Annotated in this window: 48 protein-coding genes (2 of these 48 running past the window's edge); 22 read left to right on the top strand and 26 right to left on the bottom strand. The window is 73.2% G+C overall.

The window, feature by feature from the left end:
- Window positions 1-337 carry the 3' end of a YveK family protein gene (locus AC07FV_RS01480; RefSeq protein WP_479083841.1) on the top strand. 389 nt of this gene lie to the left of the window's left edge, so the window shows 337 of its 726 coding nt (coding positions 390-726); its start codon lies off the left edge, out of view; it ends in the stop codon at window positions 335-337.
- Window positions 338-408: 71 nt separating this feature from the next.
- Window positions 409-1,518 carry a GNAT family N-acetyltransferase gene (locus AC07FV_RS01475; protein ID WP_479084865.1) on the top strand — a complete coding sequence of 370 codons (1,110 nt, stop codon included), beginning with the start codon at window positions 409-411 and terminating at the stop codon, window positions 1,516-1,518.
- Window positions 1,519-1,543: 25 nt separating this feature from the next.
- Here AC07FV_RS01475 and AC07FV_RS01470 read toward each other — a convergent pair whose 3' ends face one another.
- Window positions 1,544-2,773 (bottom strand): glycoside hydrolase family 26 protein, encoded by a 1,230-nt coding sequence (locus AC07FV_RS01470; protein ID WP_479083840.1) that lies wholly within the window; start codon window positions 2,771-2,773, stop codon window positions 1,544-1,546.
- 142 nt (window positions 2,774-2,915) lie between these two features.
- Here AC07FV_RS01470 and AC07FV_RS01465 point away from each other — a divergent pair, with 142 nt between their 5' ends.
- Complete coding sequence (locus AC07FV_RS01465; protein WP_479083839.1) at window positions 2,916-4,217, top strand: carboxylate--amine ligase; 1,302 nt, start codon at window positions 2,916-2,918, stop codon at window positions 4,215-4,217.
- 94 nt (window positions 4,218-4,311) lie between these two features.
- On the opposite strand, the gene AC07FV_RS01460 is transcribed toward AC07FV_RS01465, so the two are convergent.
- The 3 genes from AC07FV_RS01460 to rdlA form a co-directional block, all read right to left on the bottom strand.
- Window positions 4,312-5,088, bottom strand: coding sequence for a chaplin (locus AC07FV_RS01460; RefSeq protein ID WP_479083838.1), 777 nt, complete (start codon window positions 5,086-5,088; stop codon window positions 4,312-4,314).
- A 124-nt stretch (window positions 5,089-5,212) separates the two neighbouring features.
- Window positions 5,213-5,440 (bottom strand): chaplin ChpD, encoded by a 228-nt coding sequence (chpD, locus tag AC07FV_RS01455; protein WP_479084864.1) that lies wholly within the window; start codon window positions 5,438-5,440, stop codon window positions 5,213-5,215.
- A 286-nt stretch (window positions 5,441-5,726) separates the two neighbouring features.
- Complete coding sequence (gene rdlA, locus AC07FV_RS01450; protein ID WP_053131110.1) at window positions 5,727-6,119, bottom strand: rodlin RdlA; 393 nt, start codon at window positions 6,117-6,119, stop codon at window positions 5,727-5,729.
- A gap of 260 nt (window positions 6,120-6,379) precedes the next feature.
- Here rdlA and rdlB point away from each other — a divergent pair, with 260 nt between their 5' ends.
- Window positions 6,380-6,772 (top strand): rodlin RdlB, encoded by a 393-nt coding sequence (gene rdlB, locus AC07FV_RS01445; protein WP_384688685.1) that lies wholly within the window; start codon window positions 6,380-6,382, stop codon window positions 6,770-6,772.
- Window positions 6,773-6,859: 87 nt separating this feature from the next.
- Here rdlB and AC07FV_RS01440 read toward each other — a convergent pair whose 3' ends face one another.
- From AC07FV_RS01440 to AC07FV_RS01420, 5 genes are all read right to left on the bottom strand, one after another.
- On the bottom strand, window positions 6,860-8,788 hold the full coding sequence (locus AC07FV_RS01440; protein ID WP_479083836.1) for an AMP-dependent synthetase/ligase: 1,929 nt from the start codon (window positions 8,786-8,788) through the stop codon (window positions 6,860-6,862).
- A 125-nt stretch (window positions 8,789-8,913) separates the two neighbouring features.
- Window positions 8,914-10,479, bottom strand: coding sequence for a vWA domain-containing protein (locus tag AC07FV_RS01435; protein WP_479083835.1), 1,566 nt, complete (start codon window positions 10,477-10,479; stop codon window positions 8,914-8,916).
- A gap of 228 nt (window positions 10,480-10,707) precedes the next feature.
- A complete protein-coding gene (locus AC07FV_RS01430; protein ID WP_479083833.1) occupies window positions 10,708-11,589 on the bottom strand; it encodes an ABC transporter permease in 882 nt (293 codons plus the stop codon).
- The gene (locus AC07FV_RS01425; protein ID WP_479083831.1) at window positions 11,586-14,243 is read right to left on the bottom strand and encodes an alpha/beta fold hydrolase; all 2,658 of its coding nucleotides are present in this window, start codon (window positions 14,241-14,243) and stop codon (window positions 11,586-11,588) included. The genes AC07FV_RS01430 and AC07FV_RS01425 overlap by 4 nt, the downstream gene beginning before the upstream one ends.
- Before the next feature lie 113 nt (window positions 14,244-14,356).
- Window positions 14,357-15,781 carry an APC family permease gene (locus AC07FV_RS01420; RefSeq protein ID WP_479083829.1) on the bottom strand — a complete coding sequence of 475 codons (1,425 nt, stop codon included), beginning with the start codon at window positions 15,779-15,781 and terminating at the stop codon, window positions 14,357-14,359.
- Window positions 15,782-16,125: 344 nt separating this feature from the next.
- Between AC07FV_RS01420 and AC07FV_RS01415 the strand changes: the two genes are divergently transcribed.
- Entirely contained in the window at window positions 16,126-16,989 is an 864-nt protein-coding gene (locus AC07FV_RS01415) for an SCO4651 family lipoprotein (RefSeq protein ID WP_479083827.1), read from the top strand.
- A gap of 51 nt (window positions 16,990-17,040) precedes the next feature.
- Here AC07FV_RS01415 and mmsA read toward each other — a convergent pair whose 3' ends face one another.
- Window positions 17,041-18,543 carry a CoA-acylating methylmalonate-semialdehyde dehydrogenase gene (mmsA, locus tag AC07FV_RS01410; protein WP_479083825.1) on the bottom strand — a complete coding sequence of 501 codons (1,503 nt, stop codon included), beginning with the start codon at window positions 18,541-18,543 and terminating at the stop codon, window positions 17,041-17,043.
- 889 nt (window positions 18,544-19,432) lie between these two features.
- On the opposite strand from mmsA, the gene AC07FV_RS01405 reads away from it, so the two are divergent.
- Window positions 19,433-19,624 (top strand): helix-turn-helix transcriptional regulator, encoded by a 192-nt coding sequence (locus AC07FV_RS01405; protein WP_100045937.1) that lies wholly within the window; start codon window positions 19,433-19,435, stop codon window positions 19,622-19,624.
- 85 nt (window positions 19,625-19,709) lie between these two features.
- Here the strand turns inward: AC07FV_RS01405 and AC07FV_RS01400 are convergent, their stop codons facing one another.
- Window positions 19,710-20,747 carry a zinc-dependent alcohol dehydrogenase family protein gene (locus tag AC07FV_RS01400; RefSeq protein ID WP_479083823.1) on the bottom strand — a complete coding sequence of 346 codons (1,038 nt, stop codon included), beginning with the start codon at window positions 20,745-20,747 and terminating at the stop codon, window positions 19,710-19,712.
- Window positions 20,748-20,902: 155 nt separating this feature from the next.
- Between AC07FV_RS01400 and AC07FV_RS01395 the strand changes: the two genes are divergently transcribed.
- On the top strand, window positions 20,903-21,142 hold the full coding sequence (locus AC07FV_RS01395) for a heavy-metal-associated domain-containing protein (RefSeq protein WP_356603573.1): 240 nt from the start codon (window positions 20,903-20,905) through the stop codon (window positions 21,140-21,142).
- Window positions 21,143-21,225: 83 nt separating this feature from the next.
- Window positions 21,226-23,547, top strand: coding sequence for a heavy metal translocating P-type ATPase (locus tag AC07FV_RS01390; protein ID WP_479083822.1), 2,322 nt, complete (start codon window positions 21,226-21,228; stop codon window positions 23,545-23,547).
- 648 nt (window positions 23,548-24,195) lie between these two features.
- Here the strand turns inward: AC07FV_RS01390 and AC07FV_RS01385 are convergent.
- Window positions 24,196-25,485 carry a citrate synthase gene (locus AC07FV_RS01385; protein WP_053131172.1) on the bottom strand — a complete coding sequence of 430 codons (1,290 nt, stop codon included), beginning with the start codon at window positions 25,483-25,485 and terminating at the stop codon, window positions 24,196-24,198.
- A gap of 241 nt (window positions 25,486-25,726) precedes the next feature.
- A complete protein-coding gene (recD2, locus tag AC07FV_RS01380; RefSeq protein WP_479083821.1) occupies window positions 25,727-27,979 on the bottom strand; it encodes an SF1B family DNA helicase RecD2 in 2,253 nt (750 codons plus the stop codon).
- 210 nt (window positions 27,980-28,189) lie between these two features.
- Between recD2 and AC07FV_RS01375 the strand changes: the two genes are divergently transcribed.
- A complete protein-coding gene (locus AC07FV_RS01375; protein ID WP_479083819.1) occupies window positions 28,190-28,318 on the top strand; it encodes a hypothetical protein in 129 nt (42 codons plus the stop codon).
- Window positions 28,319-28,460: 142 nt separating this feature from the next.
- Here the strand turns inward: AC07FV_RS01375 and AC07FV_RS01370 are convergent, their stop codons facing one another.
- On the bottom strand, window positions 28,461-29,078 hold the full coding sequence (locus AC07FV_RS01370) for a TOPRIM nucleotidyl transferase/hydrolase domain-containing protein (RefSeq protein WP_479083818.1): 618 nt from the start codon (window positions 29,076-29,078) through the stop codon (window positions 28,461-28,463).
- 92 nt (window positions 29,079-29,170) lie between these two features.
- Window positions 29,171-30,124 carry an RNA polymerase sigma-70 factor gene (locus AC07FV_RS01365; RefSeq protein ID WP_479084863.1) on the bottom strand — a complete coding sequence of 318 codons (954 nt, stop codon included), beginning with the start codon at window positions 30,122-30,124 and terminating at the stop codon, window positions 29,171-29,173.
- A 183-nt stretch (window positions 30,125-30,307) separates the two neighbouring features.
- On the opposite strand from AC07FV_RS01365, the gene AC07FV_RS01360 reads away from it, so the two are divergent.
- The 6 genes from AC07FV_RS01360 (at window position 30,308) to rbsD (ending at window position 37,017) form a co-directional block, all read left to right on the top strand.
- Window positions 30,308-30,796 carry a carboxymuconolactone decarboxylase family protein gene (locus AC07FV_RS01360; RefSeq protein WP_479083817.1) on the top strand — a complete coding sequence of 163 codons (489 nt, stop codon included), beginning with the start codon at window positions 30,308-30,310 and terminating at the stop codon, window positions 30,794-30,796.
- Between the two features lie 200 nt (window positions 30,797-30,996).
- The gene (locus tag AC07FV_RS01355; protein ID WP_479083816.1) at window positions 30,997-32,082 is read left to right on the top strand and encodes a LacI family DNA-binding transcriptional regulator; all 1,086 of its coding nucleotides are present in this window, start codon (window positions 30,997-30,999) and stop codon (window positions 32,080-32,082) included.
- On the top strand, window positions 32,079-33,668 hold the full coding sequence (locus tag AC07FV_RS01350; RefSeq protein ID WP_479083814.1) for a sugar ABC transporter ATP-binding protein: 1,590 nt from the start codon (window positions 32,079-32,081) through the stop codon (window positions 33,666-33,668). Before AC07FV_RS01355 ends, AC07FV_RS01350 begins: the two co-directional genes overlap by 4 nt.
- Entirely contained in the window at window positions 33,658-35,613 is a 1,956-nt protein-coding gene (locus tag AC07FV_RS01345; RefSeq protein ID WP_479083813.1) for an ABC transporter permease/substrate-binding protein, read from the top strand. The genes AC07FV_RS01350 and AC07FV_RS01345 overlap by 11 nt, the downstream gene beginning before the upstream one ends.
- A 112-nt stretch (window positions 35,614-35,725) precedes the next feature.
- Window positions 35,726-36,631, top strand: coding sequence for a ribokinase (locus tag AC07FV_RS01340; protein ID WP_383640639.1), 906 nt, complete (start codon window positions 35,726-35,728; stop codon window positions 36,629-36,631).
- Window positions 36,628-37,017, top strand: a complete 390-nt coding sequence (gene rbsD, locus AC07FV_RS01335; RefSeq protein WP_479083812.1) for a D-ribose pyranase — start codon at window positions 36,628-36,630, stop codon at window positions 37,015-37,017. The genes AC07FV_RS01340 and rbsD overlap by 4 nt, the downstream gene beginning before the upstream one ends.
- Window positions 37,018-37,212: 195 nt before the next feature.
- Here the strand turns inward: rbsD and AC07FV_RS01330 are convergent, their stop codons facing one another.
- Genes AC07FV_RS01330 through AC07FV_RS01320 form a run of 3 tightly spaced genes read right to left on the bottom strand, consistent with a single transcriptional unit; the run spans window position 37,213 to window position 40,369 of the window.
- Window positions 37,213-38,073, bottom strand: a complete 861-nt coding sequence (locus tag AC07FV_RS01330; protein WP_479083810.1) for a sugar phosphate isomerase/epimerase family protein — start codon at window positions 38,071-38,073, stop codon at window positions 37,213-37,215.
- Window positions 38,070-39,221 carry a dihydrodipicolinate synthase family protein gene (locus tag AC07FV_RS01325; protein ID WP_479083809.1) on the bottom strand — a complete coding sequence of 384 codons (1,152 nt, stop codon included), beginning with the start codon at window positions 39,219-39,221 and terminating at the stop codon, window positions 38,070-38,072. The genes AC07FV_RS01330 and AC07FV_RS01325 overlap by 4 nt, the downstream gene beginning before the upstream one ends.
- A complete protein-coding gene (locus AC07FV_RS01320; protein ID WP_479083807.1) occupies window positions 39,218-40,369 on the bottom strand; it encodes a Gfo/Idh/MocA family protein in 1,152 nt (383 codons plus the stop codon). Before AC07FV_RS01320 ends, AC07FV_RS01325 begins: the two co-directional genes overlap by 4 nt.
- 216 nt (window positions 40,370-40,585) lie before the next feature.
- Between AC07FV_RS01320 and AC07FV_RS01315 the strand changes: the two genes are divergently transcribed.
- Both AC07FV_RS01315 and AC07FV_RS01310 read left to right on the top strand, forming a co-directional pair.
- Window positions 40,586-41,632, top strand: coding sequence for a LacI family DNA-binding transcriptional regulator (locus AC07FV_RS01315; protein ID WP_479083805.1), 1,047 nt, complete (start codon window positions 40,586-40,588; stop codon window positions 41,630-41,632).
- 672 nt (window positions 41,633-42,304) lie between these two features.
- Window positions 42,305-43,105: a sugar phosphate isomerase/epimerase family protein gene (locus tag AC07FV_RS01310; protein WP_479083804.1), complete on the top strand. Its 801-nt coding sequence runs from the start codon at window positions 42,305-42,307 to the stop codon at window positions 43,103-43,105.
- Here AC07FV_RS01310 and AC07FV_RS01305 read toward each other — a convergent pair.
- Together AC07FV_RS01305 and AC07FV_RS01300 are read right to left on the bottom strand one after the other, a co-directional pair.
- Window positions 43,089-43,775 (bottom strand): GNAT family N-acetyltransferase, encoded by a 687-nt coding sequence (locus AC07FV_RS01305; RefSeq protein WP_479083802.1) that lies wholly within the window; start codon window positions 43,773-43,775, stop codon window positions 43,089-43,091. The two genes, AC07FV_RS01310 and AC07FV_RS01305, sit on opposite strands and share 17 nt — an antisense overlap.
- Window positions 43,772-44,734 carry an EamA family transporter gene (locus tag AC07FV_RS01300; RefSeq protein ID WP_479083801.1) on the bottom strand — a complete coding sequence of 321 codons (963 nt, stop codon included), beginning with the start codon at window positions 44,732-44,734 and terminating at the stop codon, window positions 43,772-43,774. Before AC07FV_RS01300 ends, AC07FV_RS01305 begins: the two co-directional genes overlap by 4 nt.
- Window positions 44,735-44,859: 125 nt before the next feature.
- Here AC07FV_RS01300 and AC07FV_RS01295 point away from each other — a divergent pair, with 125 nt between their 5' ends.
- The 3 genes from AC07FV_RS01295 (at window position 44,860) to AC07FV_RS01285 (ending at window position 48,835) form a co-directional block, all read left to right on the top strand.
- Complete coding sequence (locus AC07FV_RS01295; RefSeq protein ID WP_479083800.1) at window positions 44,860-45,792, top strand: LysR family transcriptional regulator; 933 nt, start codon at window positions 44,860-44,862, stop codon at window positions 45,790-45,792.
- A gap of 418 nt (window positions 45,793-46,210) precedes the next feature.
- Complete coding sequence (locus AC07FV_RS01290; protein ID WP_479083799.1) at window positions 46,211-48,058, top strand: glycoside hydrolase family 3 protein; 1,848 nt, start codon at window positions 46,211-46,213, stop codon at window positions 48,056-48,058.
- Window positions 48,059-48,181: 123 nt separating this feature from the next.
- Window positions 48,182-48,835 carry a hypothetical protein gene (locus AC07FV_RS01285; RefSeq protein WP_479084862.1) on the top strand — a complete coding sequence of 218 codons (654 nt, stop codon included), beginning with the start codon at window positions 48,182-48,184 and terminating at the stop codon, window positions 48,833-48,835.
- A 44-nt stretch (window positions 48,836-48,879) separates the two neighbouring features.
- On the opposite strand, the gene AC07FV_RS01280 is transcribed toward AC07FV_RS01285, so the two are convergent.
- The 4 genes from AC07FV_RS01280 to AC07FV_RS01265 all read right to left on the bottom strand — a co-directional run bounded on the left by AC07FV_RS01280 (window position 48,880) and on the right by AC07FV_RS01265 (window position 55,716).
- Entirely contained in the window at window positions 48,880-50,304 is a 1,425-nt protein-coding gene (locus AC07FV_RS01280; RefSeq protein WP_479083798.1) for a S28 family serine protease, read from the bottom strand.
- A gap of 105 nt (window positions 50,305-50,409) precedes the next feature.
- On the bottom strand, window positions 50,410-50,802 hold the full coding sequence (locus AC07FV_RS01275; RefSeq protein WP_479084860.1) for a hypothetical protein: 393 nt from the start codon (window positions 50,800-50,802) through the stop codon (window positions 50,410-50,412).
- A gap of 95 nt (window positions 50,803-50,897) precedes the next feature.
- Window positions 50,898-54,638, bottom strand: a complete 3,741-nt coding sequence (locus tag AC07FV_RS01270; protein ID WP_479083796.1) for an ABC transporter ATP-binding protein — start codon at window positions 54,636-54,638, stop codon at window positions 50,898-50,900.
- 88 nt (window positions 54,639-54,726) lie between these two features.
- On the bottom strand, window positions 54,727-55,716 hold the full coding sequence (locus AC07FV_RS01265) for an esterase-like activity of phytase family protein (RefSeq protein ID WP_479083795.1): 990 nt from the start codon (window positions 55,714-55,716) through the stop codon (window positions 54,727-54,729).
- Window positions 55,717-55,806: 90 nt separating this feature from the next.
- Between AC07FV_RS01265 and AC07FV_RS01260 the strand changes: the two genes are divergently transcribed.
- On the top strand, window positions 55,807-56,178 hold the full coding sequence (locus AC07FV_RS01260) for a hypothetical protein (RefSeq protein ID WP_479083794.1): 372 nt from the start codon (window positions 55,807-55,809) through the stop codon (window positions 56,176-56,178).
- Between the two features lie 10 nt (window positions 56,179-56,188).
- On the opposite strand, the gene AC07FV_RS01255 is transcribed toward AC07FV_RS01260, so the two are convergent.
- Window positions 56,189-56,470, bottom strand: a complete 282-nt coding sequence (locus AC07FV_RS01255) for a hypothetical protein (RefSeq protein WP_479083793.1) — start codon at window positions 56,468-56,470, stop codon at window positions 56,189-56,191.
- On the bottom strand, window positions 56,467-56,790 hold the full coding sequence (locus AC07FV_RS01250; RefSeq protein WP_479083792.1) for a hypothetical protein: 324 nt from the start codon (window positions 56,788-56,790) through the stop codon (window positions 56,467-56,469). Before AC07FV_RS01250 ends, AC07FV_RS01255 begins: the two co-directional genes overlap by 4 nt.
- Before the next feature lie 162 nt (window positions 56,791-56,952).
- Between AC07FV_RS01250 and AC07FV_RS01245 the strand changes: the two genes are divergently transcribed.
- Window positions 56,953-57,421, top strand: the 5' portion of a protein-coding gene (locus tag AC07FV_RS01245) for a helix-turn-helix domain-containing protein (protein WP_479083791.1). It continues 326 nt past the right edge of the window; 469 of the gene's 795 nt are visible here — the first part of the coding sequence; the start codon lies at window positions 56,953-56,955; its stop codon lies beyond the right edge, outside the window.

Raw genomic sequence — 57,421 nt, 5'->3', positions numbered from 1 at the left:
GCCCGACGCGCCGATGGTCTCGGTGGCGGCCACCTCCTCCCGCCCCGGCGAGGCCGCCGACATGGCCAACGCCGTCGCCGGCGCGCTGACCCGGCACGCGGACGCCGCCGCGGACGACACCCACGTGGAGCTGCGCCGGTTCGCGCGTGCCACCGAACCCACCGAGGAGTCCTCGGCCTCCACCGCCGTGACCACGCTGGTCGGCGCGAGCGCGGGCGGACTGCTGGGCGGGCTGGCTCTGCTGGTCCGGCCCCGGCGGTCCGCGCGGGGACCCGGTCGCGCGGGGGCGGCACTCCCCGGCCCCGCCTCGGCGGCCGACGTCCGCGGCCGGCTGTGACGTACCGGGCGACGGGCCCGGCCGCGACCACGACCAGGTCCCGGGCCCCGCACGCTCCGCCGCCCGCCCCGGTGTACACGGCGGAACTGGTCACCGACGAACGCGGCTTCACCGAGCTGGCGGCCGACTGGGGCCGGCTGTACCGCCGGTGCGCCGCCGCTACGCCGTTCCAGAGCCATGCCTGGCTGCACTCGTGGTGGCGCTCCTACGGCACCCCGGGCCGGCTGCGGCTGCTGCTGGCCCGCGAGGGGCGCGAACTGGTCGCCGCCGCGCCGCTGATGCGGGCGGGGGGCCCGGTGCCGGCGCTGGTGCCGCTGGGCGGGGCGATCTCCGACTACGGGGACGTCCTGCTGGACGACGAGCGCGGCCAGGGCGCGGTGGCCGCGCTCACCGGGGCGCTCGGCGCGGCGGCCCGCACGGCGCTGATCGACCTGCGCGAGGTGCGGCCGGGCGCCGCCGCCGAACGCGTCTACGACCACTGGCACGGCCCCCGGCGCCGGGTGCCCGACTCGCCCTGCCTGGAGCTGCCCGCCGTCCCGATGGACGGGCTGGTCTCCCGGCTGCCCTCGGCCAAGGCACAGCAGCGGGTCCGCGCCAAGCTGCGCAGGCTGGACGCGCTGGGGGTGGAGAGCCGCACCGTGTCCGCCGGTGAGGTGGACGCGGCCCTGCACCGGCTGCTGGAGCTGCACCTGCTGCAGTGGCAGGGCCGGAGGGTGACCGGCGAGCACCTGCGGACGCGGTTCCGCGAGCACCTGGTGCGGGCGGTGGGGCCGATGGTGCGTGCGGGGGACGCGGTGGTCACCGAGTTCCGGATGGACGGCGAGGTGGTGGCCGTGGACGTGACGCTGCTGTCCCGGCGGCTGGCCGGCGGCTATCTGTACGGCGCCCATCCCCGGCTGCGGGAGCGGAAGGCGGACGTGGCGGTGATGCTGCTGGCCGCGTGCGCCGAGCACGCCCGCGCCCCGGGGCGCTCCACGCTGAGCCTGCTGCGCGGGGACGAGCCGTACAAGCACCACTGGCGTCCGGAGCGGGTGGGCAACCAGCGGCTGCTGCTCGCCCGCCGGCGCACGGCCCCGCTGCTGGCGGCCGCCCTCGGCGACGTCGCCGCGCGCCGGCGGGGCAAGGAACTGCTGCACCGGTGGCGGGAGCAGAGGGTGGGCGACGGTGGCGGCAGGACCTGACCGGCCCCGCCGCCACCGCGAGCCGCTATCGGTTGCGCGAGAACCAGTCGAGGCGCATGCAGAGCTTTCCGCCAAGCCAGTACTCGACCCAGTCGCCCAGCTCCAGCGGCGAGCAGCCGGACTGCGGCCGGGGCGCGGTGGGCGGCACCGCGGGCACGGGCGGTGCGGTGGGCGCGGTGGGCGCGGTCGGCTCCGGGGTGCTCGGCGCCGGCTCGTCGGTGCGGCCGAAGAGCACGGACCGGTACACCTCGGTCGCCCGGGGATTGTCGTCGCACTGCCACACGCCGTGCGGGCAGTAGTCGGTGAGCGTGTTGTAGACGGGCCGGTGCTCGTCCATCCAGGCGAGCATGCGCCGCATGTACTCGGCGTTGTCGCCGTTGCGGAACAGCCCCCACTCGGGATACGAGATGGGCTTCCCGTGGGCCTTGGCGAAGTCCACGTGCGCCTGGAGCCCGAAGGGTTCGGTCACCTGCTCGTCGAACGCCATGCCCCGCGGCTGGTCGTAGGAGTCCATGCCGATGATGTCGACGGTGTCGTCCCCGGGATAGCACTGCGTCCACGGCACCGCGTCCCGGCCGCGGCTGGGCGTGAAGTCGAACCGGAACTTCTGGCCCGGCACGGCACGCATGGTGGTGACGATCCTGTTCCAGTACGTCTTCCAGGCCTCCGGGTCCGGCCCGCACCGGTGGGTGTAGGTGATGCCGTTCATCTCCCAGCCGAGGACGAGGACGGTGTCCGGCACGTTCAGTTCGACCAGCCGTTCGGCGAGGGCCCTGAAGTGGTGGTCGAAGTGCCCGGCGGCTCCCCTGCGGAGCAGCGCCCGTACCTCGTCGTCGTCGACGCCCTCCTCGTTGCGCTCCATCATGGGCACGTTGAGGACGAGCGTCCGGTCGGCCTTGCGGGTGCGCCAGTCGGCCCACACGTCGAGGAAGCCGGGGGCGCCCTCGATGTTGCTCCAGCGGTCGCCGGGCAGGTAGGTGTGGCCGACGCGCAGTTCGGCGTCGCCCAGCCACCGGCTCAGCTCGGCCATCCTGGCCACGCCGCGCGGACCGTAGTCCAGGTACGCGCCGAACGCGGGGGCGGCGGCGGGCGCCGGGACGGGGACCGCGGGCGCCGGTGCGGGCGGGGCGGGCGCGGGCGGCACCGGGTCGCCGACGGCGACCCCCGGGCACGCGGTCAGGAACACCGCCGCCGCGAGCACCGCGACCACACGCACCGGCCGTGCGGACCGGGTCCATGACTGCCGTACGGCCATGTCCGGCTCCTTTCCTCGCTCTGAGTCCCCGTCTACTGACACTCAGTCATATGAAATGCCATCACGCCACCGCCGTTACGGCTTTCGAGTGCGCCGATCGCCCGCACCGGTGAGCCGAACCGAAGAACGAAGGAAAAAGCCCGTGCCGTTGTTCGACACCCGAGTCCCCGCCGTTCTGCTGCGGACCGACCGCAATCCCTTCCACCACGGAACGCTGGGTGCGGTGCGTTCCCTCGGCCGCGCGGGCGTGGACGTGCACGTGGTCGCCGACTGCTCCCGCAGCCCGGTCCGCGCCTCCCGCTACGTGAGCGGGCTGCACACTCCCCCGCCGCCCGGCGCGTCGTGCGACGACATCGCCGCGGCGCTGCGCCGCGTCGCCGCGCGCGTCGCGCGGCCCGCCGTACTGATCCCGATGGACGACGCGTGCGCCGTCGCGGTGGCGCGGATGCGGACGGAGCTGGCGCCCGTGTACCTGCTGCCGGAGCTGCCCGGCGGGCTGTCCGAGCGGGTGGCCGACAAGGCGGAGCTGGCCGGTGTGTGCGCCTCCCTGGACCTGCCGCACCCCGAGACCCTGGTCCCGGAGGGCGAGGCGGAGGCCGCCCGCGCCGTCTGGCGGCTGGGGCTGCCGGTGGTGGCGAAATGGAGCCGGCCCTGGCTCCTGCCCCCGGGCGGCGGGCTGCGCAGCACCGTGCTGGTGCGTTCGGCGCAGGAGGCGCGGGAACTGTACCGGCGGGCCGAGGAGGCGGGCAGCCGGCTGCTGCTCCAGGCGTTCCTGGCGCCGGGGCCCGACCGCGACTGGTTCTTCCACGGGTACGCCGACCGCTCGGGCACGGTCCGGGCGGGCGGTCCGGGCCGCAAGACCCGCGCCAGGCCGCGCGGCGCCGGTCTGACGGCGGTCGGCCGCTGGACGCCGAACCCGCGGGTGCAGGCGCTCGCCGAGCGGGTCACCGGGGAGCTGGGCTACCGGGGCATCTTCGACCTGGACTTCCGCCGCTGCGGCAGCACGGGCCGCTACCACCTGCTCGACTTCAACCCGCGCCCCGGCGCCCAGTTCCGGCTGTTCACCGACACCGCGGGCCTCGACGTCGTACGCGCCCTGCACCTGGACCTGACCCACCGCGCGCTGCCGGAGGGGGCGCCGCGGCCCGGGCGGACCTTCGTGGTGGAGAACTACGCGCCGCTGAGCGCCCTGCGTCCGGCTCCCGAGGGACGCGAGCTGGCCTGGCACGCCCCCGACGACCGCGCCCCGGGCCGGGCCCTGTGGGCCCTGTGGGGACGGCACGCGAGCGGCCGGCTGCTGGACCGCGTGCGCCGGCGGGAGCGCCGCCCGGCCGCGGGGCCCGCGCCCGCGGCCCGTGTCGTACGGCAGGCTTCCGCGCCGGGTCCCACCGAGCGCACCGGCCGTTCGGACCGTCCGGACGACGAGCGGGCGGGCAGCCGCTGACCCGCCCGCCCGCCGCCCGGGGGGGGCGGGCAGCGCGACGCCCCCGGCGGACCGCAGGGGTCGGCCGGGGGCGTCGGGCGGCGGAGCGCCGGGGTCAGCGGCGGGCCGCCACCCGGCTGCGGCGGTAGAGGATCGCGCCACCGGCGATCAGTGCCGCACCGGCGGCCGCGGCGGCCGGCGCGCCCTCGCTGCCGGTCTCCGCGAGCACGGGCGGCTTCTCCGTCTGCGGGGCGGGCGGCTCCTCCTCACTGGGGGGCGGGGGAGGCTCCTCCTCGCCGGCCGGCGGCGGCGGCTTCTCCTCACCGGGCGGCGGCGGCTCCTCGTCGGTCGGCGGCGTGGTGGGAGGCGGCGGCTCCTCCTCGCCGTAGCCCGGGGGCTCCTCCTGCGCCTGGTCGCAGGAGTTGCCGAAGACCGGGTTCAGCGCGGCGATGACGTCGACGGTGTTGCCGCAGAGGTTCAGCGGCACGTCGACCGGCACCTGCGCGTTGTTCCCGGAGCCGACGCCGGGTGAGCCCACGGCCTCACCGCTCGCATGGGATCCGGACGGCACCCGGACGTCCTCGCCGGGGCCGGTGCCGTACCCGGTGTCCTGGCCGGTGCCGTGGCCGGGACCGCCGGTCGGCTCGTCCGAGCTGTTCTCGCACTCGTTGCCGAACGCCGGGTTGAGGGCGGCGATGACGTCGACGGTGTTGCCGCAGGCGTTCACCGGTACGTCGAGGGGGACCTGGACGGCGTTGCCGGACGCGACGCCGGGCGAGTTCGTGGCGGTCGCGTCCGCATGCGAGTCGGCAAGGGCGGGGCTGCCGCACAGGGACAGGATGCCTGTCGCGGCGGCTGCCGCGACCATCCCCCTGCTCAGGGTCTGTCGCACTCTCGTTGTCTTCCTGCTGGTAGAGATGGCTGGAGAACGGGCTGCAGAAAGGGGAGAAGCCGGCCCCGAACCAAACGAGTTGGCCGGGGCCGGCCGTGACGCAGCCGGTCGGTACGGAACGACGTCAGTCGTTCTCGCACTCGTTGCCGAACGCCGGGTTCAGCAGACCAACAACGTTGATGGTGTTGCCGCACACGTTGATGGGAACGTGCACGGGGACCTGGATCACGTTGCCGGACAGGACACCCGGGGAGCCGACAGCGGCACCCTCGGCGCCCGCGTCGGCGAAGGCCGGGGCGGCCATGCCGAGGGCCATGATCGCGCCCGCGACGACAGCAGCGCTCTTCTTCATGAACTTTCCCTTCTCTGCGGTCATGCCTGAATGACGGCCGAAACCGCGCGAGCACAGCATTGACGGCTCGCACCATGACCTGCAGCCTGCAAACGAGGAATTGACGGCCGGGGAAACTACCGAACGCGGGAACCCGAGATATTCACTCGAATGCCCTACGGTCCGTTACGGCCGTACCCCCAGGAGAGCGACGACGCCGTTCCGCTCGCCCGGCGAAAAACCGGCCCGTACGACCGGGCGGCCCGCGGAGAGGTCAGCGGGCCGCCCGGACCGAGCGGGATGAGGCTCAGCCCTCGCCGTTGGCCGACAGCACCGACAGGTCCTCGAGGACGTGCGAGATCGCACCGTCCCGCTTGGCCTGCGTGGAGTTGTCGTCGCACTGCTGGTTCAGGTCGTCCGCCAGGACGTTGACGTCCTGGATCGGGACGAGGTTGATGACGGCGACGTTGATGTCCTCGAGGCCGACGCACGGCTTGTTCAGCGTGCCCTCGACCAGCGAGAGCTGAGGGCTCATGTCGCCGTCGGTCGCCGAGTTGCCGAACGACGACGAGGCGCCGTTGCCGTTGGCCACGGCCGGCCCGTTGTCGTCCCCGATGGCAAGCGCCTGGGGCGCGGCAGCAGCGGACATGCCGATCACAGAAGCGGCAGCCGCCGCGGCGACCATTGCCTTCTTGAGCACTTCGCGTTCCTTTCGTCGTAGCGACGCACTGTCCTACGGCCTCATCAACCCGGTGCGGAGTGATTGGTTGCGGGCGTTCACCCGGTTGGCCCGCACGGGATCTCAAAAGCCCTGGAAAAGCCGTCGGAATGCCGGGCGGCCCGTGGATACGTACACATTTCCCGTTGTCGGCCGACGGAGTGAACGGGAGAAACCCGACTGCACCCACGGAGTTGACCAGAGGGCTCCGGTGGACGGGGTTTCTCAGAAAGGACTGGCCAGTGATCAAGAAGGTTGTTGCCTACGCGGCGATCGCCGCCTCCGTCATGGGGGCCTCCGCTGCCGCGGCCCCGCAGGCGATGGCGATCGGCGACGACAGCGGCCCCGTCTCCGCGAACGGGAACGGCGCCTCGCAGTACTTCGGCAACTCGGCGACCCACGGCAACATGAGTCCGCAGATGGCGCTCATCCAGGGCTCCTTCAACAAGCCCTGCCTCGCCGTCAGCGACGTGCCGGTCAGCGTCATCGGCCTCGTCCCGATCCAGGACCTCAACGTCCTGGGCGACGACATGAACCAGCAGTGCTCCGAGAACTCCACGCAGGCCAAGCGTGACGGCGCGCTGGCGCACCTCCTGGAGGACGTCTCGATCCTGTCCTCCAACGGCGAGGGCTGACAACGGCGAGGGGCGGGCCGCCGGGTGCACCGGCGGTCCGCCCCTTTCGCATGCCGTCGGCCGGGCCGCGTCCCGTCGCCGCCCGGGTCAGCGGCCCGGCGTGGCGTACAGCGCCTCGATCTCGTCGGCGTACGCGGCGGCCGCCGCGTGCCGCTTCACCTTGAGGGAGGGGGTCAGCAACCCGTTCTCCTCGGTGAACTCGCCCTCGACGAGGCGGAAGGCCCGGATCGACTCGGCCCGGGAGACGGCCGCGTTGGCGTGGTCGACGGCCCTCTGCACGTCGGCCCGCATCCGCTCGTCCCGGACGACCTCGGACATCGGGGTGTCGGCGGGCAGCCCCCTGACCGACAGCCAGTGGGCGACGGCGTCGGGTTCGAGGGTGATCAGGGCGGCGACGAAGGGGCGGTTGTCGCCGACCACGAGGCACTGGGCGACGGGCGGGCGGCTGCGCAGCCGGTCCTCCAGAACGGCCGGTGAGACGTTCTTGCCGCCGGAGGTGACCAGGATGTCCTTCTTGCGGCCGGTGATGGTCAGGTAGCCGTCGGCGTCCAGGGAGCCGAGGTCGCCGGTGGCGAACCAGCCGTCGGTCAGGACGGCGTCGGTGGCCGCCGGGTTGTTCCGGTAGGCGCCGAAGACGATGCCGCCCTTGACGAGCACCTCGCCGTCGTCGGCGATGCGCACGGACGTGCCGGGGACGGGCGGGCCGACGGTGCCGGGGCGGGGGCCGAGCGGCGGGACGATGGTGGCGGCGGCGGTGGTCTCGGTCAGGCCGTAGCCCTCGTAGACCATGATTCCGGCGGCGTAGAAGAACAGGTTCAGGTCGCGTTCGAGCGGGGAGCCGCCGCTGATGGCGTAGCGCATCCGGCCGCCGAGCTCCGCGCGGACCCGGCGGTAGACCAGCAGGTCGTACAGGGCCCAGCCGGCCCGCAGGGCGGGGCCGGGCCCCTTGCCGCGGCCCAGGAACCGCTCCAGGTGCGCCGCGCCGAAGCGGACGGCGAGGCTGTGGGCGCGCTCGAAGGAGGCGCCGCGGCCGATCTTCTCGGCGGTGGCGCGGCCCGTGTCGTGGATCTTCTCGAAGAGGTACGGGACGCCGACCAGGAAGGTCGGGCGGAAGGACTTCAGTGCCGGGCGGAGTTCGTCGGGTTTGATGCTCGGGAAGTGGCCGACCTCGATGCGGGCCAGCAGGCAGGCGATCTGGATCGTGCGGCCGAGGATGTGGGCGAGGGGCAGGAAGAGGAGGGTCGAGGCGGTCTGGCCGGTGACCTCCTTGAAGATCGGGTGCAGCAGCTCGACCGTGTTGGCGGCCTCGGCGTGCAGGTTGGCGTGGGTGAGGACGCAGCCCTTGGGCCGTCCGGTGGTGCCGGAGGTGTAGCAGACGGTGGCCACCGTGTCCGGGGTGAGGGCGGTGCGGCGCTTGGTGACCTCCTCGTCGCTCACGTCCCGGCCGAGGGCGGTGAGGTCGGCGAGTGCGCCTGCGTCCAGTTCGAAGGTGCGCGGGTGTACGGGGTGGGAGGCCGTGGCCGCCGCGACGGTGGCGGTGTGGGCGGCGGTCTCGGTGACGACGTGGGCGGCGCCGGAGTCGCGGACGATCCACTCGACCTGGTCGGCGGAGGAGGTGGGGTAGACGGGGACGGTCTGGCCGCCCGCCGTCCAGACGGCGAAGTCCAGGACCGTCCACTCGTAGCGGGTGCGGGACATGACGGCGACCCGGCCGCCGGGCTCCAGGCCGGCGGCGATCAGGCCCTTGGCCACGGCGGTCACCTCGCGGGCGAACTCCGCGGCGGTGACGGGTCGCCAGACGCCGTTCACCTCGCGGCGCAGGACCACCGCGCCCGGGGCCTCGGAGGCGTTGGTGAAGGGGATGTCGGCGGTGCTGCCCGTGGTGGGGCGGGGGGCGAGGGGCGCGGTACGGGCCTCGCGGACGGTGCCGCTCTCGTCCCTGACCGTCTCGGTCGTCGTGCGGGACGTCAGGCCGCCGCGCTTCCTCGCCCGTTTCAGGTCCCTGTGTACGCCCATGTCGGCTCCCGGTCGCGGATCGGACGGAGGTGCTGTCGTGCCGTGCTCGTGCCACTTGCCCACTCGTACTTACTCAGGAGTAAACTTACTGGAGCGTAAGGAAGAGTCAACCCGGGCGCGGCGTGTCAGGTCGTCAGGCGGTCCGCCGTCGCGATCGCCTCGGCCAGTCGCCGGACGTCCTCGTCCTCGGTGCGGTCGGCCAGGGTCCCGGCGCGCTCGGCGAGCCGGCCGAGGCCCGGGGCGCCCGGCAGGGAGCCGTGCCGGTCGTCGCCGTAGGAGCGCAGCGCGTCGGCGAAGTACGCGGCGGTCGCCGTGACGCGCAGGCCCCGGTCCGCCTCCCAGACGGAGTCGTCGAGGCCGCCGGTCCCCATGCCGGCGGACTCCTCGTGCGGGGCCCGGGTGCGCGGGTCGAGCCAGCGGACGGTGGCCGTAGCGAGCCGGCCGTCGGCGCCGGGCCGGACGCGGACGGCGTACAGGGCGGTGACGGTGTGGCCGGGGCCGACCTCGCCGCCGTCGACGCGGTCGTCGCGGAAGTCGTCGTCGGCGACCGCGCGGTTGTCGTAGCCGACGAGGCGGAACTCGGCGACCGCCTCGGGGTCGAAGGCGACCTGGGCCTTGGCGTCGCGGGCGGTCAGGTCGATGTGGCGGGGCAGTTGCTCGCAGAACACCTCGCGGGCGTCCTCGGTGTCCGACACGTACGTGGTGTGGCCGTCGCCCTCGTCGGCGAGGCGCTCCATCAGGGCGTCGCCGTAGTCGCTGCCCACGCCGACGCCGAACAGGGTGACGCCGTGCTCGCGGCGGGCCTCCGCGATGCGTTCGAGGAGGGCGTCCGCGTCGGTCTCGCCGGTGTTGGCGAGGGCGTCGGAGACGAGGACGACGCGGTTGGTGGCGCCCGCGCGGCGGCCCTCGACGGCCGTGGCGTAGCCGGTGCCGATACCCGCGCCGAGGTTGGTGGAGTCGGTCGGCTCCAGGCTGTCGACGGCGTCGTGGACGCGGCCGCGGTGGTCGCCGAGCCGGGTCATGGGCAGCACGGTCTCGGCCTCGTCGCTGAAGGTGACGAGCGCGACCGAGTCGTCGTCGCGCAGCCGGTCGGTCATCGTGCCGAGAGACTCCTTGGCCAGGTCGAGGCGGCCGGGCTCGGCCATGGAGCCGGAGACGTCGATGACGAACGTGAGGGCGGCGGGCGGGCGTTCGCCCTCCTGTCCGGCGCTCCGCGTGGCCAGCCCCACCCGGACCAGCGACCAGTCCTCCTCGCCGGTGCGGGCGCCGTCCACGGTCACCGAGAAGCCGTCGGCGCCGGGGCGGTCGTAGTCCTGGCGGAAGCTGTTGACGAACTCCTCGGGGCGGACGGTCGACGGGTCGGGCAGCCGGCCCTCGGAGAGGGTGCGTCGGGCGTACCCGTAGGACGCGGTGTCGACGTCGAGGGCGAAGGTGGAGAGGTGGTCGGGGGCGGTGTCGCGCGCCCCGCCCGTCGCCGGTGGGGTGCCGCCTCCGTCGGGGTGCCGTCCGTCCTCGCCGCGGGGGCGGTCGGGCGCGGGGAGCGGGGCCGCACCTCCCCGGGAGTCGGCCGCGGTGTCCTTCGCTCCCCGCGCCGCGTCGTCGTCGCCCTGGCAGCCGGTGAGCAGCAGGCCGCCCGCCGCCGTGAGCGCGAGCAGCGCGCCGATCGGCCTCCGTGTCCGGTACCGCTTCATCTTCCGTGCCCCCTGGTTCCGTTGACGCCGGTGTACGTGACGGTGACGGCGCGGCGGGGCGGAACGTGCGGCACGGGGCGTCACGGGTTCGTCTCGAAAGGGGTGCGGCGGCGGGCGGCCGGAAGCGGTGGGTGACCCTCCGGTGACCTGGGCGGGGTCTTCGCGCATCGACGCGCCGACGGGCGCCCCCGTGAGGGGCGCCCGTGCGTGCGCGGCGGGGGGACAGGCCTAGGAGACGACGTCCTTGCGGGCGAACGCCCGGAAGGCCAGGGCGAACAGCACGAGGGCGTAGGTCACCGACAGCGAGGTGCCCTGGATGAGGCGGGTCCAGTCCATCTCGGGGCGGACCGCGTCGAGCCAGGCGTACTGCCAGTGCGCGGGCAGGAAGTCCCGCCAGTCGCCGAGGGCGGTCACCTCGTCCAGGACGTTGCCGATGATGGTCAGGCCGACCGCGCCGCCGACCGCGCCGAGCGGTGCGTCCGTCTTCGTGGACAGCCAGAACGCCAGGGCGGCGGTGACCAGTTGCGAGACGAAGACGTACGCCACGGTGACGGCGAGGCGCTCGGCCGCCGTGCCGGTGGGCAGGCTGCCGCCGGTGGGCAGCTCCAGCGGCCCCCAGCCGTAGGCGACCGTGCCGACGGCGAGCGCGACCAGCGGCAGCAGGACGATGGCGGCGAGGCTCAGGGTGAGCGCGACGACCAGCTTGGACCACAGCAGGCGGGCCCGGGGCACCGGCGCCGCCAGCAGGTAGCGCAGCGAGGACCAGCTCGCCTCCGAGGCGACCGTGTCCCCGAAGAACAGGGCGACGGGCACGACGAGGAGGAAGCCCGCGGAGGCGAAGAGGTTCACCGCGGCGAAGTTCGCCCCCGAGGCGGTGGCCGAGTCCATCAGGCTGACCTGGTTGCCGCCGCCGTCCGGTCCGCCGCCGACCCGGAAGGCGACGAGCAGCACGAACGGGAGGGCGAACAGGATGCCGCCCATGACGAGCGTGCGCCGCCGCTTGAGCTGCCGGACCAGCTCCACCCGCACGGGCAGGGTGCGGCCCGCGCGGTAGCCCTCGGCGACCTCCCGGGGGCCGACGGGCTCGGCGCGTTCGGCCAGCGTGCTCATGCCGGGTCTCCGATCAGGGTGAGGAACGCGTCCTCCAGGCGCCGGTGGGGGCCCACCGACTCCACGGGCACGTCCAGGCGTACGAGGTCGGCGACCAGACGGCGGGCGGTGCCGTCGGCGGCGGCGTCGAGGCGGACCAGGATGCCTTCGTCGGTGCGGACGGCCGAGGCCACGCCCGGCAGGGCGGCGACCTTCTCGACGAGGGGCGCGTCGACGGGCGCGGTGGTGCCCACCAGCAGCGTGTCGCCGGAGCCGACGATCTCGCCGACCGGGCCGGCCTGCACCAGCCGGCCGTGGTCCATGACGACCAGGTGGGTGCAGGTCTGCTCGACCTCGGCCAGCAGGTGGCTGGAGACGATCACGGTGCGGCCGGCCGCCGCGTAGCGGATCATCACCTCGCGCATCTCGCGGATCTGCGGCGGGTCCAGGCCGTTGGTCGGCTCGTCCAGGATCAGCAGGTCGGGCAGGCCGAGCATGGCCTGGGCGATGGCGAGGCGCTGGCGCATGCCCTGCGAGTAGGTGCGCACCGCGCGGGCGAGCGCCTCGCCGAGGCCGGCGATCTCCAGGGCCTCGTCGAGGTGGGCGTCCTCGGGCGGGCGGCCGGTGGCCCGCCAGTACAGCTCCAGGTTCTCGCGGCCGGACAGGTGCGGCAGGAAGCCCGCACCCTCGACGAAGGCGCCGACGCGGGAGAGGACCGGGGCGCCGGGCGCGATGGCGTGGCCGAAGACGCGGATCTCGCCGCCGTCGGGCGTGATGAGGCCCATCAGCATGCGCAGGGTCGTCGTCTTGCCGGCGCCGTTCGGTCCGAGCAGGCCCAGTACCTGGCCCTTCTCCACCCGGAAGGACAGGTCCCGGACCGCGTACCGGTCGGTGGACCTGGCGTACCGCTTGGTCAGGTCGGTGATCTGGAGCGGCACGCCGGCCAGCGCGGGGTCGGGCGGCGGGGCCGTGGTGCGCCGGCGGGCCGTCAGCAGCAGGGCCGCGGCCACGGCCGCTCCGGCGAGGGGCGCCCACCAGACCCAGGCGGGCAGCCCGGCCACCTGGCCGCTCCCGCCGAGCGCCGTCGGCACCTTCAGGTCGCCCTCGAGGGAGACGGTGTAGGTGGCGGGGGCGGCCGGGGAGGCGTACCCGAGGTCGGTGGAGGAGAGGACCAGGCGCAGCCGGTGGCCGTCCTCGACCTTGTGGTCGACGGCCGGCAGGGTGATCGTCACGTCCTTGCCGGCCTTGGCGTCCTCCACCCTGAGGGGTGTGACGAGCTGGGCGGGGAGGACCTGCTGGGTGCCGCCGGGTCCCACGTCGTACACCTTGGCGAAGAGCACGGCGTCGTCGCGGGTGGACTTCACGTGCACGGTCGCGGTGGGCGAGCCGGTGATCTGGAGGTCCTCCTCCAGGGGCGCCGACTCGAAGGCGGCGAACTGGCCGGGGAACTCCAGGGAGATGCCGACGCCGAGCGAGGAGAGCCGGGAGAGGCCGCCGGAGCCGCCGATGCCGGGCACGGCGGAGACGGCGGGCGGACTGGCGCCGGCCGGGTTGTCGAAGCGCTGCTCGCGTCCGCGCAGGGCGATCGCCTGCGGCTCGCTCGTGAGGCCGGGGTAGGAGTCGGCGCTCACGCCCTCCAGGCGTGGTTCTCCGTCGCCGCTGCCGGCGCCGAGGGTGCGGGTGACGCGGAAGGCCGGGCCGGTGCCGGCCGACTCGTCGCCCTTCAGATAGCGGTCGAACCACGTCCCGATGCGGTCCTGGACGCGGTCCGTCTCCATGTCGCCGCCGTCGTGCCCGCCCGAGACCCAGTCGACCTCCACGGGGGCTCCGTTGGCCCGGATCGCCTTCGCGGCGGCGTCGGACTGGCCGAGCGGGAAGAGGGAGTCGGTCTGACCCTGTATCAGCAGCGTGGGCACGTCGATGCGGTCGCCGACGGCCTGCGGACTGCGCTCCTCCAGGAGCTTCACCGCCTCGGCGTCCGGCGCACCCTGCTCGGCGACGCGCTGGTACATCCGGCAGAGCGCGGCGTCCAGCTCCTCGCAGCCGCCGCCCAGGTTGACGAAGAGGCCGGCCCACAGCTTCTTGAGGACGCCGTTCGGGAAGAGGGCGTCCGCGAGGTTCCAGTAGGTGATGGCGGGGGCGATGGCGTCGACCCGGTCGTCGTGCCCGACGGCCAGCAGGGCCACGGCCCCGCCGTACGAACCGCCGGCCACGCCCACGCGCGGGTCGCCCTGCCGGTCCAGCCGGACCTCCGGCCGCTCCGCCAGCCAGTCGATCAGCCGGGACACGTCGGCGACCTCGCCGTCCGGCGCGTTCAACCCGATCTTCCCGGTGGACCTGCCGAAGCCGCGCGCCGACCAGGTCAGCACCGCGTACCCGTCGCGGGCGAGGGCCTTCGCCTGCTCCCGTGCGTCGTCCTTGCTGCCGCCGAAGCCGTGCGCCAGCAGGACGGCCGGGCGCCGGCCGCCGGAACCCGACGTGAAGTACGAGGTGTCCAGGCGCACTCCGTCGCCCACGGCCAGGGTCCGGTCGGTGCGGTGCACCGGGGGCGGGTCGTCGCCGGCGACGGCCGTCCAGGTCCCGGCTCCGGCGAGTACGACGACGGCGGCCGCGGCGCAGAGAATCCGCCGCGGCCCCCGTAGCAGCCCTCGCACGCGGGGCAGTCGAAGATCCATGTGTCAACGGTACGGGCCACCGCAGACAACCGGGGCAGCCCCGGGGCCGAACCTCCGCCCCTCCCACGGGATTACGCCGCCGCCACCCCGTACCGCGAGCGCGGTACGGCGGGTCACGGCCGGGCGGGCTCCCGGACGTCGTCGGGGACGGTCACCAGCCAGCGCGTGTCGCGGCGCGGGCGCAGGTACAGGGCCCAGTACAGGGTGGCCGCGGCGGTGATGCCGCCGGTCCACAGCAGGTGGCCGGTCTCCTGCTGGGTCAGGATGTAGGCGAGGACCACGATCAGCAGGACCGGCACGGCGGGCCACAGGGGCATGCGCCACGCGTGCGCGTGCCGGTGGGCGCCGCGCCGGCAGAGCAGGGCGGCGACCGCGACGAGCAGGTACATGCCGGTGACGGAGACGCCCGTGACCCCGTACAGGGTGTCCAGGTCGACGAAGCACAACAGGGCGCCCGGCACGCCGACGGCGAGGGTGGCGACCCAGGGGGACCCGAAGCGGCCGAGCTTGGAGAAGACGCCGTTCACCGGGGCGGGCCAGGCCTTGTCGCGGGCCGAGGCGAACAGGACGCGCGAGTTCTGGATGACCATGACGATGCCCGCGTTGATGATGGCGAGGGCGACGCAGAGGCTGACGAAGGTGCCGACGGCCGAGTTGGACCAGGCGGTGACCATGGCGCCGATGTCTCCGCCGGTCAGCTCAGCGAGGTCGGAGGCGCCGAGGGTGATGGCGACGACCGGGACCAGGATGATCACGGCGGAGATGGCGAGGGTGGCGAGCACCGTGCGGGCGACGTTGCGGCGCGGGTTCTCCAACTCCTCGGAGAGGTAGACGGCGGTGGAGAAGCCCTGGGTGACGAACAGGGCGATGGCGAGCCCGGAGACGACCAGCATCGCCGTCACGGGGTCCGCGCCGCCGTCCGCGCCGGCCACCTCCATGGCGGCGAGGCTGCCGGGACCGCGCTCCGCGTGGGCGAAGCCCAGCACCGCGACGACGGCGGCGGCGATGACCTCGAGGACCAGGAAGACGCCGGTGATCCAGGCGTTGGCCCGCAGGTCGAGGAGGCCGGCCAGGGTGGCGAGCACCATGACGCCGGCGCCCGCCACGGACGGGTCGAGGTGCACGATCGGTGCGAGGTAGTCGGCGGTGCCCATCGCGATCACCGGCGGCACGATCATGACGACCAGCAGGGACAGCACGAAGACCAGCCAGCCCGCCAGCCGCCCGGCCAGGGTCGACACCATGGCGTACTCGCCGCCCGCGCTGGGGATGAGGGTGCCCAGTTCCGAGTAGCAGAACGCCACGGCGATGCAGAGGAGGGAGCCGATGGCGATGGTCAGGGCGGTGGCGGTGCCGAGCGAGCCGAACAGGTCGGGGACCACCACGAACAGCGTGGAGGCGGGGGTCACGCACGAGAGCGTCAGGAGAGTGCCGCCGACGACCCCGATGGAACGCTTGAGCGTCCGTGACTCCGGCGGTGCCGGAAGGTCGGGGGGCGCTGCGGCTGCGGTCTCGGCGGGGCGGAGCGTGTCGGTCATGGAGCGGTTCCGATCGACTCGGGCGGCGTGGTTCGGGCGGGAGCGCTATCGCCTCCGGCGGCTTGCTCGTACGTGGTTCTCGTCCGCTCCCGACGCCAGATGGAATCCCGACGAAAACCGCTGCGTCAATGCCTGTTTACCTACGGAAACCGTTGCCGCAAGCCGCTTGGAGGCCGGTAAATCGCATGATGCCCCTTGAGTCAGAAGACCTTTGCGGCGTGCGGGAACCGTAGGGGGCGGGGCAAAAAAAGGTGCCGTCGTCCGGTATCCGGACGCTGTCGGTGGTGCCCGGTAGAGTCCCGGACACAGGTGAAGCACAGGAACACGGCACTGGGTGGGGACTCATGAGGCTGAGGTACACCGCGACCTGGGTGGGGCTGACCGCGGCGGCGATGGTCGCGACGACGGCGTGCGGTTCGCAGGGCGCGAAGACGGCGGCGGAGACCGCCGACAAGGCGGCCGACACGGCCGTGAGCCGGACGGACACGATCATGGCGGCGCTCTCCCGGGCCACCGACCGGACCGAGGAGCTGGGCTCCGCGGAGGTCCGGATGTCGACCGACCTGGGACCGGGCGAGCCGATCTCCATGGACGGCACGTACTCGTGGGGCGACGGCTACGCCTTCGACGTCGAGATGGACACCGAGGCCGCGCGGATGCAGGCGCTCACGGCCTCCCCGACGGTCCGCACGCTGTTCGTGGACGGCGCCTACTACTACGACGTCGACCCCCAGCCGTCCGGTCCGCTCGCGGGCAAGGAGTGGATGCGGATCGACGGCTCGGCCGTGTTCGGCGACGCGGGCGCCGAAGCGCTCAGCGGGTCGGCCGGCGGCAGCCCGTCCGCGTCCATGAAGGGGCTGAAGTACGCCGGCGACGTCGAGGATCTCGGCCGGGAGACGGTCAACGGCCGCTCCACGACGCACTACCGGGCCGTCCTCGACCAGGACGACATGGGCAGGCTGAAGAACGCCTACGGCGACGAGGGGAACCTGTTCGGCCAGATGACCGGCGGCTCCACCACCGTCACCATGGACGTCTGGGTGGGCGGCAAGGACCTCCCGGTGCGCATGACGCAGGAGTTCGGCGCCATGAAGGTCACCATGGACTTCGACAGGTTCGGCGCCACCGAGGAGATCGTGGCCCCGCCCGCGGCGCAGACCGGCGACCTCACGCAGGAGGTGAAGGACGCCGGGGCGCAGCAGGGCTGAGACGACGCGCGGTGCCCGTGTCCCGGGCCGGGACACGGGCACCGCGGTGGCTCAGTGGTTGCGCGGGAAGCCCAGGTCGACGCCCGCCGGGGCGTCGGACGGGTCCGGCCAGCGGGTGGTGACGACCTTGCCGCGGGTGTAGAAGTGCGTGCCGTCGTTGCCGTAGATGTGGTGGTCGCCGAAGAGCGAGTCCTTCCAGCCGCCGAAGGAGTGGTAGCCCACGGGGACCGGGATCGGCACGTTCACGCCGACCATGCCGGCCTCGACCTCCAGCTGGAAGCGGCGGGCCGCGCCGCCGTCCCGGGTGAAGATCGCGGTGCCGTTGCCGAACGGCGAGGCGTTGATGAGGGCCAGACCCTCCTCGTAGGTCTCGGCGCGCAGCACGCACAGGACGGGGCCGAAGATCTCGTCCTGGTAGGCCTTGGCCGTGGTCGGCACCCGGTCCAGCAGGGAGATGCCGATCCAGTGGCCGTCCTCGTGCCCGTCGACCGTGAGCCCGGTGCCGTCCAGGACGACCTCGCAGCCCTCGGCCGCCGCGCCCGCGACGTAGGACGCGACCTTGTCGCGGTGCGCCGCGGTGATGAGCGGTCCCATCTCGGACGTCGGGTCGTTGCCGGGGCCGATCTTGATCTTCTCGGCGCGCTCGCGGATCTTCTCGACCAGCTCGTCGCCGACGGCGCCGACCGCGACGACCGCGGAGATCGCCATGCAGCGCTCGCCGGCCGAGCCGTAGGCCGCCGACACGGCCGCGTCCGCCGCCGCGTCGAGGTCGGCGTCCGGCAGCACCAGCATGTGGTTCTTGGCGCCGCCGAGGGCCTGGACGCGCTTGCCGTTCGCGGAGGCGGTGGTGTGGATGTACCGGGCGATGGGCGTCGAGCCGACGAACGAGACCGCCTTGACGTCCGGGTGCTCAAGGAGCCGGTCCACGGCCACCTTGTCGCCGTGCACGACGTTGAAGACGCCGTCCGGCAGACCGGCCTCGGAGAGCAGCTCGGCGATCTTCATCGCGGCCGACGGGTCCTTCTCGCTCGGCTTGAGCACGAAGGTGTTGCCGCAGGCGATGGCGAGCGGGAACATCCACATCGGCACCATCGCCGGGAAGTTGAACGGCGTGATGCCGGCGACCACGCCGAGCGGCTGGCGGATCGAGGACACGTCGACGCGCGTGGCGACCTGCGTCGACAGCTCGCCCTTGAGCTGCACGGTGATGCCGCAGGCCAGGTCGACGATCTCCAGGCCGCGCGCGACCTCGCCGAGCGCGTCGGAGTGCACCTTGCCGTGCTCGGCGGTGATCAGGTCGGCGATCTCGTCGCGGTGCGCGTCCAGCAGCGCCCGGAACTTGAAGAGGATCGAGGTGCGCTGCGCCAGCGAGGACTGGCCCCAGGTCAGGTAGGCGTCCTGGGCCGCGGCCACCGCGGCGTCCACCTCGTCGACCGAGGCGAAGGCCACCTTCGTGACGACCGCGCCGGTCGCCGGGTCGGTCACCGGCCCGTACGTGCCCGAGGCGCCTTCGGCGGTCTTGCCGCCGATCCAGTGGTTGACGATGTTCGTCATGACCGAGAACTCCTTCACAGATGGCGGCGACGGGTCGAGACGTGCCGTCGGTCCGGCTCACGGGCCGTGACCGGCGACGATCGGTGCGCGGTCCGCGGCGATCGGGCCATGGTCTCGGCCATGGGTCCATCCCAGCAGCCGGGCGCTCCGGACGCGCCCGACACTGTGTATGCGGTTCGGGTGTCCGCGTAGACACCTGGGGCAGTGCGGGCGGCCGGCCTCCCGACGGGACGCGGGAACCTCCGGCGCGGGGCCGGTGCGAGCGGGGAGTCGGCGCTCGTGCCTCGCTCCTGCCAGGGCGAAGCGGCCTTCCCGCGCCGGAGGCGTTTCGTGGGGGAACCGGCGCGGGCGGCTCCCGGCCCCGGCGGCCAGGTGGTGCGCGCCATCGCGTTCCCCTTCGTGCCCGTCGTGCACGTCGTACCGGTCGTACGGTCGTAGCCGTCCCGACGGTTCCGGCGGGGGGCCGGCGATCGTGCCTGCCGTCGCCCGTCGCCGCCCGTCGCCGCCCGCCCGCCGTTGCGTCTCCCCCGGTTTCTAGCCCCGTGCGTGCGCCCTGTCAATGTTTTGTCCGGACATTCGGACGACAGAGCGGGCGACATGCTCCGGGTGGCCGCTCGCCCGAGCGCGCGGAGCACCGCCGGCCGCCCGAGTCAACGCGCCACGCCCGGACTCCGGCGTACGCCTTTGCGGCATCCCTGTCACAAAGGCGCCCCTCCCGTCACGGATGTCACGCGCATGCGGGTCTTCCGTCACACCCGGGAACGGCCCCTGACCGCCCCTCACCGGACGTCGTTCTCCCCGCACAGGCTTGGTGATCGCCAGCGCAGCGCCCGGCTCCCCCCTGGCGGCCGTCCCCGGTCGCCGCCGCGGTGCGCGCGGGGAGGTGCACGTGACCGACCGAAGGCTCTGGTCCTACAAGGACATCGCGGCCCACATCCGGGTACAGCCGGACACCGTGCGGTCGTACCGCAAGCACGGGCTGCTGCCCCCGCCCGACCACGTGGAGGGCGGGAAGCCCTACTGGTACGCGGACACGATCCGGGCCTGGGTGGCGTCCCGGCCCCGCAACCGGAAGCGGTAGGCCGGCCGGCGACGAGCTGCCGACGGCCGCCTTCGACGTCGAGCGGGGCGCCCACCGCGGGCGCCCCGCGAGGACCGCGCCGCAGTCACGGCAGGACGACCACCACGCCCGCCCCGGGTGCCGTGCCCATGACCGAGAGGGCCGCGGGGGCCGCGTCCAGCGGGATGGCGGCCGTCGCGAGCCGCTCGGGCCGCAGCACTCCCGTGCGGACCAGCTCCATCATCGGCGGGTAGGTGTGCGCGGCCATGCCGTGGCTGCCGAGGAGGGCCAGCTCCAGGGCGATGACGCGGGCCATGGGGACCGCGGTGGTGCCGGTCGGCGAGGGCAGCAGGCCGACCTGCACGTGCCGGCCGCGGCGGCGCAGGCCGTTCACGGACGCGGCGCAGGTGGCCGGTGAGCCGAGGGCGTCCAGCGAGAGGTGGGCGCCCCCGCCGGTCAGTTCGCGCACCGCCTCCGCGGGGTCGGGCACGGCGGTCGCGTCCACGCACGCGGCCGCGCCGAACTCGCGCGCCCGCTCCAGCGCCCGGGCCGACACGTCCACGGCGACGACCCGAGCGCCCGAGGCGGCGGCGATCATCACCGCGGACAGGCCCACGCCGCCGCAGCCGTGCACCGCGACCCACTCCCCCGCCGCGACCCGCCCCTGCTGGACCACGGCCCGGAACGCCGTGGCGAAGCGGCAGCCGAGCGAGGCCGCCGTCGCGAAGGACATGTCCTCCGGTACGGCGACGAGATTGACGTCGGCGTGGTCGAGCGCCACGTACTCGGCGAAGGACCCCCAGTGGCTGAAGCCCGGCTGGGTCTGCCGCTCGCACACCTGGTGGTCGCCCGCCGCACAGGCCCCGCAGCTTCCGCAGGCGCAGACGAAGGGCACCGTCACCCGGTCACCGGGCCGCCATCCCGTCACCCGGTCGCCGACCGCCTCGACGACACCGGCGAGTTCGTGCCCGGGTACGTGCGGCAGGGCGATGTCCGGGTCGTGGCCCTGCCATCCGTGCCAGTCGCTGCGGCACAGCCCGGTGGCCCCGACGCGGACCACGACGCCGTGCGCGGCGGGCTCCGGGTCGGGCACCTCACGCACCTCGGCCGGCTCCCCGAACCGCTCGTACACCACCGCGCGCATCCGCCGCCCTCACTTCCGTCCCGGCACTCCCGCTTCCCGTCCCCCATCACACGGCAGGCCCTGCGACGCCCATACCCCCTAGGGGTACAGTGGGGTACGTGGTCCACGCCGGATCACGGGTACCCGCCCGGCACGCCCCGACGAGGAGTAACGACATGACCGCCCAGACCGACACCCAGGGCTCCGTCACCACCGTCTACAAGGTGAGCGGAATGAGCTGCGGACACTGCGAGGGCGCCGTCTCCGGCGAGATCTCCGAGATCCCGGGCGTCGGCTCGGTGCAGGCCGTCGCCTCGACCGGCGAGGTCACCGTCGTCTCCGAGGCCGCCCTCGACGACGAGGCGGTACGGGCCGCCGTGGACGAGGCGGGCTTCGAACTCGTCGGCAGGGCCTGAGCGGCACCGCCGCACCCCGGCAGCACCCTCAGCCCCTCCGGCCGGGCCGCGCGCGGTCCGGCCGGCCGTCAGGAGCCTGGACCATGACCAGCACCACCGCGTCCGACACCACCGCGTCCGACACCGTCGCGCCGGACACCACCGCGTCCGACGCCGCAGCCTCCGATTCCGGCGCGCCGGACCTCGCCGAGGTCGAACTGCTCATCGGCGGGATGACCTGCGCCTCCTGCGCGGCTCGCGTCGAGAAGAAGCTCAACCTCATGGACGGCGTCACCGCCACGGTGAACTACGCGACGGAGAAGGCCCGGATCACGTACCCGGCGGCCACCGGCGTCGCCGACCTGATCGCGACCGTCGTCAGGACCGGGTACACCGCCGAGGAGCCCGCGCCGCCCCCGGAACCGGCCGACGCGGCGGGCGACCCGGACGGCGACGTCGGCGACGCCGGCGAAGACCCCGGGCTGACCGCCCTCCGCGGGCGCCTCGTGGTCTGCGCCCTGCTGGCCGCGCCCGTCGTGCTGCTCGCCATGGTCCCGGCGCTCCAGTTCGAGAACTGGCAGTGGCTCTCGCTCACCCTCGCCGCGCCCGTCGTCGTGTGGGGCGGGCTGCCCTTCCACCGCGCCGCGTGGAAGAACCTCCGGCACGGTGCGGCGACCATGGACACCCTCGTCTCGCTCGGCACGCTCGCGGCGTTCGGCTGGTCCCTGTGGGCGCTGTTCCTCGGGGACGCGGGCATGCCGGGCATGCGGCACGGCTTCGACCTCACCGTCTCCCGCACGGACGGCGCCTCCGCGATCTACCTGGAGGCCGCCGCCGGTGTCACCGCGTTCCTGCTGCTCGGCCGCTGGCTGGAGGCCCGCTCCAAGCGCCGCGCCGGGGCCGCGCTGCGGGCGCTGATGGAGCTGGGCGCGAAGGACGTCGCGGTCCTGCGGGACGGGCGCGAGGTACGCGTCCCGGTGGCCCGGCTCGCGGTCGGCGACCGGTTCGTCGTCCGGCCCGGGGAGAAGATCGCCACCGACGGCACGGTGGTCGAGGGCGCCTCGGCCGTGGACGCCTCGATGCTGACCGGCGAGTCGGTGCCGGTGGACGTGGCGGTCGGCGACACCGTCACCGGCGCGACGGTCAACGCCGCGGGCCGGCTGCTGGTCGAGGCGACCCGGGTGGGCGCGGACACGCAGTTGGCGCGGATGGCGAAGCTGGTCGAGGACGCGCAGAGCGGCAAGGCCGAGGTGCAGCGGCTCGCCGACCGGATCTCGGGGATCTTCGTGCCCGTCGTGCTGCTGATCGCGTGCGCCACCTTCGGCGGGTGGCTGGGCGCCACCGGCGACACGGTCGCCGCGTTCACCGCCGCCGTCGCCGTGCTGATCATCGCCTGCCCGTGCGCGCTGGGCCTGGCCACGCCGACCGCCCTGATGGTCGGCACGGGCCGCGGCGCCCAGCTGGGCATCCTCATCAAGGGCCCCGAGGTCCTGGAGTCCACGCGGCGGGTGGACACGGTCGTCCTGGACAAGACCGGCACCGTCACCACGGGCCGCATGACCCTGCACGAGGTGTACGCCGCCGAGGGCACCGACGAGGAACGGGTGCTGCGTCTGGCGGGCGCCGTCGAGCACGCCTCCGAGCATCCCGTGGCCCGCGCGGTCGCGGCCGGTGCCGGGGAGCGGCTCGGCCCGCTCCCCGGGGTCGAGGACTTCACGAACGTCCCCGGTCGCGGCGTACGCGGGCGCGTGGACGGCCTCCAGGTGGCCGTGGGGCGCCTCTACGACGTTCTGCCACCCGAGGTCGCCCGGGCCAGGGACGAGGCCGAGAGGCGGGGCCGTACGGCCGTGGTGGTCGGCTGGGACGGCGCGGCCCGCGGGGTCGTCGCCGTGGCGGACACGGTCCGGGAGACCAGCGCGGAGGCGGTGGCGATGCTGCGCCGGCTGGGGCTCACCCCGGTCCTGCTGACCGGCGACAACCGGCGCGTGGCCGAGTCGGTCGCCCGGGCCGTCGGCGTCGACGAGGTGATCTCCGAGGTGCTGCCCGAGGAGAAGGTCGCCGTGGTGGAGAGGCTGCGCGCCGAGGGCCGTACGGTCGCGATGGTCGGGGACGGTGTCAACGACGCGGCCGCGCTCGCCACCGCCGACCTGGGGCTGGCGATGGGCACGGGGACGGACGCGGCGATCGAGGCGGGCGACCTGACACTCGTACGGGGGGACCTGCGGGCGGCCGCGGACGCGATCCGGCTCTCCCGGCGGACCCTGTCGACGATCAAGGGCAATCTCGTGTGGGCCTTCGGCTACAACGTGGCCGCGCTGCCGCTGGCCGCCGCCGGACTGCTGAACCCGATGATCGCGGGGGCGGCGATGGCGTTCTCCTCGGTCTTCGTCGTCACCAACAGCCTCCGGCTGCGGGCGTTTCGCTGAGGTCTCGATGCCCCGATCCCTCTGGAGTCCTGCGCGCGCCTCACATAAGCTCTTCACAAGGCTCGCGCATCTTCCTTACGCTTGGGTACCGTTCGACGTATCGGGGCCCTTGCGCACCTAACGGACATATGCAAGAGACGCAGATCACAGTGATGCGAACGTAACCATCTAAGGGGTTCGAAGGTCTAAGTTGGCGATGTCAGGCAGCGTCTTGGGGGGCGCCACCTGACATCTGGGGACGTCTTGGGGGACATTCCCAGAGCTGCGTTGCCGGGACACGTACACCGGGAAGCTTTGAGCGGCCCTCCCGGTCGTGCGCTGTCCCGGCAGACCGCACGAGACACTCGACAGATACACACAGACACACACAGACACACGACAGGTGGGCGGGTTCGCCCGCCGGTTCAGTACAGCGATTCAGGCGCTGTCCTCACAGACGCCCGGCCGGATCCCGTGGGGGGAATCCGCACCGGGACATGGGAAGGCGCCCTGGTTCGTCGGCCCGTGGGGGGACCGGCGCCGGGGCGCCTTTCGCTGTTCCCCGGCCGGGCCCGGTCCATGGGAACGGCCCGCACCACGGGAAATGAACGGACCCCGTACCCGACCGGGGGGGTCGGGTACGGGGTCCGCAGGCCTCGAAGAGGACGCTCAGCGCTCCTCGACCGGCACGAAGTCGCGCTCCACGACGCCCGTGTAGATCTGGCGCGGGCGGCCGATGCGGGAACCCGGCTCCTTGATCATCTCGTGCCACTGGGCGATCCAGCCCGGCAGCCGGCCGAGGGCGAACAGGACCGTGAACATCTCGGTCGGGAAGCCCATGGCCCGGTAGATCAGGCCGGTGTAGAAGTCGACGTTCGGGTAGAGGCTGCGCGAGACGAAGTAGTCGTCGGAGAGCGCGTGCTCCTCCAGCTTCAGCGCGATGTCCAGCAGCTCGTCGGACTTGCCGAGAGCGGAGAGGACGTCGTGCGCGGCGGCCTTGATGATCTTGGCGCGCGGGTCGAAGTTCTTGTAGACCCGGTGGCCGAAGCCCATCAGGCGGACGCCGTCCTCCTTGTTCTTCACCTTGCGGATGAAGGTGTCGACGTCGCCACCGTTGTCGCGGATGCCCTCGAGCATCTCCAGCACCGACTGGTTGGCGCCGCCGTGCAGCGGGCCCCACAGGGCGTTGATGCCCGCGGAGATCGACGCGAACATGTTGGCCTGCGAGGAGCCGACCAGGCGGACCGTGGAGGTCGAGCAGTTCTGCTCGTGGTCCGCGTGCAGGATCAGCAGCTTGTCCAGGGCGGAGACGACCGTCGGGTCGAGCTCGTACTCCTGCGCCGGCACCGAGAACGTCATGCGCAGGAAGTTCTCGACGTAGCCGAGGTCGTTGCGCGGGTAGACGAACGGGTGGCCGATCGACTTCTTGTACGCGTACGCCGCGATCGTCGGAAGCTTGGCCAGCAGCCGGATCGTGGAGAGGTTGCGCTGACGCTCGTCGAACGGGTTGTGGCTGTCCTGGTAGAACGTCGACAGCGCCGAGACGACCGACGACAGCATGGCCATCGGGTGGGCGTCGCGCGGGAAGCCCTTGTAGAAGTTCTTGACGTCCTCGTGCAGCAGGGTGTGCTGCGTGATCTCGTTCTTGAACGCGGTGAGCTCGTCGACCGTGGGCAGCTCGCCGTTGATCAGCAGGTAGGCGACCTCCACGAAGGAGGAGCGCTCGGCCAGCTGCTCGATCGGGTAGCCGCGGTAGCGGAGGATGCCCGCCTCGCCGTCCAGATACGTGATGGCGGATTTATAGGCGGCGGTGTTGCCGTAACCGCTGTCCAGCGTCACCAGACCGGTCTGGGCGCGGAGCTTCCCGATGTCGAAGCCCTTGTCGCCGACGGTGCTGTCGATCACCGGGTAGGTGTACTCGCCGTCGCCGTACCGCAGTACTACAGAGTTGTCGCTCACGTCTTCCCTCACCGACGTAGTGCCTCATCTTCGAGGTGCCCTGACTGTCTCTACCATCCCCCACTTGGCTCAGGAGAGTGCACTCGGGGTCGACCATCGGGCCTATCGGCGGCACTCAGTGCCGCCAACTTGCTCATCCTGCCCCCTCTCCCTCCCTTCCGGAAGTGCTCTGTGACCTTTACGACTCGTTTGATCGATCATTTTTTTCACAGAGGCAGGTGGTCACGGGAGGGTCTGTGGATCAGGAGCCCGTCAGCCGGAAGTCGAGCGCCGTGCAGCGCCGGCCGGCCGACACCGTGCGCACCGCCTGTCCGATCGCCTTGCGGGAGCCGACGAGGACGACCAGCTTCTTGGCCCGGGTGACCGCCGTGTACAGCAGGTTCCGCTGGAGCATCATCCAGGCGCCGGTCGTCACGGGGATCACCACCGCCGGATACTCGCTGCCCTGGGAGCGGTGGATGGTCACCGCGTAGGCGTGGGCCAGCTCGTCCAGTTCGTCGAAGTCGTACGGGACCTCCTCGTCCTCGTCCGTCAGCACGGTGAGGCGCTGGTCCACCGGGTCGAGCGAGGTGACCACGCCGACGGTGCCGTTGAAGACGCCGTTCTCACCCTTCTCGTAATTGTTGCGAATCTGGGTGACCTTGTCGCCGACCCGGAAGACCCGACCGCCGAACCGCTTCTCCGGCACGTCCGGCCGCCCCGGGGTGACGGCCTGCTGGAGCAGCCCGTTCAGCGCGCCGGCTCCGGCGGGACCCCGGTGCATGGGCGCGAGGACCTGCACGTCGCGGCGCGGGTCGAGGCCGAACTTCGCGGGGATGCGGCGGGCGGCGACGTCCACGGTGAGCCGCCCGGCCTCCTCGGTGTCGTCCTCGACGAAGAGGAAGAAGTCCTTCATGCCGTCGGTGAGCGGGTGCTGCCCCGCGTTGATCCGGTGGGCGTTGGTCACCACCCCCGACTGCTGGGCCTGGCGGAAGACCCGGGTGAGCCGCACGGCCGGTACGGGGCTGCCGGGGGCCAGCAGGTCCCGCAGCACCTCGCCCGCGCCGACGCTGGGCAGCTGGTCCACGTCCCCGACGAAGAGCAGGTGTGCGCCCGGGGGCACGGCCTTGACCAGCTTGTTGGCCAGCAGGAGGTCGAGCATGGACGCCTCGTCGACCACGACGAGGTCGGCGTCGAGCGGGCGGTCCCGGTCGTAGGCCGCGTCGCCGCCCGGCTTGAGTTCCAGCAGGCGGTGGACCGTGGAGGCCTCGGCGCCGGTCAGCTCGGCCAGGCGCTTGGCGGCCCGGCCGGTGGGCGCGGCGAGCACCACCTTCGCCTTCTTGGCGCGGGCCAGCTCGACGATGGACCGGACGGTGAACGACTTGCCGCAGCCCGGTCCGCCGGTGAGGACGGCGACCTTCTCGGTGAGTGCCAGCTTGACGGCGGCCTCCTGCTCGGGGGCGAGGTCGGCGCCGGTACGTCGCTGGAGCCAGGCCAGCGCCTTGTCCCAGGCCACGTCCTGGAAGCCGGGCATCCGGTCCTCGCCGGTGCGCAGGAGGCGCAGGAGCTGGGCGGAGAGGGCCAGCTCGGCTCGGTGGAAGGGGACGAGGTAGACGGCGGTGACGGGGTCGCCGCCCTCGGGGTCGGGGACCTTCTCGCGGACGACGCCGGGGTCCTCGCCGTCCTCGGGGTCGGCGGCCAGTTCGGCGAGGCACTCGATGACGAGCCCGGTGTCCACCGCGAGCAGCTTCACCGCGTCGGCGATGAGCCGCTCCTCGGGGAGGTAGCAGTGCCCCTGGTCGGTGGCCTGCGACAGGGCGTACTGGAGGCCCGCCTTCACGCGGTCCGGGCTGTCGTGCGGGATGCCGACGGACCGGGCGATCCGGTCGGCGGTGAGGAAGCCGATGCCCCAGACGTCGGAGGCGAGGCGGTAGGGCTGGTTCTTCACGACGGAGATCGACGCGTCGCCGTACTTCTTGTAGATCCGGACCGCGATCGACGTGGACACCTCGACGGTCTGGAGGAAGAGCATGACCTCCTTGATCGCCTTCTGCTCCTCCCACGCGTCGGCGATCTTCCTGGTCCGCTTGGGGCCGAGGCCGGGGACCTCGATGAGCCGCTTGGGCTCCTCCTCGATGATCTGGAGCGTGTCCACCCCGAAGTGCTGCGTGATCCGGTCGGCGAAGACCGGGCCGATGCCCTTGACCAGGCCCGAGCCGAGGTAGCGCCGGATGCCCTGGATGGTGGCGGGCAGGACGGTCGTGTAGTTCTCGACGTGGAACTGCTTGCCGTACTGCGGGTGGGACCCCCAGCGGCCCTCCATCCGCAGGGACTCGCCGGCCTGGGCGCCGAGGAGCGCGCCGACGACCGTGAGGAGGTCGCCGGCGCCTCTGCCGGTGTCGACGCGGGCGACCGTGTAGCCGTTCTCCTCGTTGGCGTACGTGATGCGTTCCAGGACGCCTTCGAGGATGGCGAGCCGCCGTTCGCCGGGGGCGGCCTCGGACTGGTTGGGCATGGTGCGACGGTACCGGTGGGGTGTGACAGGGACGGGCGGGGTGCCCTTTCGGGCCGTGGACGGTGAAAACGTCGAAGTCCGGCGGTACGGCAGGGACGGCTAGCGGCGGGGCGGCTTGAGGACTTCGAGGAACGGGGGCGAAGGCCTCGGCCGGTCGGGGCGTGGGTCGCGGACCCCGGGCCACCTCGGCCGCCGGTCGCGTTCGGGCGGGTGGAGGATCTGGAGGAGGGGCGGGGGCCGGCGCTGGTGCGGGCGGGCGCCGACGTGTGGGGCCGGCGTCCGCTGGCCGGACACGGCAACCGGGGCACATACGTGTGGTGCGAGTTGGCCGCCGCCTGACCTGGCCCGGGTGCCAGTACTCCCCTCGAAGACGAGGACATTCATCAGCCGACTGTCATCCTTGTGCTCACATGAGCCCCTGAAGTACAGACAGGCCTCAAGTGCTCACGGTTCTGCGACAGGAGGTCGTAGGGCGCCGGTGTCAGAGGCCCGCGAAGAGCCCCGAGAGCGGAGCGGGAACGCGGGCGGGGTCCAGCGCCTCGACGAGGACACGGCCGTAGTGGATCTTGCGGCCCTTCTTGGTGCCGAAGAAGCGGCGGAGCTGCTGCTGGGCCGTGCGATCCTGCTGGGCGGGCTGGCGGAGGAAGGTCTGGAGGGGGCGCAGGTCGCCCTCGGCCTCGACCAGTTCCTTCACCCGCGTCACCCCCAGCGCGCGGATCAGCTCGTCCTCCAGGTCGGCCGCGCAGACGAAGAGACCGCCCGGCGCCGCCTCCGCCCGGTCGAGGGCACGGACGTAGAAGCCCTGCTCCCGCTCGTCGCACAGGCCCGTCAGCCGCAGGTCCAGGCCGGACGGTCCCAGGAGGGTGGCGAAACGGCCGACGCTCATCGCGCCGCCCATCGGCAGGACGCAGATCCCCTCCGCCGCGAGGTCCCGGCCGCGCCGCGCGGCCAGCGCGTCCACCGCCGCCGAGTCGCTCGGCCCCTCGAGGAGGACGGCGGTGCGGACCGACAGCCGCTCCGCCCACTCGCGCGCCGGCCCGCCGGGGCCACCGGCCGCCCACGCGGTGACCGCATCCCGGAACGCCCCCATGTCCGCCATGGCACGAGTCTCCGCCCTGGCGGGTCCCGACGGAAGTGGATATCGCGGCTCGCGGGCGCCGCGGACGGGCGCCCGGGACAACGACTCCGCCGTCAGCGGCCCAGCGCGGTCTCCCGGCGCATGTGCGAGAGCTTCTCGGGGTTGCGCACGGCGTAGAGGCCGGTGATGAGGCCGTCGTCGAAACGCATCGCCAGCACCGTGTCCAGCTCGCCGTCGAGGTGGAGGACGAGCGCCGGGTAGCCGTTGACCTCGGCGGGCTCCAGTGAGACCGCCGCTCCCTGCTTGACCAGCCCGCCGACCATGAGGCGGGCCACCTTCGCGGCCCCCGTGACGGGCCGCAGCACGGCCTGCTTGATGCCGCCGCCGTCGCCCACGAGCACCACGTCCGGTGCGAGGACGTCGAGCAGGCCCTGCACGTCCCCGGTCGTCACGGCCCGCCGGAACGCGGAGAACGCGTCCCGGGTCTGGGTCGGGGAGACGGACCCGCGCGGCCGGCGCGCCGCCACGTGCGCACGGGCCCGGTGGGCGGTCTGCCGGACCGCGTCCTGGCTCTTGCCCACGGCGTCGGCGATCTCGTCGTACCCGAACTCGAACACCTCGCGCAGCACGAACACCGCCCGCTCGGTCGGCGCGAGCGTCTCCAGGACCAGCATCATCGCCATCGAGACACTGTCGGCCAGTTCCACGTCCTCGGCCACGTCGGGCGTCGTGAGCAGCGGCTCGGGCAGCCAGGCGCCCACGTAGGACTCCTTGCGGCGGCCGAGCGTCCGCAGCCGGCCCAGCGCCTGCCGGGTGGTGATGCGGACCAGGTACGCGCGCCGGTCGCGGACCGTGTCGAGGTCCACGCCGGACCAGCGCAGCCAGGTCTCCTGGAGGACGTCCTCCGCGTCGGCGGCCGAGCCGAGCATCTCGTAGGCGACGGTGAAGAGCAGGTTGCGGTGGGCGACGAAGGCCTCCGTGGCGGGGTCCGCGCGTCCGTCCTCGCCTGCTGCTCCGTGCGTGTCGTTCTCGGCGTTCTCGGCGTGCCCGTCGTGCTCGCTCATCATCGGCTGCTTCCGCTCGTCCGCTTCCCACGGTGTCACGCGCACAGGACGCCGGCCACCGCCGTTCTGTGACACCAGGCCTCGGTGGGTCTCGTCACATCCGTGCCCCGTCACAGAGGCGGGGCGGTCGGCATCTTGTGGTCGTCAGCACGGCTTGAGCACGGCTTCACGAGTGAGGACGAGATCATGGAACCCCGTTTCAACCTGTTCGAGAACGAGATCGGCAACAAGTTCGCCAAGCGGTTCGCGGGCACCGCCCTGGTGCTCCAGCAGTCGTCGTTGCCGCACGCCACGCAGGAGCTGATGTCGCTGCGCGCCAGCCAGATCAACGGCTGCGGCCACTGCATCGACATGCACACCAAGGAGGCCGAGGCAGCCGGCGAGAGCCCGGTGCGGCTCCATCTGGTCGCCGCCTGGCGCGAGTCCACGGTGTTCACCGAGGCCGAGCAGGCCGCGCTGGCGCTCACCGAGGAAGGCACCCGGCTCGCCGACGCCCACCAGGGCGTCTCCGACGAGACCTGGACCCAGGTGCGCAAGCACTACGACGACGACCAGATCGCCGCGCTGGTCTGCCTGGTCGCCCTGATCAACGCGGCCAACCGCATGGCCGTCATCACGCACCAGAAGGGCGGCTCCTACGAGGCGGGCATGTTCAAGGCCGCTCTCGAGCACTGAGCCGAGCCGACCGGCACCCCCTCCGGCCCGGCCCCGGGCCTTCGCTCCGGGGCCGGGCCGCGGCATGGGCGGCGCTGCCGTGACGTGATCCGCCCCCGGTCACGATTGAGTTTCGTCACATCCTCCCCCTCTTGCCAACCCCTCGTGTAATCGATTCCAATCCCTCATGTAATCGATTCCACGAGGAGGTGGAACCGGCGATGGCGAGCATCAAGGATGTCGCCGCCGAGGCGGGCGTGTCCGTCGCGACGGTCTCGCGGGCGCTCAACGGCCACCCGTCCGTCAGCGCGGACGCACGGGCACGTGTACTGGCCGCCGTCGAGGCGCTGGGCTACCGGCCGAACGCCGTCGCCCGGTCGCTGCGCACCGACCAGACCCGCACCCTCGGCCTGGTCATCAGCGACGTCATGAACCCGTACTTCACCGAGCTGGCCCGCTCCGTCGAGGAGGAGGCCCGCGCCCTCGGCTACAGCGTCATCATCGGCAACGCCGACGAGCGTCCCGACCTGCAGGACCACCACGTCACGACGTTGCTGGACCGCCGTATCGACGGGCTGCTCGTCTCCCCCACCGACGGCGGCTCCCCGCGGATGCTGGACGCCGCGCGGGCCGGGACGCCGATGGTCTTCGTCGACCGGTGGATCCCGGGCGTGGACGTGCCCGTCGTCAGGTCGGACGGGCGCGCGGCCGTCCGGGACCTCGTGGCGCACCTGCACGGCCTCGGGCACCGGCGGCTCGCCATCATCGCGGGCCCCGCCGCCACCACCACCGGACGCGAGCGCGTCGACGCCTTCCGCGAGGCGCTCGGCGCGTACGGACTCCCGCTCCCCGACGCCTACATCGGGCAGGGCGACTTCCAGGCCGACAGCGGACGCCGGGTCACCGAGGGCTTCCTCGACCTGCCCGAGCCGCCCGAGGTCGTCTTCGCCGCCGACAACCTGATGGCGCTCGGCGCGCTGGACGCCGTACGGGCGCGCGGCCTGCGGGTGCCCGAGGACATCGCGCTCGCCGCGTTCGACGACATCCGCTGGTTCGTGCACACCGATCCGCCGGTCACGGCGATCGCCCAGCCCACGCGGGATCTCGGGCGGGCCGCCGTGCGCGCGCTGGTCGACCGGATCGGGGGGCGGGCCGGAGAGTCGGTCACCCTCCCCGCGCGGCTGGTGATCCGCCGCTCCTGCGGCGAGACGGCCCACGACCGAGAACCCCCGGCCGAGTCCCCCTCCCCCGCCCAGTCCCCGACCGGGCCCCCGTCCCCGTCCCCCGTACGAAGGAGTACGCCGTGAGCAGCCGCAGTCCGGACGAGTTGCTGCGCATCGAGGGCATCCGCAAGACCTTCCCCGGCGTGGTCGCGCTCGACAGTGTCGACTTCGACCTGCGCCGGGGCGAGGTCCACGTGCTGCTCGGTGAGAACGGCGCGGGCAAGAGCACCCTCATCAAGATGCTCTCCGGCGCCTACACCCCCGACGCCGGGCGCATCCTGGCCGACGGCGAGGAGGTGCGCATCCACGGTGCGCAGGACTCCGAGCGGCTCGGGATCGCCACCATCTACCAGGAGTTCAACCTGGTGCCCGATCTCTCGGTCGCCGAGAACATCTTCCTGGGGCGGCAGCCGCGCCGCCTCGGGATGATCGACCGGAAGAAGATGGACGCGGACGCCGAGGTGCTGCTGAAGCGGGTCGGCGTGCACGTGTCGCCGCGGGCGCGGGTGCGTGAACTGGGCATCGCGCGGCTCCAGATGGTCGAGATCGCCAAGGCGCTCAGCCTGGACGCGCGGGTGCTCATCATGGACGAGCCCACCGCCGTGCTCACCTCCGACGAGGTCGAGAAGCTGTTCGCGATCGTGCGGCGGTTGCGCGAGGACGGGGTCGGCATCGTCTTCATCACGCACCACCTGGAGGAGATCGCCGCCCTCGGCGACCGGGTCACCGTGATCCGGGACGGCCGCAGCGTCGGTCAGGTACCGGCCTCGACGCCCGAGGACGAGCTGGTGCGGCTCATGGTCGGGCGGTCGATCGAGCAGCAGTACCCGCGCGAGCGCCCCGGTGCCGGCGAGGCCCTGCTCAAGGTCGAGGGGCTGACCCGCGACGGTGTCTTCCACGACGTCGGCTTCGAGGTGCGCGCCGGTGAGGTGGTCGGCATCGCCGGCCTCGTCGGCGCCGGGCGGACGGAGGTCGTGCGGGCGGTGTTCGGCGCCGACCCCTACGACTCCGGGACGGTGCACGTCTCGGGCGTCCGGCTCCGGGGGCACGACGTGAACGCCGCGATGGCGGCCGGGATCGGTCTCGTCCCCGAGGACCGCAAGGGTCAGGGGCTGGTGCTGGACGCCTCCGTCGAGGAGAACCTCGGACTGGTCACCCTCCGGTCGACCTCCCGCGCGGGACTCGTCGACCTCAAGGGGCAGCACGAGTCGGCGGAGCGCATCGCCGGGCAGCTCGGCGTGCGGATGGCCGGGCTCGGCCAGCACGTGCGCACCCTGTCCGGCGGCAACCAGCAGAAGGTCGTCATCGGCAAGTGGCTGCTGGCGGACACCAAGGTGCTGATCCTCGACGAGCCGACGCGCGGTATCGACGTCGGCGCCAAGGTCGAGATCTACCAGCTCATCAACGAACTGACGGCCGCCGGTGCCGCCGTGCTCATGATCTCCAGCGACCTGCCCGAGGTGCTGGGCATGAGCGACCGGGTCGTGGTCATGGCGCAGGGCCGCGTGGCCGGTGAACTCCCCGCCGAGCAGGCGACCCAGGACGCCGTGATGGCGCTCGCCGTCAGCACGCCCCAGACCACCGGCTCCCAGGGCGCCGGCTCCCAGGGCGACACCTCCCACGACAACACCCCCCACAGCGACGGAACGGAGGCCTCCGGTGGCCACTGACACGCTCAAGAGCAAGCCGGGCGCGCAGGGCGCCCCGGGCGGTGTGCGCCGCCTGCTGCTGGAGAACGGCGCGCTGACCGCGCTGATCGTCCTCGTCATCGCCATGTCGGCGCTGTCCGGGGACTTCCTGACCGCCGACAACCTGCTGAACGTCGGCGTCCAGGCGGCCGTGACGGCGATCCTCGCCTTCGGCGTCACCTTCGTCATCGTCTCGGCGGGCATCGACCTGTCGGTCGGCTCGGTCGCCGCGCTGTCGGCCACCGTGCTGGCCTGGAGTGCGACCGAGGCCGGGGTGCCGGTCTTCCTGGCCGTGCTGCTGGCGGTCGCGACGGGCATCGCGTGCGGCCTGGTGAACGGTTTCCTCATCTCGTACGGGAAGCTGCCGCCGTTCATCGCGACACTCGCCATGCTGTCGGTCGGGCGCGGTCTGTCGCTGGTCATCTCGCAGGGTTCGCCGATCGCCTTCCCGGACTCGGTCTCCCACCTCGGTGACACGCTCGGCGGCTGGCTGCCGGTGCCGGTCCTCGTGATGATCGTGATGGGTCTGATCACGGCCTTCGTCCTCGGCCGCACCTACATCGGCCGCTCGATGTACGCCATCGGCGGCAACGAGGAGGCCGCACGGCTGTCCGGGCTGCGGGTGAAGCGGCAGAAGCTCGCCATCTACGCCTTCTCCGGCCTGTTCGCGGCCGCCGCGGGCATCGTGCTCGCCTCCCGGCTCTCCTCCGCGCAGCCGCAGGCCGCGCAGGGTTACGAGCTGGACGCCATCGCCGCCGTCGTCATCGGCGGTGCCTCGCTCGCGGGCGGCACCGGCAAGGCGTCGGGCACGCTGATCGGCGCGCTGATCCTCGCGGTGCTGCGCAACGGCCTCAACCTGCTGTCCGTCTCCGCCTTCTGGCAGCAGGTCGTCATCGGTGTCGTCATCGCGCTCGCGGTGCTGCTGGACACCCTGCGCCGCAAGGCGGGGGCGACCACTCCGGCGGCCGGCGCGTCCGGCGGGGGCAACCGGGGCAAACAGGCACTCACCTACGTCATCGCGGCCGTCGTCGCCGTCGCCGTGGTCGGCGCGACCTCGCTGCTGCACGGCGGGTCCTCGGACGGGAAGAAGCAGAAGGTCGGTCTGTCGCTCTCCACCCTCAACAACCCGTTCTTCGTGCAGATCCGGGCGGGCGCCGAGGAGCAGGCGAAGAAGCTGGGCGTGGACCTGACGGTCACGGACGCCCAGAACGACGCCTCCCAGCAGGCCAACCAGTTGCAGAACTTCACCAGCGAGGGCCTGTCCTCGATCATCGTCAACCCGGTGGACTCCGACGCCGCGGGCCCCTCGGTGCGCTCGGCGAACAAGGACGACATCCCCGTCATCGCCGTGGACCGCGGCGTCAACAAGGCGGACACGTCGGCGCTGGTCGCCTCCGACAACGTCGAGGGCGGTGAGCTGGGCGCCAAGGCGCTCGCCGAGAAGCTCGGCGGCAAGGGCACCATCGTCATCCTCCAGGGCCAGGCCGGCACCTCCGCCAGCCGGGAGCGCGGGGCGGGCTTCGCGGCCGGCCTCAAGGAGTACCCGGGCATCGAGGTCGTCGCCAAGCAGCCCGCGGACTTCGACCGCACCAAGGGCCTGGACGTGATGACGAACCTGCTCCAGGCGCACCCCGACGTCGACGGCGTCTTCGCCGAGAACGACGAGATGGCGCTCGGCGCGATCAAGGCGCTGGGTTCCAAGGCAGGCAAGTCCGTGCAGGTCGTCGGCTTCGACGGCACGCCGGACGGGCTCAAGGCGGTGCGGGACGGCTCGCTGTTCGCATCCGTGGCGCAGCAGCCTCGGGAGCTGGGCAGGATCGCCGTGGAGAACGCGTTGCGCGCCGCCGACGACGAGAAGGTCGAGAAGATGGTGAAGGTGCCGGTGAAGGTGGTCACCGAGGAGAACGTGGCCGGCTTCGAGGGCTGACGCGGGCGGACGGGCGCGCGGGAGTGCGCGCGGGCGGGTGGTCCCGGTGGCCGCCCGCCCGCCTCACTCGGATGCAGGTGCACGGGGTTTCACTCGGATCGGAGAGCGATTCATGTACGACTACGACCTCCTGGTGGTGGGGTCGGCCAACGCCGACCTCGTGATCGGCGTGGAGCGGCGGCCGGCCGCCGGTGAGACGGTGCTCGGCTCCGACCTGGCCGTCCACCCGGGCGGCAAGGGCGCGAACCAGGCGGTCGCCGCCGCCCGGCTCGGTGCCCGTACGGCCCTGCTGGCCAGGGTCGGCGACGACGACCACGGGCGGCTGCTGCTGGACTCGCAGCGGACGGCCGGTGTCGACACGGTCGGCGTGCTGGTGGGCGGGGCGCCGACCGGCGTCGCGCTGATCACCGTCGACCCGTCGGGGGACAACAGCATCGTGGTCTCGCCGGGCGCGAACGGCCGCCTGGCCCCCGGTGACGTGCGCGCCGCCGCGAGCCTCTTCCACGCCTCCCGGGTGGTCTCCGTCCAGTTGGAGATCCCGCTGGAGACGGTCGTGGAGGTGGTCCGCAGTCTCGCGCCGGGCACCCGGTTCGTGCTGAACCCGTCGCCGCCGCGCCCGCTGCCGCAGGAGGTGCTGGCCGCCTGCGACCCGCTGATCGTCAACGAGCACGAGGCGAAGGTGATCCTCGGCGACGCGCGGGCCGGTGAACGCCCCGAGGACTGGGCGCGCGTCCTGCTGGCCAAGGGCCCGCGTTCGGTGGTCGTGACCCTCGGCGCCGAGGGCGCGCTGGTGGCGTCGGCGGCCGAGGGCGTCTCCCGCGTCGACGCGGTGAAGGTGGACGCCGTGGACACGACGGGCGCGGGCGACGCGTTCACCGCGGCGCTGGCCTGGCGGCTCGGCACGGGTGAGTCGCTCGCCCGGGCGGCGGCGTACGCGGCCCGGGTCGGCGCGGCTGCCGTCACGAAGGCCGGGGCGCAGGCGTCCTACCCGACGGCGGCGGAGGCCGAGGCGCTGTGAAGAAGGCCGGGATACTCAACCGTCACCTCTCCGGTGCCCTGGCCGCCCTGGGCCACGGCGACGAGGTCCTGGTGTGCGACGCGGGCATGCCGATCCCGGACGGCCCGCGCGTCGTGGACCTCGCCTTCCGCGCCGGGGTGCCGTCCTTCGCCGAGGTACTGGACGGGCTCCTCGACGAGCTGGTGGTGGAGGACGCGACGGCGGCGACCGAGATCCGCGGGGCCAACCCGGAGGCGGCCGCGCTGCTGGACGCCGGCCTGCCCGCCCTCACGCTGGTCCCGCACGAGAGGCTGAAGGAACTCTCGGCGCGGGCACGGCTGGTGGTGCGCACCGGGGAGGCCCGGCCGTACGCGAACGTGCTGCTGCGCTGCGGGGTCTTCTTCTGACGCACCGGGGAGGCGGCCCGGGGAGAGCCCCCTGGGATCACCCGGAACACTTCGAGGGGGCACGGTCGTCGACCGTGCCCCCTCGGGTTTCCCCTCCCCTTCAGAACCCCGTGATCCCCCCCGGGTCCCCCACAGGGGTTCTGATGCCCGGTACGACCCCCGGGGCGGCGAAAGGGTTGCACGGGTCGCCGAACTTTATTTTCCGGCCCCCGCCTCCCGCGCCTCTCCCGTGTGCTCCGCGAACCGGGCCGCCGTCTCGGCCAGTACCTCGCGGCCGTCCCGGGCCCACAGCCCCTCGTTGAACAGCTCCACCTCGATGGCGCCGGTGTAGCCGGCCGCGTCCACGTACCCCTTCCACTCCCGCATGTCGATCGCTCCGTCGCCGATCTGGCCGCGGCCGTTGAGCACGCCCTCGGGCAGCGGGGTCGTCCAGTCGGCGAGCTGGAAGGTGTGGATGCGGCCGCCCGCGCCCGCCCTGGCGATCTCCCGCGGCGCCCGGTCGTCCCACCAGAGGTGGTACGTGTCGACGGTGACGCCGACCTGGTGGGCCGGGAAGCGTTCGGCGAGGTCCAGGGCCTGGGTGAGCGTCGAGACCACGCAGCGGTCGGCGGCGTACATGGGGTGCAGGGGCTCGATGGCGAGCCGGACGCCGTGCCGTTCGGCGTAGGGGGCCAGCTCCGACAGGGCGTCGGCGATGCGTTCGCGGGCGCCGTGCAGGTCCTTGTCGCCGGCCGGCAGGCCGCCCGAGACGAGGACGAGGGTGTCGGTGCCGAGGACGGCGGCCTCGTCGACGGCGCGGCGGTTGTCGGCCAGGGCATGCGCGCGCTCGTCGGCGTCGGTGGCCGTGAGGAAGCCCCCGCGGCACAGGGTGGTGACGGTGAGGCCCGCGTCGCGGACCAGTTTCGCCGCCGCCTCGACGCCGTACGCCTGGACGGGTTCGCGCCACAGGCCCACGTTGCCGATGCCCAGGTCGCGGCAGGCGCCGGTCAGTTCGGGCAGCGGGAGCTGCTTGACCGTCATCTGGTTGATGCTGAAGCGCGCGAGGTCCGCGGTCATGGGGTCACTCCGTACAGGTGCAGCAGGGTCCTCATGCGTTCCTCCGCGAGCTTGGGGTCGGGGAAGAGACCGAGGCCGTCGGCGAGTTCGTAGGCGCGGGCGAGGTGCGGCAGGGAGCGCGCCGACTGGAGGCCGCCGACCATCGTGAAGTGGGACTGGTGTCCGGCCAGCCAGGCGAGGAGGACCACGCCCGTCTTGTAGAACCGGGTGGGCGCCTGGAAGAGGTGGCGGGAGAGTTCGACGGTGGGGTCGAGGAGGGCGCGGAAGCCCTCGGTGTCCCCCGTGTCGAGAACGCGGACCGCCTCCGCCGCGAGCGGCCCGAGCGGGTCGAAGATGCCGAGCAGGGCGTGGCTGAAGCCCTGTTCGTCACCGGCGATCAGCTCGGGGTAGTGGAAGTCGTCGCCGGTGTAGCAGCGCACGCCCCGCGGCAGGCGGCGGCGCAGGTCGACCTCGCGCCGGGCGTCGAGGAGGGAGACCTTGATCCCGTCGACCTTGTCGGGGTGGGCGGCGATGACCTCCAGGAAGGTGTCCGTGGCCGCGTCGAGGTCGGCGGAGCCCCAGTAGCCCTCCAGGGCCGGGTCGAACATCGGGCCGAGCCAGTGCAGGATCACCGGTTCGGCGGCCTGGCGCAGGAGGTGGCCGTAGACCTCCAGGTAGTCCTCGGGGCCCCGGGCCGTCGCGGCGAGGGCGCGGGAGGCCATCAGGATGGCCTGGGCGCCCGACTCCTCGACGACGGCGAGCTGTTCCTCGTAGGCCGCCCGGACCTCGGCGAGGGTGCCGCCGGTGAGCTGGTCGGTGCCGACGCCGCAGGCGATCGGGCCGCCGACCGCCTTCGCCTCCGCGGCGGACCGGCGGATCAGCTCCGCCGCACCCGCCCAGTCCAGGCCCATGCCGCGCTGGGCGGTGTCCATCGCCTCGGCGACGCCCAGGCCGTGGGACCACAGGTGGCGGCGGAAGGCGAGGGTGGCGTCCCAGTCGACGGCGGCGGGCCCGTCGGGCGTGGTGTCCGCGTACGGGTCGGCGACGACGTGCGCCGCCGAGAAGACCGTACGGCTGGAGAAGGCGCCTGAGCCCGTCGGGGCGAAGGGCTCGGTGCGGGGCTCGTAGGGGCGCAGGCGTCCGTCGGCGCCGGGCAGGTGCAGGGTCACAGGGTGATCTCCGGTACGTCGAGGCGGCGGCCCTCCGCCGAGGAGCGCAGGCCCAGCTCGGCGAGCTGCACGCCGCGGGCGCCGGCCAGCAGGTCCCAGTGGTAGGGGGCGTCGGCGTAGACGTGCTTGAGGAACAGCTCCCACTGGGCCTTGAAGCCGTTGTCGAAGTCGCCGTTGTCCGGGACCTCCTGCCACTGGTCGCGGAAGACCTCGGTGGCGGGGATGTCCGGGTTCCACACCGGCTTGGGGGTGGCGCTGCGGTGCTGGACCCGGCAGTCGCGCAGACCGGCGACGGCGGAGCCCTCGGTGCCGTCGACCTGGAACTCGACGAGTTCGTCGCGGTGGACGCGGACCGCCCAGGAGGAGTTGATCTGGGCGATCGTGCCGCCCTCCAGCTCGAAGACGCCGTAGGCGGCGTCGTCGGCGGTGGCGTCGTAGGGCTTGCCGTTCTCGTCCCAGCGCTGCGGGATGTGGGTGGCGGTGAGCGCCTGGACGGACTTCACCCGGCCGAACAGCTCGTGCAGCACGTACTCCCAGTGCGGGAACATGTCGACGACGATGCCGCCGCCGTCCTCGGCGCGGTAGTTCCACGAGGGGCGCTGGGCGTCCTGCCAGTCGCCCTCGAACACCCAGTAGCCGAACTCGCCGCGCACCGACAGGATGCGGCCGAAGAAACCGCCGTCGATGAGGCGCTTGAGCTTCAGCAGGCCCGGCAGGAAGAGCTTGTCCTGCACGACGCCGTGCTTGATGCCGGCGGCGTTCGCCAGCCGGGCCAGCTCCAGGGCGCCGTCGAGGCCGGTGGCCGTCGGCTTCTCCGTGTAGACGTGCTTGCCCGCGGCGATCGCCTTCCGGATCGCCTCCTCTCGGGCCGAGGTGACCTGGGCGTCGAAGTAGACGTCCACCGACGGGTCGGCGAGGACCGCGTCGACGTCGGTCGACACGTGTTCCAGGCCGTGCCGTTCGGCCAGCGCCCGCAGCGCGTGCTCGCGGCGGCCCAGCAGGATCGGCTCGGGCCACAGCACGGTGCCGTCGCCGAGGTCGAGGCCGCCCTGTTCGCGGAGGGCCAGGATGGAGCGGACGAGGTGCTGGCGATAGCCCATGCGCCCGGTCACACCGTTCATGGCGATACGCACCGTCTTGCGTGTCACGTCGTTCCCTTCGAAGCGAGCAATGCGGGGAGGAGTCCAGCAGTACAGCAAGCGCTTTCTATACGGTACGAAGCTAGCCTGTGGACGGTGGTCTGGACAAGACCGTCGTCCGGGTGAGTTGTTCGACGGGGCGAACAACGGCGGGCGGCGGTCGTAAGGTCGACCCGCAACGGCCGAGACGGCGTACGGCACACGCGTGAGGCGGAGGACGAGGACATGACGGTGACCCTGGCGGACGTGGCGGCCCGAGCGCAGGTCTCCCCCGCGACGGTGTCGCGCGTGCTGAACGGGAACTACCCCGTGGCCGCCTCCACCCGGGAACGCGTGCTGAAGGCGGTCGACGAGCTGGACTACGTGCTCAACGGGCCCGCGAGCGCGCTGGCGGCGGCCACGTCCGACCTGGTGGGCATCCTGGTCAACGACATCGCGGACCCCTTCTTCGGCATCATGGCCGGTGCGATCCAGTCCGAGATCGGGGGCCCCGGCGGCAGGGCGGGCGGCGAGAGACTCGCGGTGGTCTGCAACACGGGCGGCTCCCCGGAGCGCGAACTGACCTACCTCACGCTGCTGCAACGGCAGCGGGCGGCGGCCGTCGTGCTGACCGGCGGCGCGATGGAGGACGCCGCGCACCAGGCGGCCGTGGCGGCGAAACTGGGCAGGCTGACGGAGGCGGGGACGCGGGTGGTGCTGTGCGGGCGCCCGCCGGCGCCCCGGACCGGGGCGATCGCGCTGACCTTCGACAACCGCGGGGGCGGCCGGGAACTGACCGAGCACCTGATCGGGCTCGGGCACCGGCGGCTCGGCTACATCGCCGGACCGGAGGAGCGGACCACGACCCGGCACCGGCTGGAGGGCCACCGTGCCGCGCTCGACGCGCACGGCATCGAGGAGGACCCCCGCTGGACGGTCCACGGCCGCTACGACCGGCGGTCCGGCTACGAGGCGACGCTCGAACTCCTGCGCAGGGACCCGTCCCTGACGGCGGTGGTCGCCGCGAACGACTCCGTCGCGCTGGGGGCGTGCGCGGCGCTGCGCGAGTCCGGGCTGCGGATTCCGGAGGACGTGTCGGTGGCCGGCTTCGACGACCTGCCGTTCAGCATCGACGCGGTGCCCGCGCTGACCACGGTCCGGCTGCCGCTCGCGGAGGCGGGGGCCCGGGCGGGACGCATCGCGATGGGGCGCGAGGAGGCGCCGGGCGGGGGGATCGCGACGGTCCGGGGGGAGCTGACGGTACGGGGGTCCTCCGGGCGGCCGCGGGAGTAGGCGCCGTCGGTCTCGCGGTGGCCCGGGTGGGGTGGCGGGGGTTGGTGCGCGCCCCGGGTCCGCCCCGTTCCGGCCACCGCTCGGGGGGTCACGCCTGCCGCGGCGGGCGGGGTGCGGACAGGGATCGGACGAAGGCCGGGCCAGGCGCCGGATGCGGACCGGGCGAGGGCCGGACGAGGGCCAGCCGAGGACTGCACGAGGGCCGGACGGGGGCCGGGCGCGGACTGCACGAGGACCGGACCGGAACCGGGCGCGGACTGCACGAGGACCGGACCGGAACCGGGCGCGGACTGCACGAGGACCGGACCGGAACCGGGCGCGGACTGCACGAGGACCGGACGGGGACCGGGTGAGGGCCGGACCGGGGCCGGGTGACGGCCTGACCGGGGCCGGGTGACGGCCTGACCGGGGCCGGGTGAGGGCCGGACCGGGACCGGGTGACGGCCTGACGGGGGCCGGGTGAGGGCGAGACAGGGGCCGGGCAAGGCCCGAGCGGGGGCCCGGACAGCAACCGGGCAAGTCCGGGCGCGGAGTGGACGGGTGGGGCTCGCGTGCCGGGGTGGGGTCGGGTTGGAGTGAGGGCGGGGGGTGGGGGTGGGCCTCGTGGCGCGGGGGGCGACACCGGGCGGTGAGGAGGAGTGGGCGCGGCGCTGCCGGGTACGCTCCGTGGTCATGAAGCTGGCGTTCTCCACCCTCGGTGTCCCCGGCCTGCCCCTGTCCGACGTGCTGGGGCTCGCCACCGCGCACGGCTACCACGGTGTCGAATTGCGCGTCCACCCCGAAGAACCGGTGCACCCGGGCCTGGCCCCCGACGAACGGGCCGCGGTGGCCGCCCGGTTCAAGGCGTCCGGTGTCGAACTGCTGGGCCTCGCGGGCTACGCGCGCGTCGCCGCTCCCGGTGACGACGACGCCGTCCTCGCCGAGCTGCGCGGACTGCTGGAGCTGGCCCGCGACCTGGGCGCCCCGTACGTCCGGGTCTTCCCCGGCGGCGCCGAGGAGCAGAGCCCCGAGGAGGCCGACGCGGTCGCCGCCCGGCGCCTGGGCACGGCCGCCGAGTACGCCACCGACCTCGGCGTACGCATCCTGCTGGAGACGCACGACTCGCACCGCACCGGCGCCGACGCGATGCGCGTCCTCGGTCTGGTCGGGCACCGCCAGGTCGGCGCGCTGTGGGACGTGATGCACACCTGGCTCGGCGGCGAGCAGCCCGCGGAGAGCTATCTGGCCCTCGCCCCGCACCTCGGGTACGTGCAGGTCAAGGACATCGCCTCAGCCGAGGACACCACCCCGCTCCCGCTGGGCACCGGCGTGCTGCCGCTCACCGAGGTGGTGGACGTCCTCTCCCGCCACGGCTGGGACGGGTGGCTGTGCTGGGAGTACGAGAAGCGCTGGTACGAGTCGGCGGCCCCGCTGCCCGAGCTGCTGGACGGGGGCCGCGAGCACCTCGCCCGGCTCCTCAGCGACGCGGCGTGAGGGACTGCGCCGCGGGCGCCTCGGCAGCCACGGAGGCGGAGGACGCGGCGGACGCGGCGGCCCGCACCCTGCGCTCCAGCCGCTCCCGGCACCCGGGCCATTCCGCCGCCGTGACCGAGTAGATCGCGGAGTCACGCAGCCGGCCGTCCTCGCCCGGCGCCCAGGAGCGGGACCAGTTGCGCAGGACGCCCTCGAAACGGGCGCCCGTCGCCTCGATCGCGGCGCGGGAACGGCTGTTGCGGGCGTCCGTCTTGAGGTCGACGCGGGACACGTGCCAGACCTCGAAGGCGTGGCGGAACAGGAGCAGTTTGGCCTCGGCGTTCACCCCGGTGCCCTGGGCCGAGCGGGCCAGCCAGGTGAAGCCGACCTCGACGGCGTCCAGGGCGTCGTCCGTCAGCCAGGAACGGGGCTCCCAGTAGGCCGTGGCGCCGACCGCCCTGCCGGTGGCGAGGGACACCTGCGCGTAGGGGGCGAGCCGTCCCGTGGCCGCCCGGGCCGACTGGGCCTCGATGTAGGCGCCGACCTCGTCCGCCCGCGGCACCCAGGTGAACGCGTAGCTGCCGCGCTCCTCCTCGGCCGCCGCCGCGAGGTCGGCCGCGTGGTGCGGGCCGAGCGGCTCCAGCCGCACCAGGGTTCCTTCGAGGGCCGGGCCCTTCAACGTGAACGTCACCGGCCGGATTCTGCCGCCGGGGCACAGAGCCGTCCAGCCGATTCCGGCGGAGCCGCCCCGGCCGCGTCCGGCACGGGCACGCGGCCGGGGCGGGCCCGCCGGGAGGCGCCCGGGGTGAGTGTCGTCAGGGCCACTCCGCCCACCAGCAGTGCCGCCGCGCACCAGCGCAGCGGGGTCACCGACTCGCCGAGGAACAGGGCCGCCGAGGACATGCCGAACACCGGGACCAGGAGGGAGAACGGCGCGACCGTCGAGGCCGGGTGACGGTGCAGCAGCCACCCCCAGGCGCCGAAGCCGAAGACGGTCGAGACCCACGCGACGAACAGGATCGTCCCCGCGCCCTGCCAGTCCAGGCCGCGCAGGGCCGCCAGGTCCCGCGACGGGCCCTCGGTCAGGAGGGAGAGGGCCAGCAGCGGGAGCACCGGGACGGTGGAGACCCACACCATGAAGTTCAGCGCGTCGGGTGGCGAGGCCCTGCGGGTCAGGACGTTGGACACGCCCCACGCGGCGGCGGCGCCGACGACCATCAGGAAGGCGCCCAGCGGTCCGGAAGCCCCCTCGTCGACGGCGGCCACGCCGATGCCCGCGACGGCCACGACCATGCCCAGGGCCCGTACGCCGGTGGGCCGTTCGCCGAGCACCGCCGCCGCGATCACCGCCGTGAACACCGCCTGGATCTGGAGGACGAGGGACGACAGCCCGGCCGGCATGCCCGCGTCCATGCCCTGGAAGACCAGGCCGAACTTCGCCACCCCGAGCACCAGTCCCACCGCCACGATCCACTTCCACGCCACCTTCGGGCGGCCCACGAGGAAGACCGCGGGCAGGGCCGCCGCCAGGAAGCGCAGGGCGGAGAAGAGCAGCGGCGGGAAGTGGTCGAGGCCGATCTCGATGACCGTGAAGTTGACGCCCCAGGTGGCCGCGACGAGCACGGCGAGGAGGAGGTGGGAAGGTCGCATGGATCGAGGATCGCCGCCCGGACCATGTAGCACCAGCGATGATTGCTGCACGGATGGATGAAGCAGCGCTAACCTGTTGCGCGTTCGCCGCTCGCTCTGTCCGTCCGAGGCCGGGAGCCCACCTCATGCTCGATCTCCAGCGGTTGCGTGCGCTGCACGCCGTCTCCGTGCACGGCACCGTCGGCGCGGCCGCCACCGCGCTGGGCTTCACGCCCTCCGCCGTGTCCCAGCAGATCGCCAAGCTGGAACGGGAGACCCGGACGGTGCTGCTGGAGCGGGAGGGGCGCGGGGTGCGGCTCACCGACGAGGCGTGGCAGCTGGCCGCCACCGCGCGGGAGTTGCTGGCGCTCGTCGAGCGGGCGGAGACGCGGCTGGAGGAGCGGCGGGGGGTTCCGGCGGGGCGGCTGACCGTGGCCGCGTTCGCGTCGGCGGCGCGTGGTCTGCTGCCGTCCGTGCTGGCGGACCTGGCGGCGCGCCACCCCGCGCTCGACACGCGGCTGACGGAGGTCGATCCGCACCTGTCCGTGGACCTGGTCGCGAAGGGCGCCGTCGACCTGGTCGTCGCGCACGACTGGGACATCGCCCCGCTGCCCGCCCCGGCCGGGGTGGAGCAGGCGGCCATCGGCGAGGACCTGTGCGACCTGCTCGTGCCCGAGGGGCACCGCTTCGCGGGCCGGGCGGGCGTACGGCGTGCGGAGCTGGGCGGGGAGCGGTGGATCTGCCAGCCGCCCGGGCGGGTCTGCCACGACTGGCTGCTGCGGACCCTGCGGGGCGCGGGACACGAACCGGACGTCGTCCACCAGGCCGAGGAGAACCCGACGCTGGTGGCGCTGGTGGCGGCCGGACTGGGCATCGCCCTGATCCCCCGGCTGGGGCGCGGCCCGCTGCCCGCGGGGGTGGTGGAGGTGCCGCTGGACCCGATGCCCGTACGCAGGCTGTACGCGCTGTGGCGAGCGGGCGCGGCCCGCCGGCCGGCGATCGCGGAGACGGTGCGCACGCTGCGGGCCCACTGGCCGGCCGCCTCGGCCCGCACGGCCACCACCACCGCGGGCGACTGACCCGCCCCGCACCACCGCACACCCTCCTCCCTCCCCTCAGCCCGTGTCCCACCCGGCCCTCGCGCACCGACTTCGGGAAGCGGCGCCCGAACCGGGAACCCCGTCCCCGCTCCGCCCGTCCCATCCGCGACGCTGCCGGACGAGTCCTCGCGGTGCGGTGTCGGCCTCGCCGCCGGCTGCGGTCGCCGACCACCCTCTCCGCCGTACCGCGGCCGGCAGCCCGCCGCCGTCGGCGTCCACCCTCCCTGGCGCCGGCGGCGGCCCCTCCCGGACGTTCCCGGCCGGCCCGCGCCGCTTCGGGTGACTCCTGTGCGCTCCCTTGACTGGCAGAAACTTCCCGGATATTGGTGACTCCTTGGAAGTTTCCTTCAGCAGCTCTCCAGCGATTCCCCAGCGGATCACTCCGGAAGGAGCGCACGTGCACCACAGCAGCACGGCCGGCAAGGGAAGCAGCGCACAGCCCTCCAGACGCACCGTCCTCACCGCCACCGCGGTCGTCACCGCGGCCCTGGCGGCCGGCGGCGGCACCGCCCACGCCGACCCCCGCAGGCCCGACGACGACAAGCTCCGCGCCCTCGTCTCCCGGATGACGCTGGAGGAGAAGGTCGGCCAGCTCTTCGTCATGCGGGTGTACGGCCACTCCGCCACCGCCCCCGACCAGGCCGACATCGACGCCAACCTCAAGGAGATCGGCGTCCGCACGGCCGCCGAACTGATCGCCAGGTACCGGCTCGGCGGCATCATCTACTTCGCCTGGGCGCACAACACCCGCGACCCGCACCAGATCGCCGACCTGTCCAACGGCATCCAGAAGGCGTCCCTGGAACTGCCGCGCGGCCTCCCGGTGCTGATCTCCACCGACCAGGAGCACGGCATAGTGGCCCGGGTGGGCGAGCCGGCGACGCTCTTCCCCGGCGCGATGGCCGTCGGCGCCGGCGGCTCGCGCTCCGACGCCCGCACGCTCGGCCGGATCGCGGGCGCCGAGCTGCGCGCGATGGGCATCCGCCAGGACTACGCCCCCGACGCCGACGTGAACGTCAACCCGGCCAACCCCGTGATCGGCGTACGCTCCTTCGGCGCCGACCCGGAGGCGGTGGCCGAGCTGGTGGCCGCCGAGGTGACGGGGTTCCAGCGTTCGGGCGTCGCCGCCTGCGCCAAGCACTTCCCCGGGCACGGCGACACCGCCACCGACAGCCACACCGGGCTCCCGGTCATCACGCACAGCCGCGAGCAGTGGGAGGAGCTGGACGCGCCGCCCTTCCGGGCCGCGATCGAGGCGGGCATCGACGCCATCATGACCGCCCACCTGGTGGTCCCGGCACTCGACGACTCCGGCGACCCGGCCACCCTCTCCCGCCCCATCCTCACCGGCATCCTGCGCGAGGAACTCGGCTACGACGGGGTCGTGGTCACCGACTCCCTCGGCATGGAGGGCGTGCGGACCAAGTACGGCGACGAACGGGTGCCCGTGCTGGCGCTGAAGGCGGGCGTCGACCAGCTCCTCAACCCGCCGAACCTGGACCTCGCCTGGAACGCGGTGCTGACCGCCGTCCGCGAGGGGGAACTCACCGAGGCCCGGCTCGACGAATCGATCCTGCGCGTGCTGCGGCTGAAGGCGAAGCTGGGGCTGTTCCGGGACGCGTACACCAGCCGGCGGGACGTGGACCGCACCGTGGGCACCCGGAGCCACCTGGCGGCGGCCGACCGGGTCGCCGAGCGGACCACCACGCTGCTGGTCAACGAGGGGCGGCTGCTGCCGCTGTCGCGCCGGGAGCACCCCCGGCTGCTCGTGGTGGGTGCCGACCCCGCCTCCCCGTCGGGCACCACCGGGCCGCCCACCGGCGTCCTCGCGGGCGCGCTGACGGAACTCGGCTTCACCGCCACCGCGCTGTCCACCGGAACCGCCCCCTCCGCCGCCGTCATCGACCGCGCGGTCGCGGCGGCCGGGGACGCCGACGCGGTGGTGGTCGCCACGTACAACGTCACGGCCGCCAGCAGCCAGCGCACGCTGGTCACCCGGCTGCTGGGGTCGGGCAGGCCGGTCGTCGCGGTCGCGATCCGCAACCCCTACGACGTGGCGCACCTTCCGGACGTCCGCGCCTACCTGGCCGCCTACTCCTGGACCGACGTCGAGGTGCGGGCGGCGGCCCGGGTGATCGCGGGCCGGGTGCGGCCGCGCGGCAAGCTGCCGGTGCCGGTGGTCCGGGCGGACGATCCGGCGACGGTGCTGTACCCCCTCGGGCACGGGCTGTCCTACCGGTCGTAGGCGTAGCGCGGCCCACGACACGCGCCGGGGGCGCCCCCGTCCGCCGGTCGCAAAGCCCCCCGCGCGTCTGGCGTGCGCCCGCTGCCGCGGGCCACGCTGGGCCGGGGACCCGGGGGGATGGCGATGCGTGGAGGACGGGCCGCGGGGGTGCTCTGCGCCCTGTCGGCGCTGTGTGCCGTACTGCTGGCGGGGTGCCAGAGCCCGTCCGGCCCGGGCTCCCCGGGTGCGGGCGGGGACGGGTGGTCCGGCGCGGGGACGGCTGCGGGCCCGGTGGCCGTGCGGCCGTCCGGGTACGGGACGGTGTTCCTGGCGGTCGACGAGTGCAGCTCGTTCGGCACGGTCAGCTTCACCGAGGTGCCGTGCGGCAGCGAACGGGCGGCGGCGCGGGTCGTGGCCCGCGAGGACGGCCGCGCGAGTGACGGGCCGCCGTGCCCCGCCACCACCGACTTCGTCCTGCACATCAGCGAGCAGCGCCCGTCCGCCGACGAGGACGGCGACGGTGCCGTGCCGCAGGGATACGCCTGTATGCGCAAGCTCCTGCCGCCGCACCCCGGCGATCCCGGTGGCGGGGGCGGCCCGCGCACCGTCGTCGGCGACTGCGTCCACGAGGCCGGGGACGGCACGGTCCGCGAGACCGCGTGCGACGGCAAGGGCCCGGGGAAGCCGCGGTTCAAGGTGGTCGACGCGGTCACCGTCCGGGCGGACTGCCCCGCCTCGACCGTTCTCTACGTCCGTCTGGGCGGCGACCGCCCGGTGGGCTGCGCCCGGCCGCTGTGAGTCCCTGGGGGCCTCTCGGCGGCGGCCGGGCGCAGCCGTCCGTGCTACGGGCGCAGCGCGGGCTCGCGCTGCACGTCCCGCTTGTCCAGCCGGGCGTCGAACGTCGCCAGCGGCGCGGCGGCCGACGGGTCGGTCCGCACCTCGGCGGAGGCGACGCCGGCCCAGTCCAGGATGCGGGCCGTGGCGAGGGCCTTCTCCTCGGGCACCAGGCCCGCGACGTTGGCGCCGTGGTTCATGCCGGGCGCGGTGAGCACGTAGGAGTCACGCGCGCCGTGTCCGAGGCGGAAGGGCTCGGCGCCCCACGGGTCGTTCTCGCCGTACACGAACAGCATCTGACGGGCGTTGTGCTTCACCCAGGTGTCGACGTCCCGCATCGCCCACGGCTCGAACTCCATCGGGATCGACCGGGGCACGAAGTTGCGCGGCGGCTGGTAGCCGTAGCGGATGTACTTCTTCTCGATGTGCGGGAAGTGGATGGTCGGCGCGCCGAGCTGGGTGCCCGCCTGGTAGTAGTACGGCGTGTACGGGGCCAGGCCCTGGTCGGTGTAGAAGGAGAAGCCGGAGATCGTGTCGACGGAGGTCCAGATCTCGTCGTCGGTGGCGTTCTTCGCGTCGGCCGGGATGTCCGCGCAGTCCTTGACGGTGCTGTACTGCCAGAAGCCCCACACGTAGTCCAGGACGACGGCCTCGTAGGCCCGGTCCAGGCTGCCGATGGTGTCGAAGGTGTAGCCGTTCTCGGCCGCGTACGCCTCGTACTTCTCCTTGAGCGGCGCCCTGCGGACCAGCGCCTCGCGCTGCACGCCGTTCAGCCGGTCGCGGCACTCCTCGGTGCCGACCCGGGCGAAGAAGCGGTCGTAGGCCCGGTCCTCGCGGTTCACCACGTCGTTGGGGGCGACGTAGGCGACGACGCCGTCCATGTCGCGCGGGTAGAAGCGCTCGTAGTAGGTGGCGGTCATGCCGCCCTTGGAGCCACCGGTGGAGATCCACTTCTTCGAGTAGAGCGGCTTGAGCGCCTGGAAGATGCGGTGCTGGTCGCTGGCCGCCTGCCAGATGTCCAGCTTGGACCAGTCGGCCGGCTCGGGCCGGGACGGGGTGAAGTAGCGGTACTCCATGGAGACCTGGTTGCCGTCCACGATCTGGGTCGGCTCGCGGCGGCTGGGCGTCGTGGAGACGCTGTAGCCGCCGGTGTAGAAGACCGTGGGGCGGCTCACGTCCTTGTGCAGCACGGTGATCCGCTGCTGGAACGTGCCCTTGGACGGCCGCCGGTGGTCGACCGGCTGCGTGTAGTTGAGGACGAAGAAGCGGTAGCCGGTGTACGGCTTCTCCTCGATCAGGCTCATGCCCGGTATGGACAGCAGCCGGTCCTTGATGTCGACGGCCTTCGGCTCGGCGGCGGTGGCCGCGCTCGCCGTGCTGACGGTGCCTATGAGCACCACGAGCGCCAGCAGCCATCTGAGCGCCTTGCGCATGCACCCTCCCTGTGAAACAGATGTGCGCCGGAAGCTATCGGAGCAAGTGACCCGCGCACCAGGGGAGATGGTGAAATGGCCGCCACCGGCCGGGGCGGCCCCGGGTCAGCAGAGGATCCAGCCGGAGCTGACCGATCCCTTCGCCACCTTGCCGGTCACCCACACGCAGCGCTTCCCGGCGTGCACGGTGACCGGTCCGGCCCGGTAGGCGTACCGCCCCGAGTCGACGACCGGCCGGCCGCCGCGTGCCTGCACACTGACGGACATCTGCCGCTTCTTGCCCGCCTCCTTGGGGACGGTGACGGCACAGACGTAGCCGCCGCGCTTGTAGACGAGGACCGATCCGGTGGAGAACGGCAGGGTGCGCACCTTGCGGCCCGGGCACGCCGAGGCGGCCTCCGCCTCCCCGGGCACCCCGACGGCGAGCAGCCCGGCCGCGGTGAGCACGGCGGTCCCCAGTGCCAGCCGCCTGCGCAGGGCGGCGCTCCTCTGACCCACTGCGCCCACTGCGGAACCCTCCGTCCCCGCCGTACGGCGATCACTGACGTACGGATGTACGGACGCTCGCCGCCTGTCGAATGGTTGCGCGGGTGTCAGCGCCGTGCGCCGACCGGCTCCTCGGGTTCGGCCGCTCCGACGAAGGTCCGCCACAGCCGCGCGTACCGTCCGCCCACCGCCAGCAGCTCGTCGTGCGTGCCGTCCTCGGCGACCCGCCCGGCGTCCATGACGACGACCCGGTCCGCGCGGGCGGCCGTGGTCAGCCGGTGGGCGACGACGAGCGTCGTGCGCCGGCCCGCGATGCGGTCGGTGGCCTGGTTGACCTGTGCCTCCGTGGCCAGGTCCAGGGCCGCCGTCGCCTCGTCGAGGAGCAGGACGTCGGGATCGACCAGTTCGGCACGGGCCAGCGCGATCAGCTGCCGCTGCCCGGCGGAGAGGTTGCGGCCCCGCTCGGCGACCTCGTGGAGGTATCCGCCCGTGAGCCCGGCGATCATCTCGTGCGCGCCCACCGCCCGCGCCGCGGCCTCCACCTCGGCGTCGGTGGCGTCCGGGCGGCCGTACGCGATGGCGTCCCGCACGGTGCCGGGGAAGAGGTACGCCTCCTGCGGGACGACGCCGAGCCGGTGCCGGTAGGCGGTGAGGTCGAGGTCGCGCAGGTCCCGGCCGTCGACGGTGACCCGCCCGTCCGTGGGGTCGTAGAACCGGGCCACCAGCTTGACCAGGGTCGACTTGCCCGCGCCGGTCTCGCCGACGAAGGCGACGGTCTGCCCGGCGGGGATGCGCAGGTCGACGCCGGTGAGGGCCGCCTCGGACCCGTCGGCACCGCCGTACGAGAAGTGCACGTCCTCGAAGGCGATCTCCCCGCGCAGGGACGTGACGTCCGACGGCTTCTCGGGCGCCACGGTGGAGGTCGGCTCCCGCAGCAGTTCCTGGATGCGGCCGAGGGAGACGGACGCCTGCTGGTAGCCGTCGAAGACCTGGGAGAGCTGCTGGACGGGCGCGAAGAACAGGTCGATGTACAGCAGGTACGCCACCAGCGCGCCGGTCGACAGCGTCGCCGCGTCGATCCGTCCGCCACCGACGACCAGCACGGCGACGACGGCGGCCGAGGACAGCAGCTGCACGAACGGGAAGTAGACCGAGATCAGCCACTGGCCCCGGATGCGGGCCTGCCGGTAGCTGTCGCTGCGCTCGGCGAAGCGTCGTCCGCCGTCGTGCTCGCGCCGGAAGGCCTGCACGATCCGCAGTCCCGCCACCGACTCCTGGAGGTCGGCGTTGACCGTGGACACCCGCTCGCGGGCCAGCTCGTACGCCTTCACGCTGGCCTTGCGGAAGAAGTAGGTGGCGATGATCAGCGGTGGCAGCGTCGCGAACACGACGAACGCCAGCTGCACGTCGATCACCAGCAGGGCGACCATGATGCCGAAGAAGGTGACGACCGAGACGAAGGCGGTGACGAGTCCCGTCTGGAGGAACGTCGACAGCGCGTCGACGTCCGTCGTCATGCGGGTCATGATCCGCCCGGTCAGCTCCCGCTCGTAGTAGTCGAGGCCGAGCCGCTGGAGCTGGGCGAAGATCTTCAGACGGAGCGAGTACAGGATCCGCTCCCCGGTCCGGCCGGTCATCCGGATCTCGCCGGTCTGCGCGGTCCACTGGGCGAACACGGCGAGCAGCCCCAGCAGCGAGACCGCCCAGACCGCGCCGAGGGCGGCCTGTGTGACGCCCTCGTCGATGCCGTGACGGATCAGCACCGGCAGCAGCAGCCCCATGCCGGCGTCCACGGCGACCAGGGCGAGGCTGATCAGCAGCGGTGTGCGGAATCCGCGCAGCAGGCGGCGCAGGCCGTACGACTCCTCCGGCTGCACGGCCCGCGCCTCGTCGACGTCGGGGGTGCCGTCGGCCGGGGGCAGCGCGTCGACCTGGGCGAGCAGCTCCGGGGTGGCCGGGGTGCCCGCGAGGGCGGTGTCCTTCGGCGTGCGGTCGCCGGTCCACAGCCGCGGGGTGACCCCGCGCTCGGCGTCGAACTCGGCGTCCAGCTCGTCCCGGACCGACGTGTCCTCGGCGGGTGCCGCCGGCCGGGCGTGCCCCGGCGACACCCCGCCCAGCTCGTCGGGGTCGGTCAGCAGGCGCCGGTAGAGGGCGGAGCGCTCCTGGAGTTCCTCGTGGGTGCCGAGGTCGGCGAGGCGGCCGCGGTCCAGGACGGCGATGCGGTCGGCGAGGCCGAGGGTGGAGCGCCGGTGGGCGATGAGGAGCGTGGTGCGGCCCCGCATGACCTCCTTCAGCGCCTCGTGGATCTCGTGCTCGACGCGGGCATCCACGGCGGAGGTGGCGTCGTCGAGGACCAGCAGCCGGGGGTCGGTGAGGATGGCGCGGGCGAGCGCGACGCGCTGGCGCTGGCCGCCCGAGAGGGTCAGACCGTGCTCGCCGACGGTGGTGCCGTAGCCGTCGGGCAGCTCGCTGATGAACCCGTGGGCCTGCGCGGCCCGGGCGGCGGCCTCGATCTCCTCGTCGGTGGCGTCCGGGCGGCCGTACGCGATGTTGGCGCGCACGGTGTCCGAGAAGAGGAACGAGTCCTCGGGCACGAGCCCGATGGCGGCCCGCAGCGAGTCCAGGGTCAGCTCGCGCACGTCGTGTCCGCCGACGAGGACGGCGCCGCGGCTCACGTCGTAGAAGCGCGGCAGGAGCAGGGAGACCGTGGACTTGCCGGAACCGGAGGAGCCGACGACGGCGAGCGTCTCACCGGCCCGGATCTCGAAGGAGAGGCCGTCGAGGACGGGGGTGTCCTCCCCGGTGGCCGACGCGTAGCCGAAGGACACGTCGTCGAACTCGACGGTCGCCGGCGCGTCGGCGGGCAGGTCCCGGGTGCCGTCCTCGATCGCGGGCTCGGTGTCGATCAGCTCCAGGACGCGTTCGGTGCCGGCGCGGGCCTGCTGGCCGACGGTGAGGACCATGGCGAGCATGCGGACCGGTCCGACGAGCTGGGCGAGGTAGGTGGAGAAGGCGACGAAGGTGCCGAGTGTGATGTGTCCGCGGACGGCCAGCCAGCCGCCGAGGGCGAGCATGGCGACCTGTCCGAGGGCGGGTACGGCCTGGAGGGCGGGGGTGTAGGTGGCGTTCAGCCGGATCGTCCGCAGCCGCCCCGCGAAGAGCCTGCGTCCGACCTCCCTGATCTTTCCGGTCTCCTGTTCCTCCTGCCCGAAGCCCTTCACCACGCGGACGCCGCTGACCGAGCCGTCGACCACGCCCGCGACCGCGGCGGCCTGCGCCTGGGCGTACCAGGTGGCGGGGTGCAGGCGGGTGCGGCTGCGGCGGGCGATGAACCACAGCGCCGGGGCGACGGCGAGGGCGACGAGCGTGAGCGGCGGGGACAGCCACGCCATGATGACCAGGGAGATCACGAAGAGCAGGACGTTCCCGATGGTCATCGGGAGCATGAACAGCAGGCCCTGGATCAGCTGGAGGTCGCTGGTCGCCCGCCCGACCACCTGTCCCGTGGACAGCTCGTCCTGCCGCCGCCCGTCCAGCCGGGTGATCGTCCCGTACATGTCGGTGCGCAGGTCGTGCTGGACGTCGAGGGCGAGCCGGCCGCCGTAGTAGCGGCGGATGTAGGTGAGGACGTAGACGACCACCGCGGCGCCGATCAGGAGCCCGGCCCAGAGGGCCATGTCCCTGGTCTTGTCGCCGATCACGTCGTCGATGATCACCTTGGTGATCAGGGGCACCAGGGCCATGACGGCCATGCCGCCCAGTGAGGCCCCGAGGGCGAGGACGACGTCCTTGGGATAGCGCCAGGCGTATGCCGCCAGTCGTCGTGCCCATCCCCGTTGCGCGTCCACGCCGTGCCCTCCGGTCGGTCGTCCTGCTCACCTGATCTACCGGAAGGCACCAACGCGGGCGAGCGGGGATTTCATCCCGCCGCAACAGTCAGACCCGGACCCGGAGCCTGAGGAAGCGGGTGGTCTGCGCGGCGCTCCGGTTGTCGTCGCTGACGACCAGGACGTCCAGGCGGCCCCCGGTCCGGCCGGTGACGGTCAGCCCCTCGAAGTTGTCGAGGAGCGGGTTGGGCTGGGGCTGCCGGGCGGTGGCGCCGAGGGACGGGCAGTGGGCCAGGTCGGCGAGGAGGGTCTTGCCGAGGGTCGTGCCGCGCCGCTCGGCCAGGTAGAGGCGGACGGTGTTGCCGACACCGGCGGTGAAGCCGCGTTCGAGGACGAGCAGGCGCCCGTCCGGGGTCGCGGTGGTCTCGGAGACGCCGAGGCCGGTGTCGGTGCGGTACGTGTACGGGGCGTCGAGCCGGAAGCCGCCGTGCCGCGTCCGCTGCCAGGTCTGGAAGCGGACCAGGTCGGCGGGATCGCCGGCGAGCGGGTACTCCATGGCGGCGAGCAGGGTCCGGCCGCCGGGGAGCAGCGTCAGCCCCTCGAAGCTGCCGTTGGCCCGGGCGCGGCCCTCCGGGGCGGTCCGCAGGGCGTCCGGTACGGGCAGACGGCCGAGGATCTCGCCGGTGCGGGAGTAGCGGCGGACGGACGGCTCGGTCTCGGAGGAGACGAGGTAGGTGCCGTCCCGGTCGGCCACCAGTCCCTCGGCGTCGAGGGCGGCGCCGTTCTCGTCGGAGAGCGGTGTCACGTTCCGTGGCCGGAGGGAGCGGGCGTCCAGCCGGAAGAGGGCGGACCGGTCGGAGAGGGCGGCGACCGTGCCCCGCCCGTCGCGGGCGAGTGCGGAGAGGTTGCCGACGTAGGTGCCGTCGTGGGTGGTCTTGTCGAGGGCGTCGGAGTAGCCGGTGAGGGAGACGGCGGGCGAGCAGGCGTTTTCCTGCGGACGTTCCTGTGCGACGGCCGGTCCGGCGGCGATGAGGCAGCCGGCCGCCGCGAGGCTCGTGGTGAGGGCGGCCAGGGAGGTGCGGAGCGTTCTCGGGCGCATGGCCGAAACCCTAGGCCGGTGGAATGGCGAGGAGTTGACCGCTTTCCGAAGGACAGGGTTCGGCGCGGTACCGGTGGCAAGTAATGAGCCATGCCAGACCAGAACGAGAGCGGCCACCGACTGGCCGGTCGGCTGTACGCGACGATGCGGGTACTGAAGTTCCTCACCGGTCCCTCCGGGGCCGAACCGGTCGCCGATGAGGAACTCGACGGCCAGGACAGTCCGAGCGAACGCATCCGGGCCCTGGAGCTGGACCTCTTCAAGGACCTGGTGGCCACCGTCCAGAGGGGCCGGCACGCGAAGGCGGCGGGCGAAGTGTTCCGTGCGATACCCGCCCTGGTGCCCAGGCAGAGCGCCGCCTTCGAGAAGAACCTCGGCGTGTACGGGCTGGCCGAGTTCAACGCCGGATATCGCGCTCAGCTCGCCGAGTTCAAGGAGGCCTTTCCCGAACTGTTGGGCTGACGGCTCGTCCTCAGCGCAACCGCATGCCCCGGCTCTCCGCGACGCGGTGCACCTCGGTGAGTGCTTCGCGCATGCGGTGCAGCATGAAGCGGAGCTGTTCGGGTGTCGCCCGAGCGTCCGCCAGCAGGACGGCGGCGTGGTCCAACAGGTCCTCCGCCATGTCGAGGTGGGTGGTCTCGACGACGTCGGCGATCCGGGACAGCGGGCCGTCGCCGTCGGTCAGCAGGTAGCAGGGTTTGCCCTCCGCGCCGCTCCAGGGCAGCAGCCGGGCCGGGCGCGCGCCGGGCCTCACCGTGCCACCTCCACGTCGTGCGGTACCCGGGTCCCGACGTCGATGCCGTGCACCGCGAACCGGAGCGCGCGGCGCCGGGCATGGCGCCGCCGGGCCTCCTCCTGCCGTTCGTGGGCGAGCAGGTAGGGGCGTACGAGCACGTTGTCCTCTCCGCGCAGGGCCGGCAGGCCGGTGCGGCGGACGGTCACGGCCGGGGTGTACGGGGATTCGGTGGGTTCCGTCGCGGGAGGACGTCGGCGGCGCCGCCCCGAGCCCGGTAGCAGAAGGGCGAGCAGCGGAAGCAGAGGCAGCCCGGCGAGGCGGGCGATACGGTGACGCATGTCGTCGGCTCCGTGGAGATCGGTGACCACGCCCCCGGACCGGTGCGACGGTCGCGGGGGTCTCGCTTTCCGTAGCGATGCGCGTACAGAGTGAAACGGGCGGAGCTAGGCTCGCCAGGGGTGCGGACGTGACGGCGCCTTTGTCACACGGGAGTCGAACGGATGAGCAACATCTACGGCGACTGGCTCAAGCAGCAGCGCGAAGCGGCCGACCTGACGCAGCAGCAGCTGGCCGACATGGCCATCATGACGCGGTCGCACATCGCGCACATCGAGGCGGGGCGCCGGGTGCCGTCGAAGGAGGACGCGCGACGGCTGGACCGCGCCCTGAACACGGGGAACGTGCTGAGCAGCTTCCTTCCGGAGGAGGAGGCGGCGGTCGCGGACTACTTCGAGGCGGCGCGGCAGCTGGAGGCGCAGGCGGTGATGATCCGTGAGTTCGCGCTGTCCTTCGTGCCGGGCATTCTTCAGACGGAGGGGTACGCGCGTGCGGTCCTGGGTACGACGTTCCCTCGCATCAGTGAAGAGGAATGTGACAGGCGCCTTGTCACACGCCTGGAGCGCGCGACGGTTCTGAACGATCCCGTCACGCCCGTAGTGTGGGTGCTGCTCGACGAAGCAGTGCTCCATC

It is taken from the genome of Streptomyces sp. NPDC045956 (assembly GCF_056430705.1).
Note: the sequence above shows the minus strand (reverse complement) of the source record. Positions and strands in the feature narration are given on the sequence as shown.

Coding starts and splice junctions, on each gene's coding strand:
- AC07FV_RS01425 (WP_479083831.1), bottom strand. CDS start 14,243: ATGGATCTTCGACTGCCCCGCGTGCGAGGGCTGCTACGGGGGCCGCGG.
- AC07FV_RS01390 (WP_479083822.1), top strand. CDS start 21,226: ATGACCAGCACCACCGCGTCCGACACCACCGCGTCCGACACCGTCGCG.
- AC07FV_RS01295 (WP_479083800.1), top strand. CDS start 44,860: ATGCTCGATCTCCAGCGGTTGCGTGCGCTGCACGCCGTCTCCGTGCAC.
- AC07FV_RS01260 (WP_479083794.1), top strand. CDS start 55,807: ATGCCAGACCAGAACGAGAGCGGCCACCGACTGGCCGGTCGGCTGTAC.
- mmsA (WP_479083825.1), bottom strand. CDS start 18,543: ATGACGAACATCGTCAACCACTGGATCGGCGGCAAGACCGCCGAAGGC.
- AC07FV_RS01330 (WP_479083810.1), bottom strand. CDS start 38,073: ATGACCGCGGACCTCGCGCGCTTCAGCATCAACCAGATGACGGTCAAG.
- AC07FV_RS01435 (WP_479083835.1), bottom strand. CDS start 10,479: ATGAAGCGGTACCGGACACGGAGGCCGATCGGCGCGCTGCTCGCGCTC.
- AC07FV_RS01315 (WP_479083805.1), top strand. CDS start 40,586: ATGACGGTGACCCTGGCGGACGTGGCGGCCCGAGCGCAGGTCTCCCCC.
- chpD (WP_479084864.1), bottom strand. CDS start 5,440: ATGAAGAAGAGCGCTGCTGTCGTCGCGGGCGCGATCATGGCCCTCGGC.
- AC07FV_RS01395 (WP_356603573.1), top strand. CDS start 20,903: ATGACCGCCCAGACCGACACCCAGGGCTCCGTCACCACCGTCTACAAG.
- AC07FV_RS01420 (WP_479083829.1), bottom strand. CDS start 15,781: ATGACCGACACGCTCCGCCCCGCCGAGACCGCAGCCGCAGCGCCCCCC.
- AC07FV_RS01400 (WP_479083823.1), bottom strand. CDS start 20,747: ATGCGCGCGGTGGTGTACGAGCGGTTCGGGGAGCCGGCCGAGGTGCGT.
- AC07FV_RS01470 (WP_479083840.1), bottom strand. CDS start 2,773: ATGGCCGTACGGCAGTCATGGACCCGGTCCGCACGGCCGGTGCGTGTG.
- AC07FV_RS01440 (WP_479083836.1), bottom strand. CDS start 8,788: ATGGGCGTACACAGGGACCTGAAACGGGCGAGGAAGCGCGGCGGCCTG.
- recD2 (WP_479083821.1), bottom strand. CDS start 27,979: ATGCCCAACCAGTCCGAGGCCGCCCCCGGCGAACGGCGGCTCGCCATC.
- AC07FV_RS01365 (WP_479084863.1), bottom strand. CDS start 30,124: ATGATGAGCGAGCACGACGGGCACGCCGAGAACGCCGAGAACGACACG.
- AC07FV_RS01265 (WP_479083795.1), bottom strand. CDS start 55,716: ATGCGCCCGAGAACGCTCCGCACCTCCCTGGCCGCCCTCACCACGAGC.
- AC07FV_RS01280 (WP_479083798.1), bottom strand. CDS start 50,304: ATGCGCAAGGCGCTCAGATGGCTGCTGGCGCTCGTGGTGCTCATAGGC.
- AC07FV_RS01300 (WP_479083801.1), bottom strand. CDS start 44,734: ATGCGACCTTCCCACCTCCTCCTCGCCGTGCTCGTCGCGGCCACCTGG.
- AC07FV_RS01310 (WP_479083804.1), top strand. CDS start 42,305: ATGAAGCTGGCGTTCTCCACCCTCGGTGTCCCCGGCCTGCCCCTGTCC.
- AC07FV_RS01285 (WP_479084862.1), top strand. CDS start 48,182: ATGCGTGGAGGACGGGCCGCGGGGGTGCTCTGCGCCCTGTCGGCGCTG.
- AC07FV_RS01415 (WP_479083827.1), top strand. CDS start 16,126: ATGAGGCTGAGGTACACCGCGACCTGGGTGGGGCTGACCGCGGCGGCG.
- AC07FV_RS01430 (WP_479083833.1), bottom strand. CDS start 11,589: ATGAGCACGCTGGCCGAACGCGCCGAGCCCGTCGGCCCCCGGGAGGTC.
- AC07FV_RS01360 (WP_479083817.1), top strand. CDS start 30,308: ATGGAACCCCGTTTCAACCTGTTCGAGAACGAGATCGGCAACAAGTTC.
- AC07FV_RS01370 (WP_479083818.1), bottom strand. CDS start 29,078: ATGGCGGACATGGGGGCGTTCCGGGATGCGGTCACCGCGTGGGCGGCC.
- AC07FV_RS01355 (WP_479083816.1), top strand. CDS start 30,997: ATGGCGAGCATCAAGGATGTCGCCGCCGAGGCGGGCGTGTCCGTCGCG.
- AC07FV_RS01340 (WP_383640639.1), top strand. CDS start 35,726: ATGTACGACTACGACCTCCTGGTGGTGGGGTCGGCCAACGCCGACCTC.
- AC07FV_RS01250 (WP_479083792.1), bottom strand. CDS start 56,790: ATGCGTCACCGTATCGCCCGCCTCGCCGGGCTGCCTCTGCTTCCGCTG.